Genomic DNA, 57671 nt, shown 5'->3' with positions numbered 1-57671 from the left:
ATGCAAATCGCAGTTGATAACGGTTGCAAGGCTTACGCTCACGCTATCACAGACGGGCGAGATGTAAGTCCTACTAGCGGGATTGAATTTATCAAACATTTAGATGAGAAATTCGGTGTAGCTACCATTTGTGGCAGATTTTATGCAATGGATAGGGATAAGCGTTGGGATAGAGTGCAAAAGGCTTATGAAGTCATAAAAACCAGTGCAAACAAAAGCGAACTAAGCCCAAGCGAATATATGCAAAATTCCTACGCTAACGGCATTACGGACGAATTTATCGAACCTGTTAGTTTCGGCGAATTTAAGGGAATTAGCAAAGATGACGGCATAATTTTTATAAATTTTAGAAACGATAGAGCAAGAGAGATTTGCTCGGCTTTGTCGCTACCAAATTTTAGCGAATTTGAACGCAGCGAAAATGTAGCAAACTTAATAACGCTTACAAACTATGATGATAATTTTAAATTTCCGGTAATGTTCGCAAATGACGATATAAACGATACTTTAAGTGAAATCGTAGCACGAAACGGGTTAAGCCAACTCCATACAGCCGAAACCGAAAAATACGCCCATGTAACTTTCTTTTTCAACGGCGGAAAAGAAGAGCCAAATTTAAACGAAAGTAGAATTTTAATACCAAGCCCAAAGGTTAAAACTTATGACGAAAAGCCCGAAATGTCGGCTTACGAAGTTTGCGATGCAGTAGTTAAAGGCATAAAAGGCGGCGAAGATTTTATCGTTGTAAATTTCGCAAACGGCGATATGGTCGGACACACAGGCAACTACGAAGCCGCCGTAAAAGCTGTCGAGGCAGTCGATGAGTGCTTGGGTAAAATTTTTGCGGCTGCCAAAGAAGAAGGATATGCCTATATGCAAATTTCAGATCACGGCAACTGCGAAGAAATGCGTGATGAAAACGGCGAAATGCTGACAAATCACACGACTTATGATGTTTTTTGCTTTGTTTATGCAAACGGAGTTGAAAAAATCGCAAACGGCGGTCTTAGCAATGTCGCTCCAACAATCTTAAAAATCATGGGGCTTGAAATCCCAAAGGTTATGGATAAGGCTCTGTTTTAAAAAATTTATTTGCCCTAAATTCGCCAAATTTAGGGCAAATTTAAAATCTCAATCCGGCGGAGAGTAGTTTTTTTCGCGTTTTTTTAACGCTTCTTTGCGTTTTTGCTCCATTTTTACGGCTTCATTTAGGGCTTCTTCGCTGTCATATTGTGTGCCGTCTAAAAACTTTGAGTAGTCTTCAAACTGCTTTGTTTTTATCCCCCAAAGAAGCGCCCCAAGCGCAATAAAACCTAAAATCGTCGAAATGCCTATCATAATGGCTAAAATTCCGCTATCCATTATTTTCCTTTTTCAGTAATTGACATATAAATTCTCCAAATATCATCGGCTTTGTTTTCGCTATTTTCATCTTTTTGGCAAATTCCAAATGTTCCGTTATAGCAATTTATAAGTTTAATGCAGTCCATTTTCTCGCCATTTTGACAAGATTGCTTGGTTAGTTTTTCAAATTTTTCTAGGTGAATTTCAACCATATTTTTATTTTTTGGCAAAACTTCAAAACACTCATGTGTCCCGTTACAGCGATTTTGCCAAAGTGCCATTTGATAACAAGCAAGTCCGTTTTTATCATCACATTTTTTTCTTAATTCATCAAAACCTTTTTTGAAAATTTCTTTATTTTGAATTTGCTTTGTTAAAATATCGCCTTTATAAAAAGCCAAATTTATACATGCTATTGCGTTGTTGCCGCTTTCACAGGCTATTTTGCTAAGCTCTTTTGCTTTTTTGAAATCAAGCTTTAAATTTATACTTTTTGCATATTTTTCATCAGAATAAAATTTTGCCAAAGTATTACATTTATTAAAATTACCGTTTTCACACTCGATTTTTACGCTCTCAAATATTTTTTTCATACGAGTTGAGTTTAAATCAATCATTTCGGCATAATCTTGCCTAGCAAGCCCAAACACCACAAAAATCATCAAAAAAAGTGCGTTTTTCATCTCGTCGCCCTTTTAATTCTCATCGAATTTAGCACGACCAAAACCGAGCTTAAACTCATCGATAATGCCGCAAACAGCGGTATTATAAAGCCACAAACCGCTAACGGGATAGTTAAAGCGTTATAAACGAGCGAAAAAGCCAAATTTTGTTTTATCGTTTTGAAAGTTTTTTTGGCTATTAAAATCGTTTCGCTCAGGCTAGCCAAATCGTCCCGCATTAGCACGACATCGCTTTTTGCGATACTTATGTCAGCACCGCTTCCAAGAGCGATTCCCACAGCCGCACTCAAAAGCGCAGCTGCGTCATTTACGCCATCGCCTACCATAACGACGCTTTTGCCTTGCGAATTTAGCGAATTTATAAATTCAGACTTTTCATCTGGCAAAAGCGAAAATTTGTAATTTTTTATACCCAAATTTTGCGCTACACTTCGCACGGCATTTTCACTATCGCCGCTTAAAATATAAATTTCTAAACCTAAATTTTTTAGTTTAGCTACGACCGACGGCGCGTCTTTTCGAATTTCATCGTTTAGGCTAAATTTGGCCTTTATCTCGCCACTGAGTGCGAAAAAATACTCAGTCGCACCCAAACTTTGGCATTTTATGCCATTTTCTTGCATAAATTTTGAATTTCCGCCCAAAATTTGCAAATTTTTAAATTTGGCTTTAATTCCCTTTGCCGCGATATTTTCAACGCTTTCGATAAGCACTTCATTTTTTAGTTCATCTTTAAAATTTTCGCTTACAAATTTAGCAACTGCCGTGCTTACAGGGTGATTTGAGCTTTTTAAAAGCGCAAAAAGCAAATTTTTATCAAATTCTTCTAAAATTTCAAATTCGCCAACTTGCAAATTTCCGCTTGTTAGCGTTCCTGTTTTGTCAAACACCACGCAGTCGCATTTGGCGATAGTTTCGATGATTTTGGCTTCTTTAAAAATTATCCCCTTTTTTAAGCCGGAACTTAGCCCTACAAGCGTGCCAACAGGCGTTGCTAAACCCAAAGCACAGGGACATGCTATTATAATGACTGAGACTGCGATAATGATAGCAGTTTGCAAATTTGCATTAAACAGCCAAAATAAAAATGTAAAAAAAGCAATGCTTAAAATCGTAATTGAAAATTTTGCCGAAATTTGATTTACCAAAAGCTCTATTTTTGGCTTTTTTAGACTAGCATTTTCTAGCAAATTTATGATTTTGTTTAGCACGGACGAGCTAAAATTTGCACTCGCTTTATATCTAATCGAGCCGTCAATGCAAACCGCACCGCTTGTGATAAAATCGCCTTTTTCTTTGCTTACAGGGATACTTTCGCCGTTTAAACTAGCATAATCAAAACTCCCGCTTCCGCTGATAATATCGCCGTCGATTAACACTTTTTGCCCCGAATTTATGAGAATTTCATCTCCAAGCGCGACTTCGTTTGGATTTTTGCTTACAAATTTGTCCCCTACTTTTACCATGACAGCGCCCGTAACCATATTTGAGAGCGAATCAAGGTTATCGACGGCTTGTTTTTTACTTAAAATTTCAAGATATTTGCCGATAAAAACGAAAGTGATTATCATCGCAACTGAATCAAAATAAACTTCTCCGCTTCTTGCAAACATCGCATATAGCGAATAAATATAGACAATCGTTACGCCTGTTGAAATTAGCAAATCCATATTCGCCGAGCGATTTTTTATCGCAAAATACGCACCCTTATAAAACGCACTTCCTGTGTAAAATAGCACGGGCGTAGCTAAAACAAACTCCGCAAAGTGTAAAATATCCTTAACTTTTGCATCAATCCCGCTAAAATAGCCACTATAAAGCGCAACCGCAATCCACATTATATTCATAACGCAAAAAATACCAACCAAAAGTTTAGCGTAAAATTCACGGCGTTGCGAATTTATGCGAGTTTCGGCAGTTTTTGGGTCGTAAGGATACGGATTGTAGCCGATTGCTTGAATTTTATTAAAAATTTCAGCTAAACTCGTCTGCGTTTCGTCCCAAACGATTTTGGCTTTGTTTGTTGTTGCGTTTATGGACGCTTCTACGATTCCTGCGGTATTAAAAAGCACTTTTTCATTTAGCCACACACACGCCGTGCAGTGAATTCCATCAATGATGATAAAAATTTCGTTAAATCCATCAGCCGTTTTTCGCACAAAATTATCATAAATTCCTTGCGTTTCGTTTGCGCTAAATTCGCGAATTTTTGCAGCATTTAGCGTGTTTTTGCCAAGACGATTATAAAAATCGTCAAGCCCATTTTCTTTTAAGAGATAAAAAACTTGTTTGCAGCCGTTACAGCAAAATTTATTTCCGATTTCATCGATCATAAGGGCATTTTCATCAAAACTCTGACGACAATGCGAACATTTTTCGTGTGCCATTTTTCTCTTTTTTATTACATTTTAATTTCAAATTTAAACGAAATTATGGCAAAAATTTCCTACAAATTTGCTTATTTTGGCTGTTTTAAATTTGCAAATTTTAATCACAAATTTGCTATCATCACAAAATGAACGCTTTTATTTTAACTTTGATTTTTATTTTTTTCGAGTTTTGCGACATCGCTTTAAATCCGCAAACCGACTTCAAAAGCCTTGTAAATTCATATATCGCAAGGTATCAAAAAAGTCCGTTTCTGTTTTTTGCGACGCAGTTTAATTTTTTATTTTTAACTTTTTGCATTTTTTATTTTGGAATTTATGCACTTTTTGTGCTTTATGCGTTTTATATTTTAGACCTGCTAACTAAGCTAATTTTTATCAAAAATTCATTTTCAAATGACGAAAATAGCGAAATAAATCAAATGCTTGATATGAATTTTAAATTTACAAAAATGCAAAGAATTTTTATCGCACTTGCCTGTTCGGCTGTATTTTTCGTGCTGGTAATTTAATAAATTTATTGACAAAAAAGCTAAATTTTACTAAAATCAAAACTTCAAAACTCATTTGAAACTTACAATCCCACATTTTCTAAATTTATGAAGAGGAAAAATGGAAAACACAAATACAAATAATGTTGCTCCTAGCAAAAAACAACACGCTAGAACGCATATACCGGTCGATGGCTATCAAATCGAAGAACTAAGATCGCTTGATCTTGATAATTTAGTTAAAATCGCCGAAGAGCTCGGCATTGAAAATCCGCGTGAATTTCGTCGCCAAGATTTGGTTTTTGAAATTTTAAAAATGCAGACGAAACAAGGCGGTTTTGTCCTATTTACAGGAATTCTCGAAGTTACAAACGAAGGATACGGTTTTTTAAGAGGGATTGATTCAAATCTCACAGATAGTGTAAATGACGCCTATGTAAGTCTGTCGCAAATTCGCAAATTCGCACTTCGCGTGGGCGATATAGTAACAGGTCAGGTGCGTGAGCCAAAAGAGCAGGAAAAATACTACGCGCTTTTAAAAATCGAAGCGATAAATTATAAATCAATCAACGAAGCCAAAGAACGACCGCTTTTTGACAACCTTACCCCGCTTTTCCCGACTGAAAAACTAAAACTCGAATACGATCCGATGAAGCTAACGGGGAGAGTTTTGGATTTATTTACGCCTATCGGAAAAGGTCAAAGAGCGCTTATCACAGCTCCGCCACGAACCGGAAAAACTGAGCTTATGAAAGAGCTTGCTAACGGCATTTCAAAAAACCACCCAGAAGTCGAGCTTATGGTGCTACTCGTCGATGAGCGCCCAGAAGAAGTAACCGACATGCAACGAAGCGTTAAAGGCGAAGTTTTTAGTTCGACCTTTGATTTACCCGCGTTTAACCATGTTCGCGTAGCAGAACTCGTCATCGAAAAGGCAAAACGCGCCGTCGAAATGGGCAAAGATGTCGTTATTTTGCTTGATAGTATTACTCGTTTAGCACGAGCTTATAACACCGTTGCCCCAAGTAGCGGAAAAGTGCTAAGTGGTGGCGTTGATGCAAACGCACTTCACAAACCAAAACGCTTTTTTGGTGCTGCACGAAATATCGAATTTGGCGGAAGTTTAACTATTATCGCAACTGCCTTGATAGAAACCGGCTCTCGCATGGACGATGTTATTTTTGAAGAATTTAAAGGCACGGGAAATAGCGAAATGATTTTGGATAGAAATATCTCAGATCGCCGAATTTACCCTGCGATAAATATCATAAAATCAGGCACAAGAAAAGAAGAGTTGCTTCAAAATCCTGTTGATTTGCAAAAAATTTGGGCGATTCGCTCGGCGATTTCGACTATGGACGACATCGAGGCGCTTAAATTTTTATACGCAAAAATGCTAAAAACTAAAAACAACGAAGAACTTTTATCGATTATGAACGAGTAGATTAATTTTGCTTTTGCTTTCACGCAAAAGCAAAATTTTAATTTTTATTTTACATACCCTATCGGAAAGATTTTTTTGTCTTTATACCAATCTAGATTATGAAACACTTTGCAAATTTCTTTTTTCTTATTTATATCTTCTGTTATAAAAAAATATTCGTTTCCTTTTTGTTTCACAGTCATCTCGGCACACTTCTCTTCTCCTACGAGAAATTTGATAGGTTTACCTACTTTGATTTTTTCCTTTAATGCACTATCTTCAAAATTGTTATGATTTGATGTCATAGATTCTAAAGTTCCAAATTCTAAACGAAGTCCAGCCATATAATAAGATCTAATTTCATTTAAAGTATGTCTAAACCTATCTGCGTTCCAAACAGCCGTCGCTTCGAGTTCTGTTTTTTCCCGAACACTATCTTCGTTAGTATCTTTGCTAGTAGCTTCGACATCATCGCCACAACCGATTAAGAAAAACATAGCAAAAAACGCTAAAAGTAATTTTTTCATAAAAACTCCTTAGTAAGTAATGAATTATAGCCCCCACCCTATTAAAATTTGCTAAATTTAAGCTTAATACGATAAATTTGTGCGTAAATAATCGGAATTTATAAAATTTAAGATGATTTTTGAATATAAATTTGCAATAAATTTAATAAAAAGAATTTTGAGTAATTTATAAAACTACTCTTTAAAAGCGCCTAAATTTAAGATTTTTTCTTGTCTTTTTGCTACAAGCTGTTCAGGCGAGAGAAGCTCTAATTCTTTAAGCTCATTTAAAACATAATCCCCAAGAGCTTTTGCGGCTCCTGCTTTATCTCTGTGTGCGCCGTTTTTCGGTTCAGCGATAACTGCGTCTATCAAATTTAGATTTTTAAGCTCTTCTGCCGTGATTTTAAGTGCCTTTGTGGCAGCTTCGCTTTTAGCCGGATCGTTCCACAAAATAGCAGCACAGCCTTCCGGTGAAATAACAGAAAAAACCGAATTTTGTAGCATTGCTAAACGATCGGCAACGCCGATAGCCAAAGCCCCGCCGCTTCCGCCTTCGCCGATAACAACGGCGATAGTAGGAGTTTTTAAATCGCTTAAATCGCATAAATTTCGTGCTATGGCTTCGCTTTGTCCTCTCTCTTCTGCTCCGATTCCCGGATACGCCCCCGGAGTGTCGATCAAAAACAAAATAGGCAAACCAAATTTCTCAGCCATTTTAGCCACTCTTAGTGCCTTGCGATACCCTTCTGGGTGAGGCATACCGAAATTTCGAATTAGTTTGTATTTAGTTCCCCTGCCCTTTTGTTCGGCGATTACTACAAATTTTTTATCGCCTATCATACCGATAAAACAGACAATCGACGGATCATCTCTAAAAGCGCGATCCCCGTGAATTTCGTAATAATCTTTCAGTAACGCCCTAACATAATCAAGCGCATAAGGGCGATCAGGGTGTCTTGCAAGCTGTAATCGTTGGTATTCGTTTAAATTTTTATAGACTTTTGTTATTTCTTTTTCGAGATTTGCCTTTAAAATTTTAACGGCATCTTCATCGCCTTTAATCTTGGCACTTGTAATGTCATCATCAATCTGTTTTATAGACTTCTCGAAATCCAAATAACTAGCCATTTTTAAACCCTTTTAAAAATTACAGAGCCGTTCGTGCCGCCAAACCCAAATGAGTTACTCATAACGACATCGACAGTGGCTTTTCTGGCGACATTTGGGATATAATCCAAATCGCACTCGCTATCTTTTGAAATTTGATTTATGGTTGGAGGTAAAATTCCTTCTTGCATAGCAAGTAGGCTAACAACCGCTTCTATCGCACCTGCTGCACCAAGACAATGCCCTGTTTGCCCTTTTGTTGAGCTTACAGGCGGAACAGAGCTACCAAAAAGCTCTTTTAGAGCCGCTGTTTCGTTTTTATCATTTGCCGAAGTCGAAGTTCCGTGCGCATTTACATAATCAATTTTTGGTTTTCCTGCCATTTCATAAGCTTTTTTCATCGCTCTGTATGGACCATCAAGTGTTGGAGAAGTCATATGATATGCGTCTCCGCTCTCGCCAAAACCGATTAACTCGCCGTAAATTTTAGCTCCCCTTGCGACGGCATCTTCGTAAGTTTCTAAAACAAGTGCCGCTGCGCCTTCACCCATAACAAAGCCGTCTCGCTCCCCGTCAAACGGGCGCGAAGCGTGCTGCGGATCGTCATTTCGTGTTGAAAGTGCTTTCATCGCCGCAAAACCGCCGATTCCCACAGGGCAAATGGCTGCTTCTGCGCCGACAACTAGCATTTTTTTAGCTTCACCAATCATAATTGATTTTGCGGCTTCGCAAATAGCGTGAGTTGAAGCTGCACATGCAGTAACACTAGCTAAATTTGGACCTTTTAGCTTATGATAAATCGATACAAATCCGCCTAGCATATTTACAAGTGCCGATGGTATAAAAAACGGACTTATGCGTCTTGGCCCACGCTCCAAACAGACATTTGAATTTATCTCAATGTTCGGAAGTCCGCCGATACCCGCAGCAGAACTTACGCCAAATTCGTCATTATCAAATTCGCCATCTTTAAAATTCGCATCAGCCATAGCGTCCTTAGCAGCTTTTAAGCCAAGCTGGATAAATCTATCCATTTTTTTGACTTCTTTGCCGTCTTCAACGACACTAGTCGGATCGAAATCTTTAATCTCGGCTGCGATTTGAGCTGAAAATTCGCTCGGATCAAAATGAGTTATCTTGCAAACTCCCGTTTTACCTTCGCAAATATTTTTAAAACTGCTTTGTGCGTCAGAGCCGACAGAAGTTATCATACCGACGCCGGTTACCACCACTCGCTTCAAAACTATTCCTTTAATTATTTGTTTAAATTTTCAACAAATGTAACAACATCTTGAATGCTTAGCAATTTTTCTGCTTCGCTATCAGGAATTTCGATACCGAATTTTTCTTCCAAAGCCATTACTAGCTCAACTACATCAAGAGAATCAGCACCCAAATCTTCGATGATTTTAGATTCTAATTTAACAGCGTCAGCTGAAACGCTAAGTTGATCAACAACTACATCTCTTACATCTTCAAATACTGCCATTTTAAAGCTCCTTTTAAAAAATTAACTTTCAATTCTATAATATTTATCCTTAAAATTTACAAAAACCTACATATAAAGTCCGCCATTGACTTTTAAAACTTCGCCCGTAATGTAACTAGCGTTATCGCTTAATAAAAACGCAACGGCATTTGCGATGTCTTCGGTACTACCAAATCTTTTTAACGGAATATTATCTTCATAACTTTTTCGTACCTCATCGCTCAAAGCATCCGTCATATCAGTAGCGATAAATCCCGGTGTTACGCAGTTAAATCGCACACTTCTACTAGCGCCTTCTTTGGCAAAACTTTTGCTCATCGCTATCATTCCGCCTTTGCTTGCACTATAATTTACCTGACCGGCATTTCCCATTTCGCCGACTATTGAAGCAATATTTACAACCGAACCAAAGCGTTTTTTGCTCATCACTTTCAAAGCTTCGCGTGAGCCGATGAAAGCAGAAGTTAAATTTGCTTCGATTACGCTAGTAAAATCTTCTAGTTTCATACGAAGTGCCAGTTTATCGTTTGTAATTCCAGCGTTATTTACAAGATAGCTTAATTCGCCATCGCTTTCTATGATTAAATTTATTGCATTTGCAAATTCTTCTTCATTTGTCGCGTCAAATTTGATAACCGCTGCTTTCCCGCCACTCTTTTCGATTTCATTTTTTAGGGCGTCTGCGATTTCGGGTTTTGAGCGATAATTTATCCAAACTTTAAGCCCTAAATTTGCTAAATTTTTTGCGATTCCTGCGCCTATTCCACGACTTGCACCTGTTATTAAAACATTTTTTCCACTAAATTTCATATTTTACCTTTGTTTGAAAATTTTTTCGTATTATAGCAACTTATCGTAAATTTCTCGTATAAAAACTTTTTTATCGATATAAAAATTTAAAACAAATTTTTTATCAAATTCAGTGCTTCTAAGGGATTTTTGCAAACAAAATCGCAATGTTTTTCAAGCTCGTTTTGACTTCCGTATCCACAAAGCAAACCGATACTTTTTATACCCGCACTTTTTGCTGCGATTGCATCTAGCTTGGTATCACCCACCATAAAAGCATTTTGGTTAGATTTTTGCATTTTGTTTAAAGCATTTAAAATAGGCTCTGGATGTGGTTTTAAATTTATCGTGTCTTCCTTGCCAATAATGGTTTTGAAAAACCTATAAATTCCCAAGTGTTCAAGCAAAATGTGAGAAAATTTTGAAGTTTTGGTTGTAACCACGCCAAGATCTGCAAATTCATTTGCAAATTTGACCGCTTCGTAAGCAGTGTCCAACAAGGTCGTTTGATTTAAATAAATTTGCAAATATTTTTCTTTGTAGGCTTTTACAAATTCATCGATAAACTCATTTTTAACGCCCAAATTCGTAAACATTATATCAAGCGGATAACCGATTTGTGAAGTTATGGCTTCGTATTTTGGTTTGACAAAATCAAATTTATCAAAAGCATGATAAAACCCTGCTAAAATCGCAGAAGTAGAATCTATCAAAGTTCCGTCTAGATCAAATAAAATCGTTGGTTTCATTTTGGGAATAAAAAAAAAAGGCGGAGCTAAAAAGCCCCGCCCAAGAATTTATCAAAACAAGAATTATCGTCTAAATCTTGCATCAACGCGTCTATTTTGAGCGCGACCTTCTTTTGTAGCGTTTGTTGCGATTGGTTGAGTTTCGCCGTAACCTACGCTAGAAATTTTAGCAGCATCAACGCCGAAATTTTGAAGCGCACCAGCAACAGCAGCAGCTCTTTTTTCTGATAGTTTTTGGTTGTAAGCAGCTGAACCTGTGCTATCAGTGTGTCCTTCTAGGATAACTGAATAATCAGGATTATCTCCCATGAAGTTAGCAACTGTTTTAATTTCTTCCATATATTCTGGGCTGATTTTTGCGCTATCTGTTGCAAAATTTACACCTAGATTTAATCTAATAACTTTTTCGCAGCCGTATTCATCTACAACTACACCAGCAGGTGTACCAGGACATCTATCTACATTATCGCATACACCATCATTATCTTCATCTGCGCAACCAGCAGGAGTGGCGTCTGCATATCTTTTACCGAAATCAGCAGCAAAGCCAAGTGTGTAGAACAAGATATGGTTGCCATCATTAAATCTGATAGCATCTCTTGCTTCAAGTTTTGTTGCAAAATTGTCTGTCCAGTAGTATTTTAGACCTAGACCATATTGGCCAAAACCGCTATCATAATCTTCATTTGAAACTTTTGCGTTATAATCCATATAACCAAGACCTAGTAAGCCATAAAGTTTCAAATTATCAGTGAAATTTACAATGTTTTTTACAACATTTGCAAAATAATAATCTGCATCTGGTTCAACGGTGCTTGTAGCTTCATCTAAACCAATGCCGTTTGAGCGGTCATAACCAAGTTCGATTTGATCAATAAAAGAATTTTCTAAATTCTTAGCAATTCTCAAACCAAAAAGGAAAGCTTGATCAAGGTCCATGTTGCCTTCATGCATACTTCCACCGATTGTAGGGCTAATTTCCCAACCATAATTTGCTTCATTTGCCATAAGAGCAGTTGAAGCACATAAGCTTAATGCAAGTAAAACTTTTTTCATTAAACATCCTTTCAAAAAAAACTTATTTCTCAATTTTATCACAAAAATTAAAATCTTTTTTAAACAAATAAACTTTAATATTTGCTTGAAAAAAATCATTGATAAAATTTCCCGCAAAAATGCGGGAAATAAAATATTATCTTTTTGAAAATTGCGGGCTTCTTCTTGCCTTTCTTTTTCCAAATTTCTTTCTTTCTACTACACGAGAATCGCGAGTTAGCAAACCTTTTGGTTTTAATAAAGCTCTAAAATCTTTATCCATAGCAGCCAATGCTCTTGAAATTCCGTGCCTTAACGCCTCTGCTTGTGCTGAGTAACCACCACCCAATGTTTGCGCTGTTACATCCATTGAAGTTTCTTGTTTTGTAACTAAAAGTGGTTGAACAACTTTTAGTTTGATAGCTTCGTGTCCGCCAAGCCAAGTATTTAAATCCATACCATTTACGACGATTTTACCGCTTCCTGGTTTTACCCAAACCTTAGCTACGGCTGATTTTCTTTTTCCTGTTGCATAAACTGTTGCCATAATTATTTTCCTTTTTTAGTTGTTTGAGCAGTGTGCGGATGTTCGCTTCCTTCATAAACGAAAAGCTTTTTAATCATCTCTTTGCCAAGTTTTGTTTTTGGTAACATACCACGAACAGCAAGTTTGTAAAGTTTTACAGGATTGTTTTTCAACATATCTTCAAATTTGACGCTTTTTAAACTTCCGAAATATCCTGAATAACTATGATATAGTTTATCTTCACCTTTGTTTGCACCTGTAAAAACTGCTTTTGAAGCATTTATGATGATGACGCAATCGCCACAATCAACATTTGGAGTATAGTTTGGTTTGTGTTTGCCACGCAATAAAACTGCAACTTCGGTTAGCATTCTACCAAATCGTTTGCCTGTCGCATCTATAACGATCCAGTCGCGTTTTACTTCGCTAGGCTTAGTAATTTTTGTCATGTTTTCCGCCTTTGTAAAATTTGAAAGTGTGATTTTACAAAAAATAAACTTATAAGAAACTGAATTTAAGTTAAATTTAAAGAATTTTATTAAAAAGAGTGTGAAAGTGGGAATTCTACTATCAAAAATAGAATTCCCATTATTTTAATTATAACAATATTGTACCTAAAATAACAGCCAATATTACATAGAATATACAAGGTGCTAAGTTATAAGTAAGACATCTAGCCTCACCTTTACCTAACAAGCCGACTGTCGCACAAACAGCAACGATATTGTTGATACAAACCATATTACCGATAGCACCACCGACATTTTGAAGCGCAACAATAACTTCGGTTTTTAGACCAACAAGCGTAGCGGTTTCGTATTGAAGACCTGAGAAGAGCATGTTTGATACTGTGTTTGAACCAGAGAAAAACGCTCCAAGAACACCAACTAGCGGTGCAACAGCAACATAAGCTTGACCTGAAATATCGGCAAAGAATTTAGCCATAAGCTTAATCATAGAGTAGTTCGTTCCATCGACTGTTGTGCCGACATTTAGCATAAGTTGAACCAAAGCTAGACCTGCTGCTAGTGGAATTGCCGCTGCCGCAACTTGTTTGAAAGTTTTGCTCCAAGCCTCTTTTACATCTTCGCCACTCATTCTGTGTAAGAATATAGTAAGGATAGCAACCAAGATAAATGGAATAATACCTGGTAAATAGCCGTAGTTGAAGCTATATGCAGTGCCCGGAACGCCAAACATTAGGCTATCTGCGGTAAATAAATTTATCTTCCAGCTTTGTAGAATTGGTTTTAATCCGATTGCAGGAATACGAGTAACAACTAGTATAAATGAAATAAGGATATATGGTAACCATGCCATAAATAATGACATATCTTTTTTGCTAGTCTCTTCTACTTTGGCTTGTGTTGAGCCAATCCAATACTCTTGCCACTCAGCGCGAGGAGCAAAATCCCAATTATCTTTTGGTGTCATAAATCCGGCTTTTGCAGCTACAATAAGAATACCAAGAGATATAAGACCAGCAAGAAGCGATGGTAACTCAATACCCAAAAATTTCGCAGCTATCAAATAAGGAACTATGAAGCTTAAAGAAGCAAGCAATGCAAATGGCAATGCAGGGAAAGCATCTTTAAAGCTTTTGTTTTTACCAAATAGTTTTACCATTATCATAACAACGATAAAAGGAATAAAAATAGCACCTATTGAGTGGATAATAGCAGTGTTTGTGCTAACGGTAGTGATATATGAATCTATATTTCCACCGCTTCCTTCTACAAGACTTTGAACGGTAGTTTTAACACCAAATGTAGGGGTTCCAACCGCACCATAACTAACAGGAGAGCTGTTTAAAACCAGACATGCAAGAGCTGCACCAAGAGCTGGGAAACCAAGACCGACAAGAAGCGGAGCTGCCAAAGCAGCAGGTGTTCCAAAACCGGCAGCACCCTCAATAAAAGCACCAAATGCCCAACCAATAATCAACACTTGAACACGGCGGTCAGTTGAAATTTTGGTAAAGCCGTTGTTGATTGATTGCATAGCACCTGAGTATTTCATAGTGTTTAATATTAAAATGGCACCAAAGATGATAACCAAAATATCAAACGCCTTTAAAAAACCTAAAAGCACATAGGCTAAAACGCTAGTCCCATCAGCATTTACACTAAATGCAGACAGAGCAATGCCGATAGCTAAAAACATAGCGACACTAAGTGAAAGCCTAGAACTTAGTTTAAAACCTATCATCATAATTAAAATGACGATAATAGGTAAAAACGCCAACAAAGTATGCATCGTAGAACTCCTTTATAGAATTAGATTTCGAATCATCTATTAACAATTTTTATACGGGAATTATATCAAAAATTAATGAATAATAAACTAAAAAATAATTTAAATTTTTTTTTAAAAAAACAGCTTTAAGCAAAATATAATAAAAGCAAATTTGCAAATTATACACAGATAAAAAACAAATAAAAATAAGTAGTTATGCTTGTAAGTTGGGATTTACAAAGCAAATTTAAATTTTTTAAACTAGCTTTAACTAAACTTAATTTGATTTGGTTTGATTTGATAAAGTTATAAATTAGTTTAATATTAAAGCAAAATTTATTTTTTATTTAATGTTCAAATTTTCAAATTTATGTTAAAATTAACTTGTTGAATTTATTTTCACAAAATCATTTTGGAAAGGAGTAAAGGTGAGTAAGGTTTATTTTTTTGCAACCTGTCTTGGTAACGCAATCTACACGCAAACTGCCTTAAATGCTATCAAACTTTTAAGAAGAGAAGGCGTAGAAGTGATTTTCAAAAAAGACCAAACCTGTTGCGGACAACCAAGCTATAACACAGGTTATTTTGAAGATACCAAAAAAATAGCATTATATAACATGGATCTTTTTAAAGACAACTATCCTGTCATAGTTCCGTCAGGCTCATGTGCCGGAATGATGAAACACGATTATGTAGAGCTATTTATGGGTACAGAGTTTGAAGGTAAAGCCAAAGAATTTGGTTCTAGGGTCTATGATTTATGCGAATATTTAGACAAAGTTTTAAAAGCTAAATATGAAGACAAAGGCGAAAAAGTAAAAATTACTTGGCATTCAAATTGCCACGCCTTGCGAGTTCAAAAGTCAATTCAATCTGCAAAAAATTTATTAGCACAACTTAAAAATGTTGAATTAATAGATTTAGAAAGAGAAGAAGAATGCTGTGGATTTGGCGGAACTTTTGCGGTAAAAGAACCTGAAATTTCAAACGCAATGGTAAGTCAAAAAATAAAGTATATCGAAGAAAGCGGAGCTGAATTTTTAGTATCTGGTGACGGGGGTTGCTTGTTAAATATATCCGGAACTATGGGAAAAATGGGCTCAAAAGTAAAAGCAATACATTTGTATGACTTTTTAATAAAAAGAATTGAAGGGGAAAAGCTATGATGAATCATGAAAAATTAGTAAATCAAAAGCTTGCCGACAAGCAACTAAGAGAAAATTTAGATAAAGCTATGCACACTCTTCAAGGCAACAGAAACAGACTTAGCACTACAAAATTTAAAAATTTTGATGAGTTAAGAAGTAGGGCAAAAACTGTTAAAAATAACGCTCTTGCAACACTTGATGAAAGACTACTCGAATTTGAAGCAAATGCTACAAAAAATGGTATGAAAGTGCATTGGGCAGTAGATGGCGGTGAGGCAAATGAGATAATTTATCAAATTATAAAATCTCACAACGGAGACAAAGTTTTAAAGCAAAAAACAATGGCTAGTGAAGAAATTCACCTAAATCACTATCTAGAAGATAGAGGCGTCAAGGCTATGGAAACCGACCTTGGAGAGTTGATTATTCAATTAATCCAAGATCCGCCTGTGCATATCGTTGTTCCTGCGATTCATAAAAATCGTAATGAAGTCGGTAGAATTTTTCAAGAGCGATTAGGTGCGCCGTTAGAGAGCGAACCAGAAAAACTAAATGCAATCGCTAGAAATCACCTAAGAAACGCATTTAGAACGATGAAAATCGGTATTTCAGGTGCGAATTTTGGAATTAGCAAAGCAGGAGCTATTTGGTTGCTAGAAAACGAAGGTAACGGCAGAATGTGTACCACGGCTCCTGATGTGCATATCGTAATCTGTGGTATAGAAAAAGTTTTAGAGACATTTGAAGATGTAGTAAGTGCTCACTCTCCTGTTACTCCATCAGCCGTAGGTGCGCCTATTACTTGCTACAACAACATTATCACTGGTCCTAGAAAAGAGGGCGAACTAGACGGTCCAAAAGAAGTCCATGTTGTCTTATTAGATAACGGCAGAAGCGACATGCTAACCAATGAAGAATACTATGAAGCTTTAAGATGTGTTAGGTGCGGTGCCTGTATGAACTACTGCCCTGTTTATGATAAAATCGGTGGTCATACATATCATGCAGTCTATCCAGGACCAATCGGTGAAGTAATTAGCCCACAAATTTTCGGTATGGAAAAAAACGCAGATATTCTTAATTTCTGCTCACTTTGCGGTAGATGTAGCGAAGTTTGTCCTGTAAGAATTCCGTTGGCAGAAACAATCAGAAAGCTAAGAAGCAATAAAGTCGGTGAAGGTAAGAAAAAAGCAAAAGGTTCAGACTTGCTAGAACATAGCAAAATTGAAAGAATGGGATTTGCGGGATTTAGAATGGTTACAACAAACGGATTTATGTGGAGAAGCGGTATAAAAATGGGCTCAATGTTCTCAAATTTCGTTGTGAAACATGCAGATTCTATTCCTGTTGTAAAACTATGGACAAGACACAGAACGCCGCCTGTTTTAAAAGGAAATCTACACGCAGATGTCCAAAAAATCGAAGGAGTAATCTATGAGTAGCAAAGAGAAAATTTTAGCTAAAATTAGGTCAAATAGAGTAGCTAAAAGAACAGAGATTGAACCGCTAGATATAACTCATTTTGTCGCAAATGACGGCGATAAATATGAGAATTTTAAAACAAATTTGACAAATAATAAGGCTGTCGTTCATGAGACAGATGCAAAAGGACTTCAAGCAAAAGTTGAAGAAATCATCAAAACCGTCGGCGCAAAAACTGTCATGTTTGGTTCAGATTTACCGATAAAAACCGATAAATTAAAAGCAGACAAATTGCCGTTTGACAAACCGGTAAATGAGATAAGAGAAGAGGTTTTTGATGCCGATACTTCAATTATCCAAGCAAGACTTGGTGTTTCAAATTTCGGCGTATGTTGCGTGGTTAGCTCAAAAGAGCAACCAAGGCTTCTTAGTTTGCTTCCGACTAACTGCATTATTTTGCTTAAAAAAGATGCTCTTGTAGAAAGCCTTGATAAAGCCCTAGCAGAAGTTACAAAAGATGAGCTACCTACAAATATTATCTTTATCATGGGACCATCTCGCACGGCTGACATTGAGCTTATTACAGTTCTTGGTGTTCATGGCCCACAAAATGTCCATGTAGTGCTATACTAACGAATTTCCCCTTTTTAGGGGAAATTCAACTACTTAAATTTCATAAAATTCAGTTTTGTTATGGTTTAAAATAACTATAAATCCACGAAATTGCAAATTTGGATAAATTTGGTTTAATGAGCTTTTATAAAATTCGACCTGCCCACGGTTTTTTTCAAAAAATTCATCATTTTTGCTACTTTTATAATCAACTATAATGCCTTCATTTTCTTTAACTAAAAGCAAATCTATCTGCCTAAATTCGCCGTCTTGCGTTTTAAAAGGAACTTCTTTATAAATTTTTGCACCACTTAAAAGTTCGCTAAATTTATGCGAATTTATCAAATTTAAAATTCTTTTTTCGATATTCTCAAAGCTCTCAATACCCAAAAACTGCCCGAATTTATTTTTACTTGCCATAAGCGCGATTTTAAGCGAATTTTCATCAAATTTTTCGCACATTTCAAGAGTGTAGTGAAGCGTGGTTCCAAAAATTTGCGATTTGTAGTTTGTGATACTCTCTCCGTTTTCATCTATATCGCTTTCATTATCGCTAACTAGCTGTTTTGGGATACTTTCATCAAAAACTATCTTTTGTGGCGCAGATTTTGTGATAGCTTTTGGCGCACTTGGTATAACAAAACCATACTCAAAATCGCCCAAATCCAAGTAATCATCATGCAAAACTTTATTATTGCCACTGCCCGTTTCATAAGGGACAAAATAGCTAGGACTTTTGCCGTTTGGCTTAGCTTTTTTGATGATGATTAGCGATTTTTTAGCCCTTGTAAAGGCGACATAAATATCGTTTATTTTCTCATCCTTTTCTATTTTTTCAAGTTTTTCTTTAAGATTGCTATACCGGCTATCCACATTTTCACGCCCCGAAACTTTGTATTTTATCTGCCATTTTTTCGCATTTGTGTCATAATTTATCAAAAAATTATCTGCATTGTGTTTTTTGCCGCCAACTAAATCACAGACGATTAAATGATCAAATTCCAGCCCTTTTGATTTATGAATACTCATTAAATTTACGCCACTACTACTTTGTGAAAAGGCGTTGGTATCGTCGTTTGCGTAAATATACTCAATGAAATTTTTATATTTGCTTAGCACTTCAAAAAAGAGCAAAATATTTTCATTATTCAGCTCGATTTTTAAAATTTTTGCTATTTTTTTGGCTAAAATTTGCGGATTTTGTCTAAAATCCAAGTTCTCACGCTCAGGAGTAAAACCCAAAAGAGAATTTAAATTTCGCTCGTAAATTTTAGCTCCACTTAGGCAAAATTTAGCGTATTCTACGATACTAGCGATCTCTTTTACAGAACGCAATTTTTTTGTGCTATTTATCGTTACTCCGATACCCTTGCTCTCCAACATCTCTTTTAGGCTTTCGCAATCTTCATTTTTCCAGCAAAGCACCGTTATGTCACCATCATCGACCCCATTTTGGCGTAAAAAAGCGATCTGGTTTAAAACTTCATCAAAAATTTCATCGCTACTAAGCGATTTTACATAGCCGTAATCGTCATTTTCGATCTCAAAAAGGCTGAAATTTGGATTGTTTTTTATATATTCTTGCGATTTTACAAGGTCGCTTCCGTTAAGAGCATTGTTGCATTTTTGCTCTACAAATTTGCCGTCAAATTTATCTTTAAAAACAAAATTTACAAATTTAACCAAAAGCTTTAAACTACGATAATTTGTATCCAAATTTGTTGTTCGAATTTGTAAAAATTCATCTCTAAGTGCATCAAATAGTTCTTTTTTTGCACCACGAAAGCCATAAATGCTCTGCTTTTTATCTCCCACATAAAAAAAGCTTCCAATGCCGTTTTGCCCTGCTCCTGCAACTATTTCGCTAATTAGCGGGTGCATGATTTTATACTGCGAAACGCTAGTGTCTTGAAATTCATCGATTAGCAAATGCGTGATTTTGCTATCTAGCCTAAAATATAGCAAATTTGTATCGATTTTGCCACCACAAAGCAAATCATAAACAAGCGATGAAACATCGCTGTATGTGAGCCTAGCACTCATTTTGTTAAATTTTGTTTTTGCATTTTTATAGGTTTTGATGAATTTGGCTAGTTCGCTAAGATTGTAAATTTCAAGCTCGTCTAAATATTTTTTAATCTCATCTTTTAAAGCGATGAATTTCTCGTCAAGTTCAGGCGTGTAGGCTTTTTTAAAAAAACTATGCTCTGCTAATGTCTCGCGATTTAGCACCGAAATTTTCATAATCTCTGAAATTTTCCTATCTTTGTCAAAAATACCAATAGCTTTTTGCGAAAATTCACCTTTTTTTAAAAACTCCAAAATCTCATCAAGGAGCAAATTTATGCTATTTAAATTTGGAAATTTTGGGTTTGTGAAATTTGGAATTTCGACCTGATTTTCTTGTAAATAGTCCAAATTTGCCAAAATTTTATCTTTTTTAGCGTCCAAATTCGCAATCAAATTTATCAAATTTACAAAATCCTGCGGATTTTTTATAATCTCATCGATAAATATTTTTTGCTGGTGTTTTAAAATGGTATCATCAATGCCAAAATGCGGATCTACGCCACAATTTAGGGCAAAAAGTTTTATGATTTTATTGAAAAATGAATCAAAGGTCGAGATATTTAAATTAGCTTTTAAAAACTCATCTTTTCGTTTATCTCTGAGCGAAATTATCTCATTTTCGTTTAAATTTAAATCTTTTTTGATGAGTTCAAGCTCGTTTTTTTGATTTTCAAGATTTAAAAAATTACGAATTATCCGCTCTTTCATCTCATTTGCCGCTTTTTTAGTAAAGGTTAGCGCCATAATCTGGCTAATCTCAGCCCCGCTTAAAATAAGCTCGATAAATCGCACGGCTAGATTAAATGTTTTTCCTGTTCCGGCACTGGCTTCTAACGCCCAAAATAGCTTACTTTGCGGCAACATTTACCCTACCTTTACAAATGATTTCATAAGGACAATAATCGCATTTTGGCTTTGTTTGTTTGTAGCTTAGGCGTTCAAAATTTACTTCATTTTTAAATTCATCTTTTAGTTCATTTATGAGAATTTTTAAATTTTCTACTCCAAAATCTTTGCTGGCTTCGCAAACTTCGCCACTTCCAAAAAAGATAAATTTGCTTTTGCAAGGCCTATCCAACAAGGCTTCATAAAATGCAAGCTGATAAGAATTATCTTTTTTGCTACCACTTTTATAATCAATCACAAAAATCTCGCCCACCCCGTTTTCATCGATTCTATCGATTTTGCCTTTGATTTTAATGCCGTTAAATTCGCGCTCGTTAAGCTCAAATTCGCATTTTTTGCACGAAAAATCCCGTTCGTGTTCAAATAAAAAATTATCGGCGGTTTTTTTGATATTTAACAAATTTAAAGCTATATCAAATTCATTTAAATGTCTGTTTTTTGCCTTTTTTTCATATATAATTTTAAATTTATCAAAGTCAAATTTGGCATTTTCTTTGTAAAATTCTTCAAAACTTTCATGCAAAACATTTCCTTTTGCAAAGTTGTCAGTTTCGTTAAATAGGAGATTTTCATCGATTTTTTCTATGTATTTGTAGTAATATTTTCGCTTGCACTCTAAATAGCAATTTAGCCTTGAAAATGATAATTCTTCTTTAAAAAAATCTTCTTTTTTGATAATTGGCTCATCGTTTTTCATTACTATTTTTTGGGCATTTCCGAAAGTTTGCAGATAGTCATCTTCACTAAACTCATTATCTTCTTTATATGAAAAATTATTTAAAAAACGAGATTTTAGTTTTTCTTCTGATTTTTCGTAGCTTATGGCAACAAATTTTGCCGAATTTATCAAGCTTTCGTAGTAAAATCTCTGCAAATTTTCTCTATCGGCATGGCTAATTAGTCCTGCTTCTTTTCGCACAGCAGAGCTTAAAAACATCTCGCCGCTACTACGATTTGGCACTAAATCATCGTTAAAATCGATAATAATAACGCCGTCAAATTTCATACCCCTACTTTCTAAAACGCCTAAAACACTCACAGCGCCACCGCCGATATGTGGGATTTTGACATCACTAAGCAGTATTAAAAAAAGCTCGATTGTCTCTTTTAAACAAAGAGTGTTTTTTTGTAAAAAAATTTCTATCATGAAAAGTGGTTTTGCTATAAACTCGTTCAAATTTTCATTTTTCAAACTCAAAATTTCATTTATAATATCGCTAAATTCGCTAAATTCGACCACCTGTTCGAAATTTATTTTTATCCTTTCATACAAGCTTTCTTTCAAGCCGATTTGTAAAAAAAATAGCGAATATTCATTGGAAATTTCATTTTTTACTGCGTTAAAATCTACAAAAGCATTTTCTTTAATGCTCTCATTTATCTTTGATAAAACGCGGTAAAATAGCGTCCTAGCAATCTTTTTGCCCATTGCAAAATTTAGCATATTGTATTTATCATGCAATCTTAAAATATCGGCAAATTCTTCATCAGGCAAGATTACAGCGATATTTTCTGGCTTTATGCCTTTTTTTATAAATGTTGAAATTTTTTCAAAAACAAAGGCACACTGCAAACTTCTAAGCGAAAAATGTTTTACCAAAATTTCGACACATTTTGGTAAATTTTCACTTTTTTCGATGAATTTTTGACTTAAATTTAGCGTGTATTCTTTGTTAAGTTTAAATTCTTGCGGCAAAATTCCACTTAAATTTGCAATTTTTTCAACGACTTTTTTATTAAAATTTGTATTTTTGAAAATAAGTTTTAAATTTGTCAAATTTGCGCATTTTGCGATGATTTCAAACTCAAACTCGCTCAAAAATCCGTCAATGTAAATTTGGATACTTTCAAATTCTTTGATAAAGCTTTCATTTATCTCATACAAATCACAAACGCTAATGTCATCATAAACGCCGTTTTGCTTTAAAATTTCAAGATAGCATTTCAAAAGCTCATCTAAAATTTGCAAATGCTCATTGTAGCTGTCGTAAGTATCGGCTAAAACTATATCTTTGATACCTTTCTTGGCAGTTTTTAGCTCTTTGAAAAATTTAAATAAATACTCGCTATTTTTCATAAATTCAAAAAATTCGCTTGGAAAATTCAAGGCTTGTGTGATCTTTTTTGTCTTTTCACACGCTTGTTGCATATATAAAATTTGCGAAATTTCACCGCATTTGCTAAGATTTTTTACGATTATCGCTTTTTGCAAAAACTCGCCAAGACTAAGCGTTTTTGGCAGTATAAAATCGCTACTATCTTTTTTAAATTCTCTGATTTTTCTGTTTGTAGAAAAGACGATTAGGTTATTTTTTAATGCTGATAAACTCAAACTTGTAAAACCCCGCATTCTCGCCGTCATCAAGTCTAACTATGACTTGCCAACGACCTTTTTGTGGGACTTCAAACTCATCGACGCTTATAAATCCGTTTTCAAATTTAGCAGGTAAATCTTGATTAAATTCATTAGTCTCAGGTCGCGTAAGGCGAATTTGTGCGTCCATTTTATCAGCATTTGGCTTAAAAGCTATTTTAAATTTAATTTTATTACCATTAATAAGTTCATAATTAGGCGCTAAAACAGCGATATTTTCTTGATTTATGCCATCTTCTCTTAAAGATTTTAAAAAAGATTTTTCAAAATTTAGCACATTTATATCTGTGTTATCTTTTGGCTTTATGATTTCGCTCTCTCCTTCGTTTGCTACGAATTCGGCAATATAAACTTGATACTTTTCATCAAATTTTGCTTGTGAAATTTGAATTTCATTATATCCGTGATCGACTTCTTGATATTTTCCCATAAAGCCATCTTCATGCACAGGATTATCAAGCGCAATAACCACTGTGTGAATAATAGCTGCGATGATTGCGACAAAAGAGAGCATTATCGCATAAGGCCATGGATTAAATTTTTTATTTTCGCTCATTGTTTTTTCTTTTTCCTGCTATAAAAATACATAAAAATCGCAAACGCAAGGGTTCCGTAAAAAATATATCTAAGCGTGTTTATGAAAATTCTATTTGTATCACCGATAGAAGTTTCAAGCTCTATGCCTTGCGATTTTGCAACCTGATCGGCAATATCGGCATATCCGTTTAAAATAGCAGCATTTATAATGCCTGTCATATTTGCATCTCTTTTGTGATTTACCAAAATCGGAATAATCGAGCCACGATTTGGCATCGGGCTTAGAATTTGCTCTTTATCAAAAAGATTTTGCGTGTCTTGCGAATTATAAATTTGAATTTTATGTTCGTCATTTGTAAAAATCAAAAATATATACGGATTTTTTAAATTTGCCGTAAATTCACTACCTTTTTCGTTTAAACTTTTGTTCTGTAAATTTTTAAGCACAGCAACGGATAAATTTACGCCTGTTTTTTGATAAAGTTCGCTTCCTATACTTTCAAGCTGCGAAATAAGCTCAGGTTGCAAAATATCATCATTTTGCACAACAAAATTTGCCTGCAAATTTACACAAAAAAAGAAAAGGACGCACAAAGCGCCCTTTATAATCAAATTTAGTCTCATACTAACCTATATACAATATATTTGAAGTAAGAACAGCTCCTGCTGTTGCAACAGCAAGTGCAATTATTAGAAGAAGTATGACTTTTTCAAGTAATCCTGCTGACATATCCTACTCCTTTACCATTGTATTTTTTTGAACTTCAATGCTACTTCTCATTTCAACACTTGCAGGGTTATTTAGCTTGTATGGTTTTTGCATAACTGATTGTTGTGCGCCGATACCAAGCACTGTCAAAGTAGCCAAGATTGAAAGCAAAAGAACGGTAGCAATAAGCATTCCTGTAACGCCATTTAACGCAAAAACACTTCTACTTGTATTTTCCATAGTTTGCTCCTTATTCTGCCAAAGACGAAATAAATTCGCCGACTGCTTGTTTTTGAACTTCGCTAAGTCTTCCGTCCGTAAATGAAGGCATAACACCGATTGAACCAGCTTTACCTCTATTTAGAACTTCTTTTACGAATTCACTTGAACCATATTTTGTAAGATCCGGTGCTGAGCCGTCCATACCTTTGCCGTCTTCGCCGTGGCAAGATGCACAAACACCAAAAGCTTCTCTTCCTTGTGATACTAAATTTTCATTTTTAGTAGATTTGATAGCAGAAACTTCTTTTGCGACATAGGCAGCGATTGCTTTTGCAGTATTATTATCGATACCTAAATCAGCAGCTTTGCTCATCATACCCAAAGGATATTCCATACCTTCTGAGCCGTTGATGATAGTATCTTCAAGACCTGCTTCGCTGCCCCATTTTGTTAAATTTTGTGCTACGCCGTTTATGCCGTCGCCGCTAACGCCGTGACATTGAGCACATTGAACCAAGAAAACACTCTCGCCCATATTTTTTAAAGTTGCTTTATCGGCGCCTGCAAAGTTTTGTTCAAATTTTGCATTATGAGCCTTAACTTCTTCATTATACTCGCCGATTTGTGAGTATGAATTTAGCGGGTAACCTAAAAAGAAATACCACAAAGCCCATACCATAACCGCGATAAAAGATATTGCCCAGCCTGTCGGCAAATTATTTTTAAGTTCGCCGATACCGTCCCACTCTTCGCCCGTGCTTTCAACACTGGCTTTGCTATCTTTCATTTTTTTATAATAACCACCTATAACAAAGGCGCTTATGAGCAAGATAGCCAAAGCTCCTAAAAGCGCTAGCGAATTTACGCTATCACTTAAATTAAACCATTTCATAATTTATTGCTCCTTTTTCTCGTTTTCATCGGCTCTTTTGGGTTCGATAATCTCGTCGCTTAGCTCATCATCGATTACTAAATTTCCATACTTTTCATAGTTTCTACGACCTGTTTTTTCAGATCTTTTTAAATGAAACCAATAAGCATAAAGCACAAAACTTAAAATCATAACCGCAAATGCGTATCCGTAAGCTTGCAAACTTCTTATAGTATCCATATCCAAATTCACCGAAAATCCTTTATTTTAGGCTATTCATATATGCGATCAAAGCAACGATTTGTCTAATCTCGCCTCTTGCGAACGCATCTTTGACATCTTGATCTTTCATTTGACTAACTATAACTGCTGCCTCTTTTTTGATTTGATCTTGTAGCATATCAAAATTTTCTTGTGCAGATTTAGATTCGTCTAGTATGACTTGTGGCATACCTGCTTGATCATAAGGAACATTGAACGCTTTTTTAACCGTTAGGGCTTCTGCAAACGCAGTTTCTAGGTCTGCATTTTTAACAAACATGTGCTTGTAAGCAGGCATAATCGAACCCGGAACTACTTCTGTTGGATTTTTCATGTGTTTTTCATGCCAATCGGCAGTTCTAGCATTTCCTACACGAGCAAGATCCGGACCTGTTCTTTTTGAACCCCAAAGGAAAGGTCTATCATAAGCAAATTCGCCTGTTTTTGAATAAGCACCGTATCTGTCTGTTTCAGCTTTGAACGGTCTGATAAGCTGTGAATGACAAGCATTACAGCTATCTTGAATATAAACATGACGACCTGCTAGTTCTAGAACGCTATAAGGTTTTTTACCTTCAATCGGTCTAGCACTTTCAGCAAAATTTGGTAAAACTGTTACCACGCCTGCATAAGCAATAACAACAAAAACGGCAACTGCAAAGAAGAATGGATTTTTTTCTAACCAACTAAACATTTTATCCTCCTTTATTATGCTGCCATCGGTGAAGCACTGCGAGGTTCTTCTGCGATACTTCTACCTGAACTAACTGATTTAAGAACATTATATACAAACATAACTAAACCTATGAAATATAACGCACCGCCGACTGCTCTAATCCAGTAATAAGGAACCAAAACAGTTACTGTATCGATAAATTGATATGCAAGGCTACCAAATTCATCTGTCGCTCTCCACATCATACCTTGTGTGATACCTGCAATCCACATTGAGCTGAAAAATAGAACGATACCTGTTGTTTGAATCCAAAATTGAGCTTCCATTAAAGATTTTGAATAAAGCTCTCTTTTGAAAATTCTAGGAACCATGTGATACATAGCTGCAATTGTCATAAATCCAACCCAACCAAGCGTTCCGTCATGAACATGTCCTGGGATCCAATCTGTAAAATGTGCTAACGCATTTACTGATTTGATTGAAAGGATTGGACCTTCTAGTGTTGAGAATAGATAGAAAGTTGAAGCTAAAACCATAAATTTGATTAGTGGATTTTCTCTAAGTTGATTCCATTCACCTTTCATTGTTAAAAGGATATTAATACCAGAACCCCATGATGGCAAAATCAAGACAACAGAGAAAACAGAACCCATAGTTTGAACCCAATCAGGAACAGTTGAGTAAATCAAGTGGTGTCCGCCAGCCCATAGATAAATAAACATTAAGCCCCAAAATGAGAACAATGATAATTTATATGAATAAACAGATTGTCCGCTCTCTTTTGGTAGGAAATAATAAATTTGAGCAATAATCGCAACAGTAAATACGAACGCAACAGCGTTGTGTCCAAACCACCATTGAACCATAGCATCATTGCTTCCTGCATACATAGAAACAGAGTGAATCCAGCTTCCCATACCTGTTAATAATCTTGTAGGAATTTCCATGTTGTTGAACAAATAAAGCATTGCAACGCCAAGGAAAGTAGCGATATAATACCAAATAGAGATATATAGAGTTTTTTCTCTTCTTATTCCGATTAAACCGAAAATCGAAATACCCCATAAAACCCAAACAACTACAACTAGTATGTCTATTGGCCATTCAAGTTCTGAATATTCTTTTGAAGTTGTAATACCTGCAAAAAGAGTAACAACAGCTAAAAGAATAATTAAAATATAAAGAACAAAGTGAAGCTTTCCGATAAACATCAAAAAACCAGACTCAGCCATTGAAACTTTCAAAACTCTTTGACCTACATAATACCATGTAGCCCAAATTCCTGAAAGCATAAAGCCATAAACAACGCCGTTTGTATGTAGCGGTCTAAGGCGACTAAAAGTTCCATACTCACCCAAAAGGTAGTTTAGATCAGGACATGCGAGTTGAAATGCAATTAGCGTTCCAATAAGCATACCGATAATACCAAATGCAAGAGTAGAAAACAAGAACAACTTAGCGACCGAATAGTCGTAACTTAATGCTTTTCCTGGTTGCATTAAAAATCCTCCTAGAAATTTAGTATTATTAAGATAACACTTTAATGTAATTATAATCTTTAATTGCTACAAGTAAGCTTAAAGTATTAAATTTATATTTATTTAAAATTTAATCTTTAAGCTTCGATAAATTCATAGTTTTGTATCGATCTTATATCCAAGACCTGGTATGTTTTTGATAAAATCAGCCCCTACTTTATCTCTAACTCGTTTAATAAAAGTTCGAATCGCCGCATCGCTTACACTCTCGCCTATCCAGACATTTTTTTTGATGTCAGAGTGCAAAACAAGCGTTCCAAGACGATTTATCAAAAGCGAAATAAATGCTAGCTCTTTTTTAGTTAGTGGGATTTCAACTCCGTTTTTAATAAGAACTTTTTTTGTAGAACTAAATGTGTAATTTTTGCCGATTTCTATCAAATTTGAAGAATCTATTTTAGCTTTCGCCAAAGTCTCAATCGCATAGATTAGCTCGTCCATGTCAATCGGTTTTAAAAGATATTTATTTATGCCGATTTCAATGGCTTGCATAAGTTTGTCTTTGTCATTAAACGCACTTAGCACGACAATCGGCGTCTCAGGCGAAATAGCTCTAATATCTTTTGACATCTCCAAACCATCGCGAATCGGCATTAAAATATCGGTTATGACGATATTTGGATTAAATTTTTTAAATTTTTTCAGACCCTCTTCGCCGTTTTGCGCCGTTATGACCTTTTTGAAAACTTTTTCCATAACGCCGGCTAACAAATCACGAATTTTCGCTTCATCTTCAACTAAAAGGACACTTAATTCCTTCAACGCTACACTCATACGCTCTCCTCTTCTTTTGCCAACGGCAGTATTATTTTAAAATTTACCCAATTTTTCAAATTTTCTGCGATTATCTCGCCTTTCATGTGCTCAACTATCATTTTTGACATATACAGCCCAAGTCCGGTACCGGAAGATTTATGCTTAGTCGTAAAATAAGGCTCAAAAATTCTTTCCATAATCTCGTCTTTTATGGCTCCTGCGTTGTCTTTTATATCGATAATCGCAAATTTATCGTTTGATTTGATTGAAATTTGAATTTTTTTACTTTTTATTTCACTATTTTTAAATGCGTCTTTTGCATTTATTAAAATATTCATAAAAACTTGTGTAAGTTCGCTTTGATGACCATATACAAAAACATTTTTTTGACTTTTCACATCGATTTTTATATCATTTCTATCAAGCGTTCCTTTTAACATAATCATAGCATCATCAACACAACTACTAACCAAAAAATTTTCAACCGGCTTGTTTGCGTTGAAGAAATTTCTAAAATCATCAATCGTATTGGACATGTTTTTGATGACCTGTTTTGCATGTTCGTAAGTATCTAAAAACCCATCTTTATCTTCCAAATTTTGCTTCATTTTAAAAAGATCAATACTAAGTTCGCTTAACGGCTGACGCCACTGATGAGCGATATTTGCCATCATTTCGCCCATAGAAGCAAGGCGAGACTGCCTAAACATAATACGACTACTTTGCTCATTTTTAGCAATCTCTTCTTCTACTCTTTTTTCCAAATTTGCATTTAATATGGTAAGTTCTTTGGTTTGTTCTTTTACTTTATTTTCTAGTGATTGATTTAACTCGTTTAACTCTACTCTAAGCTGTGTAAGGTGTTCGTTAAGCAAAATAACATTTGTTACATCGTGGCGAATAGCAACAAATTCTTCTATCTCGCCGTTATCATCTAAAATCGGAATAATCGTTGCATTTAGATAAAATGCTCTGCCGTCTTTTGATAAATTTTTAACTATACCTTTATAAACTTTTTTGGCTAAAATGGTCTCCCAAAGCTTTTTAAAAACTGATTTTTTGACATCGGGATGGCGGACAATGTTATGCGGAGAACCGATAAGTTCTTGTCTAGAATAACCGCTAATTTTGCAAAATTCATCATTTACAAAGGTTATAATACCGTTAATGTCGGTTTTTGAAACAATATTACTTGCGTCAATCGCATCTTGGTATTGCTTTAATTTTGCCTGAGTTTTTTTCATATTGTCGCCATAAACCCCGTAAATGCCTTATATATTCCATAAGCAATTATAAAAATTGCCGACAGCGTTAGCATAGCGTTTTTGAACTTTAAACCTAATAAATTTATCACAAAAGAAAAACTTAACAGCGTAGGAAGTGTGCAAATTCCAAAAACTGCCATTATGAGTGCGCCTTGTGCTATATCTGCCGACATAATCGCCATAGCAAGGGCTGTATAAACCACCCCGCACGGCAAAAGTCCGTTTAAAAAACCAAGCAGACAAAAGCTAAAATAACTACTGCTTTGCATAGCAAATTTGGCAGGTTTGGCTAAAAATTTAGACCAAATTTTATCGTTTTCTATAAATTTTAAAAGTTTGCCACGCATTAAAAGTGCGACTCCAAAAACAATAAACAAAATTCCGATAAAAAAGTGCAAATAGCCCATACTTTTTTGGCTAAATTTAAAAATCGAGCCAAAAAATCCGCCTAAAATTCCTAAACTAACATAAGCCAAAACTCTGCTTAAATGGTAACTTAAAGCGTAAATAAAGGCTTGGAATTTGGTTTTTTTTGTTAGTTTTGTGTTGTATGCGATGACAAAACCGCCGCACATTCCAAGGCAGTGTCCAAAGCTCATCAACACTGCCATAGGAATAATGCTAATTAAATTTGACATTATAAAATTTCTAAAAATTCTTTAAAAATATATTTGCTTTCGTTTGGTCCTGAACTGGCTTCGGGGTGGTGTTGGACTGAAAAAACAGGATAGTTTTTATATCTCACACCTTCAATCGTGCCGTCAAATAGATTTCTATGCGTTATCTCGGCGACTTCTGCGATACTTTCAGGGACATTGTAGTTATGGTTTTGTGCCGTGATTTCGATTGATTTGCTAAATTGATTTTGCACGGGGTGGTTTGCGCCGTGTTGTCCGAATTTTAGCTTGTAAGTTTCATAGCCCATTGCATTGCTTAAAAGCTGATGTCCTAGGCAAATTCCAAAAATAGGAATTTTTGCTTCTATCATTTTTTTGATTTCGGCGATTTCGGCTTTTAGCATTTTTGGCTCCCCGGGGCCATTAGAAAGAAAAATTCCGTGAATTTCGCCTTTTTTAAATTTATCAATTAGCGTATCTGCTTTGGTATCGTGCGGGAAAATTTGAGTTTGTATGCCAAGCGTTCCAAGCTCATTTAAGATATTTCGCTTTACGCCATAGTCCATAACGGCGACTTTTTTGCCACAAGATTCGATTTTTTTATACTCATTTTTAGCATAATCCCAAGAGCCGTTTTCGTGAGCGTAGCCCTTTTTGGTGCTAACAATGCTGACATAATTTACCTCTTCGATTCTAGCTGAATTTGCCAAAGCATTTTTTAGCATCTCTTTATCGCTGATTTCGGTTGAAACAAAAACACGCAAATTGCCTTGATCGCGAAGCATTTTGGTTAAATATCTAGTATCAATGTCATAAACTCCAAATTTGCCGTTTTTGATAAAATACTCTTCTAAATTTGCTTCGTTTCTAAAATTTGACGGGTTGTTATTAAAATTTCTGATAAAAATTCCACTTGCGTGAATTTTTGAGCTTTCGTTATCAAAACTATTTGTGCCGACAATGCCGATTTCGGGCATAGTAAAAACTATAAACTGCCCGGCATAACTTGGATCAGAGATTATTTCTTGATAGCCGGTAATTGAAGTGTTAAACACAAGTTCGCCAAATGCACTTCCGCCCTTACCAAAAGCCTTTGCTTCCAAATACACGCCGTTTTCAATATAAATATAAGCTTTCATTAAAACATACCTTTTTTGCGTAATTCTTCTTCATAGAGTTTTTCAAAAACCATATCGTATTCTTCGGTTCCGGGGATTAATTTTCGTTTATAACCTTCGATTTTTTCGATAACTATATCTTCGATTTTTTCGAAATTTTTAAGATAGTCTTCAATCGAAATATAAATCACATTTTTTACTTTGTTTTCCGAAACAGAGTAATCAATCAAGCTTTTTTTCCAAATAGTTTCTAAAATTTCATGCGATAAATTTGAGTATCTATCTTCGTAATTAAGACTGAAATTTGCTTCTTCGGCAAGTTTTTTCTTTATAAGCCAAAACATATTTTTCTTATCAACTTGCATACTATCCATTTCATCGATTCGCGCGTCGATGATTTCATTTGCCCTTTCTTCTATGGCTCTTTCCTTCATCAAATCACTTCGCAAAATTTCATCTGCTGTTTTTGAGACAGGCTCTAAACCGCTAGTAAGCGTAACAAACCCTGAATTCACTAAATCAATCGCAATCTTATGTGCGATATACGGGACATGTGATAATCTTATACGCATATTTCCGCCTTTCTGTTATTATAAAATAATCGTGTCGGTTCGCTCTGGGCTAGTTGAAATAAACCCAACTTTAACGCCTGTTAATTCTTCTATTTTTTTAATGTAAATTTGCGCATTTTTTGGCAAATCTTCAAATTTAGAGACGCCTTTTACGCTCTCCCAGCCGTCCATTTCTTCATAAATCGGCTCGACTTCGTCTAAATTTACAGGAAAATAATCAATTATCTTTTCGCCAAGTTTATAAGCTTTGCAAATTTTGATTTTTTCAAATCCGTCTAAAACATCAAGTTTCATCAGCGCAAATTTATCGATTCCGCTAAGCCTTGAAGCATATTTAACACCCACAGCGTCAAACCAACCGCATCTTCTTCGTCTGCCTGTTGTCGTGCCAAATTCTTTTCCTACTTCGCACATAATATCGCCTTGTGTGCCTTTATCTTCGGTAGGAAATGCGCCGTTTCCAACGCGTGTAGTGTAGGCTTTTACTATACCGATGACTTCGCCTATATCTTTTGGAGAAAGCCCCAAGCCACTACAAGCACCCGCTGCAACGGTGTTTGAGCTAGTTACATAAGGGTAAGTTCCATGATCAATATCAAGCAAACTTCCTTGTGCGCCCTCGACTAAAACCTTTTTGTTTTCACTCAAAGCTTTCCAAATCATATTTGTAGTATCTGCAATGTATGGCGCAAGAGTGTTTTTAAATCTTTTTAGCTCTTCGTAAATTTCAAGTTTTGACGGCAAATTTATGCCAAGCATATCAAAAATATATTTATTTGCCGCAAAATCCCTTGATAAGGCTTCGCTAAGTTTTTCAGGCTCTAAAAGTTCGCCCACTCTATGACCTGTTCGGTTGATTTTATCAGCATAGGCTGGACCTATGCCTTTGCCTGTCGTGCCAATAGCTTTATCGCCTTTTAATTTTTCTTTTGCTTGATCTATGAGCGAGTGAAAACTTAAATTTAAATGTGCTTTTTCGCTTATAAAAAATCTGCCTTGCAAATTCTCAAACTGCGCCATTTCGGTGATTAAAACATCAGGATTGACCACAACGCCGTTTCCTATGATATTGATTGTATTTTTATTTAAAATCCCACTTGGTACCAAATGAAGTGCATATTTTGTGCCATTTACCCAAATCGTGTGTCCTGCGTTGTGTCCGCCGCCACTTCTGCAAACAAAATCATAATCAGCACAAATCATATCGACGATTTTGCCTTTGCCTTCATCGCCCCATTGAACGCCTAAAATCAAATCAGCCTTACTCATTTTTTAATCCTTATATATAATTTTTTCTATCATTGCATCAACCATAACGGCAAAACCGCTCGAATTTGTGCCGTCAATCTTGTAGTTTCCGCCGCTACAAAGTATCGAATTTGCGTCTAAAAATCTAAAAAATAGCTCATCATAATATCTCATTTTTGAATAATACAAAAGCGAAATTCGAACATTTTCATACGAAATTCCCAAATTTTCAATATCATTTATAGCATCTTTTAATTCGCTAGGAACGCTGTTTTTAAGAGCTTTTAAATCCTGCAAAGTGGTAGCTTTGGTAATGTCATTTAGCCATTTTATATCTTTTTGAAGCAAAACTTCAATCGCACCTTTTTCAAAAACATCGATCGAAATGCCTAAAATTTGACAAATCAGCTTTGGAATTTCGATATTACTAAGCTGCAAAACAGGCTTTAAACCAAATTCGCTAAAAATTTCTAATGCTATTTTTATCGCAAGAGCCAAATTTCGCTCATCTATCATCTCAGCGCCGATTTGATAAAATTCCTTGCTTGGATATTTAAAAATCGGCTGCATATAAAACCAGCGTTTTAAATTTTCATTTTTTAGCCGTCTTCGCACGATACGCACGACATCTACGGTGCTATCGGCTCTTAAAGCAATTTCGTTATTTTGCGGGTCAGAAAATTTCAAAAGTCCGCTTTTAACGCCTAAATTTTGATGATACGAAAAACATGGCGTAAGAATTTCGTTAAAATCATTTTTAAGCAAAATCTCACTTGCAATATTTTCAATCTTTCGTTTTAAAGCGGCATTTTTTCCAAAATAAAGTCTTGATCCGTTTGGAATTTCGTGCTCAAAATCAGCACTAAGACTATCTATCATAAATCCTCCGTGTTTTTTATGAGTGCCGTAAGTTTTGGCGTAAATTCACGCACAAAATTTTGCAAATTTTCATAATCAAGCGTAAGAATATCCAAAATTTGCTTATGTATTTCTGTATTTAAATTAAAATTATCACTCTTAGCAGTTTGAATTTGCTCTAAAATTTCGCTAAATTTTGCTTTTGATGAGTTAAAATTTTCTTTATTGATTTTTTTTGTTTGAACCAAATTTATAAATTCTTCTGCCGTTTTTTTGTAATCTAAGAAAATCAAAAAATCGCTAAATTCGGTTTTTGAAATAGGCTTAGGCTGATTTGTTTTTTTGAATTTATTGGCAAACCCTGTAATTTCATCTTTTTTAAGTGCTTTTGAAATCACATTTCCTTGTAAATAATCAAAACCTAAATTTTTAAGCAATCTTAGCGAAAAATCATCTTCAATGCCTTGTGCGCCGACTTTTAAATCCAATTTTTCGGCATAAAGCAAAATGGCTTTTAGCATTTTGATATTATCATAACTTTTTTTGGCATTTAGACAAATGTCTCTTTGAACTTTTATCATATAAAACGGCAAATTTTTTGCCAACACAATATTTTGAGAATTCACGCTATTTATGGCAAATTTCACACTAAATTCGGCATATTTTTCAAAAATATTTTTAAATTTATCTACACTTTCTTCGTCAAAATCAGTAATTTCAAAAATAAATTTGCTAGGATTTACATTTGGATTTTGAGCCATTGTTTTTGCAAAATGCTCGTAAAATTCGCTATTTTGAAGCTGAGTAGAACTTATATTTATGCTACAAATGCAATCAAATTCGCTTTGAAATTCTGCTAGTTTGCTAAGCGAAAAGATACTTAAAACTCTCTCCAAATCGCTTTCGTTTAAATCTAACAAAAAATCTCCCGGCAATAAAATGCCCATATTTGGATGATTCCAACGAAGTAAAAGCTCATAACCGAAAATTTCGTTATTTTTGGCATCTATCATCGGTTGATAAAGCATAAAAAATTCGTTATTTCTTATCGATGCGACAAGCCTATCTACTTGCGAATTTGCACTCATATCTTCATATATGCTAAATCCGCCTTTATGAAGCGTTTTTGCATTATACATTGCTTTATCGGCTCTGCTTAGCAAATCTTTAAATTCGACTTCTTCATCGCCGTTATAAAATACCACGCCGATACTAGCACTTGCTCCGATTTTTTCATTTATTATATTGAATTTAGTATTTGAAGCTTCGAGCAATCTATTTAAAATCGGCGTAAGCGAACTTTTATCATCAATATTTGGGATAATAGCACAAAATTCGTCTCCGCCAAGCCTAGCTAAAAAGTCATTTTCTCTAAGTGCCTTTTTCATCACGGCTGAAATTTCACGCAGATAAATATCGCCAACATCGTGTCCGTAAGTATCGTTGATCGCCTTAAATCCGTCATAGTCGATAAATAAAACAGCCATAAATTTCCCGCTATCTTTTGCCTTTTGCATAAATTCGGGCGCAATTTGCATAAAATAAATTCGATTTGGCAAATTTGTTAAAGCGTCATAGTGTGCTATTAGTTGCAATTTTTCTTCTCTTTCTTTGATGCCATAAATTTCCATAAACATTATCATATAGTTTGTGATTTCGCCCTTATCGTCCCTAATGGCATTTATAGTAACAATAGCAGGGATAATCTCGCCTTTTTTGCTTAGACCCTCGATTTCATCTCTATAAACATCATCTTTTGTAAGCGAATTTCTTAAAGCCTGCACATACTCTTCTTTATTTTTTGCAAATAAAAATGACGGATAGCGACCCAAAACTTCTTCTTCATTATAGCCTGTAATATCGCTAAATGCTTTATTTGTTCGCATTACAAGACCGTCTTTGCCACATAGCATAATGCCTTCGTGAGAATTTGAAAAAACACTTGCATTTAGTTTTAGTTGAATTTCTGCCTCTTTTCGCTCGGTAATATTTTCAAAAATACCTGAAATTTTTGTTATCAAGCCATCTTTTTGATTAGTCGCTCTGCCCTGCACACTAAGCCAGATTATTTGATTCGATCTACCTTTTATGCGATATTCTGCAATAAATTTTTCACATTGTCCGTTTATATAATCATTTAGTGCATTATTAAAAATTTGCACATCATCATCTAAAATCATATTTTTAAAATCGCCAAAAGAAATGCTATATTGATGGTATTTATCTTCATAATTTAAAATTTTCAAAAAATTGCCGTCGAATTCAATCGTTTTGGATTTTAAATCCATTTCCCAAGTTACAAAAGTCCGTGTGTCAATGATATTTTTATAAAATTCGCTATCGTATCTTGATTTTTCTTCGGATTTTGTTAGTGTATCGATATTGTTGAAATAAAAAATAATCAGCTCTTTCCCTTTTGTGTGCAAAATTTTTGCAAAAACGCTATAAGTATAGTATTCGTTATCCAAGTGCCTTATGCGATAGGTCTGCTCGAAACTATCTCTTCTTGTCGTATCAAAAAGTGAGATATTATTTTTTATTTCATTTCGCACACGAAGAACATCTTTTAAATGAATAATACTAAAAAAATCAATCTCGCCGTTTATAAATTTAAAATAATCATAACCCCAAATAGCTTTTGCATTACTCGTTAAATTTAGCACTTTTGAAGCATTAAAATCATAAACCATCATAATTTGAGGCGAATTTTGCATAAATTCATACTGCTTGTTTGTTTGTTCTTGCAAATTTATGTATTTTGACATATCAAACATAATATATATGACAAAAACCGCTCCGTTTGAGTAAATATAGCTTCTTTGCACATACATACTTTTTTGACCATTAATCGTATTTTGCATACCTATCATATAATTTTCATTTGCATAATTTGCCTTAAATTCATTAATCTGCCTTTCAAGTAATGAATTTGCGCTGATTTCAAATACATTTTTTTCGCCTATGCCTTCGCCATAAATTTCTTTTGCAACATCACTATGATCAACAATCATACCGCTTATACCATCTACAATCAAAACACAAAGAGAACTTTGTTTAAAAATATCATAAAAATTTTTACTCAAATCACCAAGCTCGCTATCCTTGGCGCTGAATTTATCAGAAAATTTCAAAATATCATCGCTAAAATCTTTAAAAATTCCCTTTTGTATGATTTTAGTCGAGACTTCCGCGTTTTTATTTGATGACATTAAAATCTTTTTGACTTCATTTATAGGAGCGATGACTTTTGAATTTAAAAAGAAAATATTTGCTAACAAAAATAATCCCACAAGCCCAAATAAAGCCAAAATAACCAAAAACATAATAACTTCGCCGTTTAGCTCAGAAAACAAAGTTCTTTTAACAAGGACGAAATTTTGAGTATTTGCAATATTTTTGATATATAAAAAATCAAAACCGCCTAATTTCTCTTTTATAAGCACAAGTCTATCTGTTTTTTTAAAACTAAACGAATCGCCGTAAATATCGTAGATGTCGCCATTTACACCCGAAATAAAATGCCCGTTTGAATTTAGAATTCTAATTTGCGAATTTGGAAAAGCCAAATTTGAAACAAGGCTTTTTGTATCGACAAAACCGACCAAATACGCACCATTTTGAGCCTGTTTAATAATAAAATAACGATAAATTCCAGCATAAAATATAAAATCTGAAATATAAAAACCGCTTTTTTTAACGCTATCTTTAAATTTGTCAATATCAAATTCGCTTGGGAAAGCAATTTTGTTGTAATCACTAGCTAAAATCAAATCATTTTTCAGATAAAAAATAGCGTTAAATTCGCCTTTTTTATCCATTTTCGAATTCATTACTTCAAGCGGCTTTGAAGTCAAGGCAATGCTATTTTGTATATCATCAAGTTCGCTTAGCAAATCATCATTATGGTGTTTCATAAGATTTACGGCAATCTCACTTTGAGATTTTAAATCTTGTTCGATTCTACTTTTTTTGCTATAAATTCCCGAAGCCAAAACCGCAAAAACTACAAATACAACAAATAATCCGAGTAAATAAAATCTTTTTATAAAAGAAATTTTCTGTCTTCTCGCGTTAAACATGGCAAATTCCAAAAAATTTATTTTATCCAAAGATTGCTAAATTTAAAATGATTTTAAAGACTTGTGAATTTTGCTTTTTTTGAATTTAAAAAATAAACCGCAAACAAAACGCAAAAGCTAATTATAAGCATAATTCCTGCATAAATGTGTGCTAAGCGAAAATCTAACAACTCAACAGCTTCATAAATAGCGATACTTGCGACTTTTGTTTTATCACTAACACTTCCGCCTATCATCAAAACTACGCCAAATTCGCCCATTGTGTGAGCAAAACTTATCACAAGTGCCGTTAAAAGCGATGGTTTAATAGACGGTAAAGCAACCCTAAAAAGCGTTTGCAAACGACCTTTTCCGAGCGAATAACTAGCTTCGATCAAATTTTTATTTAGGCTTCGAAAGCCAGAAACCAAAGGCTGAAACATAAACGGAAGCGAATAAATGCAACTAGCAATTACCAAACCACTAAAATTAAAAACTAAGCGAATTCCAAAGTTTTCATCAAAAAATTTGCCAAAAAACGAGTAAGGCGATAAAAAAACCAAAAGATAAAAACCAAGCACCGACGGCGGCAAAACAAGCGGCAGCGAAATCACAGCTTCAAGTGCGTTTTTCCCCTTAAAATCGCGATATGCCATAAAATAAGCTAACGGCAAAACCAAGATAAATAAAATCAAAGTGGTGATAAAAGATAGTTTTAACGAAACCCAAAACGGCGTGTAATCGAGTTTTAAAAGCATCTCTATCATTTTTCTACCTTTTTTAAATTTAGCAAATACGCCTTTGTGCTTAGACTTACTTCATCTCCAACTTGCAAATTCTTAGCTTCAAATTCACTCAAAACCACTTCGCAAAGCTGATTTCCCACAGCCACAACTGCCACAAAAACGCTGTCTTTTTGCGAAATTTCAACGATTTTTCCTAAAAACGAAAACTTTTGCGAACCAAGCGTTTTTAAAAAAACTTCGCTTGGCGTTCCGCTTTTTATAACTCGTCCGTTTTCAATCTCAAAAACTATATCGCAAAGCTTGTAAATCTCGCTAATATCGTGGCTGACGATGATTATCGTGGGTTTATAAATTTGATGAATTTTTAGCAAATAATCTTGAATTTTGCTTCGCATTGTGTTATCAAGCGCACTTAACGGCTCATCTAAAAGCAGAATTTTTGGATCTTGCATCAATGCTCTTGCTAGTGCGACACGCTGTTTTTGACCACCTGAAAGCTCGGAAATTTGCGAATTTGCGCGATCTAAAATCTCTAATAAATTTAAAAGTTCGTTTGCTTTTTTGGAATCATTTTTTGCAAAAAGCAAATTTTTTATGACACTCATATTTTCAAAAAGCGCATAATCTTGAAATAAAAATCCGATTTGTCTTTTTTGCGGTGGCATAAAAAATTTATCGTCAAATAGCGTTATTTCGCCGTTTATTATCTCTCCGCTATCAGCCTTTTGAAAACCTGCGATTAGGCGTAAAAGTGTCGTTTTTCCGCTTCCGCTTTTGCCGTAAAAACAGGCAAAACTGCCTTTTGGAATTTGCAAATTTGCTTCGATTTTAAATTTATCGCCGAATTTTTTAATGCAATTTATACTAATCATAAAATCTCATCGATAAATAGCGAAGTTGCCTTTATATAGGCGTAAATTTGCAAATTTTGACTTAAATTTAACCTTTTTGCAGATGCAGTTGTGATTATGCTTTCAAAAATATCGTCTGAATTTAATGCTTTTAAATTTACTACGCTTAAAATCTCGCCGATAGTGATATTTTGGATAATACAACCAATTTCATTGCTTAAAGAACAATTTTGAAGTTTTTCCAAACTTAAAATCACTTCCGAGCTTTTAAATCCGAGCTTTACGCGCGAATTTATCGATAAATTTGCAGGAATTTCTAAACTAACCATAGTTAGTTTTCCAAATTTAGCACCGAATTTAAGGGCATTTATACCCTTAAATTCGTTAATTTCTTCTAATTTTGCTTCAATCATTAAAAATCATATCCATATTTGGCAAAAATTTCCTTACCCTTTTCGCCTAAGATAAAATCATAAAAAGCCTTTGCTTCGGCGTTGTTTTCGGCTTTTTTAAGGATTACGATGCCTTGTGCGATAGGGTCGTAAAGCAAGCTATCAACAAGCACAAAATTTACACCTTCTTTATACTCTGCCATTTTTGGCGAATACATAGAACTAGCCGCCACAAAACCCACATCTGCTGCGCTCATAGCTTGTGAAAGTGCATCGCCGATTGATTTTGCTTCTACGATTTTGGCTTTGATTGTATCATAAATTCCTGCTTTTTCAAAGGCTGCCACACTTGCAGCGCCATAAGGAGCGGTTTTTGGATTTGCGATTGAGATTGATTTTACCTTTTCATCTTTTAAAATTTCCAAACCTTGCGTTAAATTTAGATCCCTAACGCTAAACATAGCAACTTTGCCTTTTGCGTAGGTTACGGCTTCATTTATGGCAAATCCGTCTTTGAAAAGATTGTTCGCAAAGTCCATATCTGCTGCCATAAAAATGTCAAACGGAGCTCCGTTTTTAATCTGTGTGCTTAAAGCACCGCTTGCGCCCAAGCTTACATTTAGCGTGATTTCAGGGTGAGCTTTTGCAAATTCAGCCTTAATCTCATCAAATGCGTAAGTGGTATTTGCAGCAGCTGCGATACTTACTTCGCCCCCATTTGCAAAAACAGCAACTAAAAGTCCTAAAAATAGTGATTTTGCAGAAAATTTCATTTCCTTTCTCCTTTAAAAAATTTTAAAAGTGATTTTATATTATGTATGCTTTTATATAACTTAATTTTATTAAAATTATTATATAAAAGGATTTTAATTAATATTATATAATTTTATATATAATAAGGGAAATTTGAAATATACTTTTATAAATCAAAAATTAACATTTATTTTCTAAAAAAATGCTACAATGTCGCTTTGATATTGACAAAAAAGCTTTAAATTTATAGAATTTGAAGTTTTTTTAAATTTAAAAATAAGGATAAAAGTTGAAATTTGCATTTGCCTTTTTACTTTGTTTTAGCGTTTTGGTCGCTAACCCAAACGAAGCCGAATTTGACGAATTTGAAAGCGAATTTGGCACCACGCAGGTTTTTGATCCGCTCTCAGGTTATAATCGCGTTATGACAAATGTAAATGACGCATTTTACGGCTATTTAGTAAGACCTTTGGCGATAGGATATGATTTTGTCATGCCAGATCCCATTCAAGGCGCATTTAGCGATTTTTTTGACAATCTTATGTATCCGATGAGATTAGTAAATAACCTTTTACAGGGCAAATTCGCAAATTCATGGGACGAGACAAAACGATTTTTGATAAATACAACCATAGGTTTTGCTGGACTTAGTGATGCTGCTACAAAGCATTTTAATATCCCAAAACACAATGAAGACTTCGGTCAAACACTTGGTTTTTGGGGCGTTCCTGCTGGTCCTCATATAGTTTGGCCCATACTTGGTCCAAGTAACCTAAGAGACACATTTGGTCTAGTTGGGGATTATTTTACAAATCCTGTTAATTATATCCACGACGATGGCACGGCTCTTGGGCTAAATGTATTTAATAAATTTAACGAATTTTCACTAGATCCTGATCAATACGAAAATATCAAAAAAGGCGTTGTTGATCTTTATCCGTTTTTGCGAGATTCTTACGAGCAAAGACGAAATTACCTAATAAAGGAGTAAAAAATGAAAATTTTAAAAATAATCTTAGCAGTTATCTGCTTAAATGCTTTTGCTTTTGCAATCGATAAAAGCGAGATTAAGCCGGTTATGAGCGACAAGGTTGCAAACGCTGTTTCAATTTTAAAAGATAGTGCAATCTCAAAAGAAAACAAACCAAAGCAAATTTTTGCCCTTTTTGACTCGCTTTTTGATTACAAAACTATGGCAAAACTTTCGCTTTCGAAACACTACAAAAGCCTAACGCCGGAGCAAGTGGCTAAATTTAACGAAGCTTACGAAGCGCACCTAAAACAAACTTTTATCGACAAACTTGCCCTTTATACAAACCAAGAGATGAAAGTTATAAACGCAACAGAACCAAATGAAAAAAGGGTTTATCTAAAAACCGAAATCATCGGCGAAGATAAAAACTATCCGATTGATTTTAAATTTTTTCCAAGCGAAAACGACTGGCGTATTTACGATGTCGATATTTTGGGCATTAGCTTAGTGCAAACTTACCGCTCGCAGTTTGGCGATGTCGTTGAAAATGTAAGCTTTGACGAACTTTTAAAAAGACTAAGTCAAACAAATTTGCCAGATAGCAAATGAACCAAATTTTTAAAATTTTAGTCCATTTTCCCAAAGCCGTATTAGCGATTTTTACGGCTTTGACACTCTTTTTTGCATATTATTCAACCAAACTTGAAATAGACGCTTCAAGCCAAACTTTGCTTTTAGAGCATGACAAAGATTTAGAAATTTGGCGTGAAGTTTCAAAACGCTACGAAAGCCCGAATTTTTTGGTTATCGCTTACACTCCAAACGACGATTTGCTAAGCCAAAATTCGTTAAATAAAATCCGTGCAATCTCAAATGAAATTCGCAAATTTGACTTTGTCGATAGCGTCTTAGATATTACGAGCGTTCCGCTTTTGCAAAATAAAGAAAATCAGCAAATTTCAGATCTCATATCGCATATTCCGACCCTTGATGATAATGATACCGACATTAAAATGGCAAGGCGTGAGTTTGAAACTAGTCCGTTGTATGCTTCAAATTTGGTTAGCAGTGATCTTAAAACCACAGCCATAATGATAAATTTAAAGCCAAATTTAAAATATGATGAATTTTTACAAAAAAAAGAAATACTATCCAAAAAAGAGCTGAATTCAACAATCACAAATGACGAAAAAATCGAGCTTATAGAGCTAAATAAGGAATTTAAAATTTACCGCGATGCCAATCGCATAAAAGAACACGACGACCTAGCGCAAATTCGTGCCGTCGTCGCAAAATACAAAAACGACGGCTTAAAAGAGAGCCTATTTTTGGGCGGTATGAACCTAATCGCTGATGATATGATGAATTTTGTGCGAAACGACATTGGCACTTACGGCGTTTTGAGCTGTTTGCTTTTGCTTTTTTGTTTTTGGCTCTTTTTCCGTCAGCTCAAATTCGTCCTAATCGCCCTTGTGATATGCGTTTATAGCGCACTTTTAGCCAGCGGCTTGTTTGGATTTTTGGGATTTGAAGTAACGGTTATTAGCTCAAATTATATCGCACTTCAACTCATCATCACGGTTTCAGTTTGCATACATTTAATCGTATCTTATAGAGAATATTTAAGCAAATTTCCGAATTTCACGCAAAATCAGCTCGTTTATGCAGTTTTAAAAGATCGCGCAAAACCATGCTTTTTCGCCATTTTTACGACCATTGTCGGATTTTTCTCGCTGATTTTATGCGACATTAAGCCTGTCATTTCGCTTGGCATTATGATGAGCGTGGGTATAGCTATCTCGCTAATTACGGCATTTGTCCTGTTTTCTTCTATCATTTTGCTGACTAAAAAAACGCCGATTGAGCGTAAATTTGAAGAGCATTTTAAATTTACCGAATTTTGCGCGAATTTAGCCATAAATCACAGAAAGGCTATCTACGCCGTTTGCGTTACTAGCGTTTGTGTTGGATTATTTGGCATTTCAAAGCTAAAAGTCGAAAACAGCTTCATCGGATATTTTAAAGAAAGCACCGAAATTTACGGCGGTATGGCGGTAATCGATAAAGAGCTTGGCGGCACGGTTCCGCTCGATGTCGTTATTAAATTTGGCAATAATTCAGCACAAAATTCGCAAATTTCGCAAAGCGGAGATGATGAATTTGACGAATTTGAAGCCGAGTTTGCCGAAAATCAAAACAAAGCCGAGTATTGGTTTAGTAGCGATAAAATGCGAATCATCAACAAAACGCACGATTTTTTAAAAGAGCAAGAATTTATCGGAAATGTGGGTTCGCTTTCGACTTTGCTAAAAATCGGCAAAAATTTAAATGACGGCAAAGAGCTTGATGATTTTATGCTTGCCGTTATGTATAACGAACTGCCTGAAAACTACCGAAAAATGGTGCTTAGCCCATATATCAACATAGAAGCAAACGAAGCGCATTTTGCTATTCGCACGGTCGATAGCGACAAAAATTTACGCAGAAATGAGTTTTTAAAAAATCTTAATGCAAATTTGCAAAATTTACTCGCAAACGACGGAGTCAGCGTGCAGGTCAGTGGCGTAATGGTGCTTTATAATAATATGCTTCAAAGCCTTGTAAGTTCGCAGTTTGGCACACTTAGTTTCACGCTTTTGGTGCTATTTGCGATATTTATAGTGATTTTTAGAAGCCTTAAATTTGCGCTTATGGCGATAGTTGTAAATTTAATCCCGTTATCGCTTGGTTTTGGCATTATGGGGCTAGTTGGAATTCCGCTTGATATTATGAGTATTACGATTGCCGCTATTAGCATAGGAATGGGCGTTGATAACTCTATCCACTACATTCATCGCTACAAACAAGAAATCGCTTCAAATTCGGCGCAAAATGCCGTGCTAAATAGCCACAAAAGTATCGGTTATGCTATGTATTACACTTCATTTGCCGTTATTTTGGGATTTAGCGTTATGAGCATTAGCAACTTTTGGCCGACGATTTATTTTGGGCTTTTGATTGATTTGGTTATGGCGTTGTTGCTGCTTGGGGCGCTCATAATACTACCGTCGCTAATCTTAACCTTTGGTAAAAAGGGTTTGGCGAATTGAAATGAGCCTAGCTTTTGCGTGATTTTGTAAATTTCTCACTCGATAGGCATACCAGCCTTATCTCGTTCGAAATTTACTGCAAAACACGCAAAATCGTCGGCATAAATTTATCAAATTTTCATTGAATTATTTTGTATCCATTGTCATTGCGAGAAAACGAAGTTTTCGAAGCAATCGCCAATGTTTAAATTTACAAAACAACTCAATTCAAAAATTTGCGTTAGCAAATTTTTCATAAAATCAAATTTAAAAAAGCGAAAGCTTTTTTAAATTTGCCACTCCTAGCGTGCAGGGTTTGGGGGTTGTTAAGGGGGAAAGGGGCGCTTCGCAAAACAAGCGTAGCGATGACACGCACTTTGTGCGTGTCAGGTTTCTTGCGAGTGCGAAGCACGAAGCAGAGTAAGTCAGCCCCTTTCCCCCTTAAAAAGCAACTTTCAAAATAACTAAATTTAAAAAAATAATAACAATACCAAATTTGATTGAATTTTTAAATTTGCAAATTCACAAATTTTAGGCAACTTTCCCGTCATACCCGATATTTTTCTCAAATTCGCTAAGCCGCATGTAAATGGAGCGAAGTTCGGTTATCGTCGTCCAGTTATTTGTAAAAACGCTAAAACTTTGGCGGACTTGGTTAAATGCGTTGCTAACTTGGATTAGCACCCCAAAAGTGATAAGCTTCATAAAAAGCCCCGGACCCATGATGAGATACGGCACGATGACAAGCACTTGCGAGTAAGTATGAAGCCAAGTATCAAAATACAAATAGTGCAAAAATAGCTTGTGATAGTTGTGTTTTAGCTTGTCAAAAAGTGTCTGAATTTTCTCTTCGCCACCGTAGTTTTGCTTATCTTCTTCGGCGAAAACAAGCTCTTTTCTAAATGCCGCTTCAACCTTTTGGTTGTTGTATTCAAGGCGCGGCAAATACCAGCCAACTAGCCACGAAATGGCTAATCCACCCACGCTGACCACCAAAGCAACCCAAACAAGCGAACCCGGAATATCTTTGATATAAGGTATATTTACGCCTGAGCTTAGCCCCCATAAAATAGGGATAAACGCAAAAAGCGTCATAAACGCATAGATGATTTTCACGCCGATTTCTTCAAGCGTCCTTGTGAAACGATAAATATCTTCTTGAATCCGTTGCGAACTACCTTCGATGTCATGTTCGACCTTTCGCCAGTGCGTGATATAGGCAAATGTCATCGCTTCTCGCCACTTAAAAACCCAAACTCTGGTTAAATACCGCTCAATCACAATCGCCACGATAAACGGCAAGGCAATCTGCAAAAAGACAAACATTTGCTCGTAAAAATCGTCGATTGTGTGCTTGTCGATCTCGCCGCCCATATCGTAAAATGTGCGATACCACTCGTTGAGTTTGACATTTAGCGTAGTTTGATAATAATTTAGCAAAATAATGCAAATAAGCCCTGCATAAGCTAAAAACCGCCACTTTTTGCTTTTGAAAAATGAAGCAAACATTTTTTACCTTTGTAAATTTATAAAAGCGAGATTTTAGCAAATTTGATATTAAAGTGCAATTTAAAGCAAAATCGAGCAAATTTGAGAATTTGATTTGAATTTAATATTTAAAAAATGCAAAAAAATAAACTTGAAATTTATTATTTTTTATACTTTAATTATCTATTATGGTGGGCAAGGATACCAGCTCTACGATACTAAAAAATTGAATATATTTTTGGTAAATTATCTATGTTTATACCTTGTTGTAAAAAATATTTTTTTATTTCGTAATATTGTTCATTGTTTGCAATGTGAATTAGAAAATTTTTCCCAGTTAATCCAGTTCCTACATATCCAATAGGTCCTTTTTCTGATTTAGGGTAATCTACTATGATATTAGGAAAAATTGTAAAATATTTTAAATTTCCATTTAGTTTAAAATGCAGATAAATTTTTACAATTATGTTGCCAAATATATAACAAAAAATACCCAATGCACCTAAAAATAAACCTTTTAAACCAAAGCTCATAAAAATACTAATGCAAATTAAAATACATATAAATAATAATAACGCCCTTATTCCAGTATCACCGTTGCCATTATTATCTGAAAATGGTTTGCAAATAAGACTATTTAAATTTTTATTTTCCGATATTCTAACCAATTTTTGACCCTGATAAAATTCAATAACATTGTTTTTAAAAATCACTATATTTTTATTATTTTTTGCAAATTTATATGTTATTGTTAATTCAAAAAATAAAATTAAAACTAAAAATATAAAACGCATAATTGTTTCTAAAAAACTATCATTATCGAAAAAGCTCCATATTGTGATTATAATAGTAAATGCAAAAAGAAGTGGAAAAGCAAGTAAATTTGTAGTAAAAAAATTTTCATAGTCTTTTAATACTAACGGCTCTTTGTCATAATTCCTTAAATTTCTACTCTCATTAAAAATATCGTTTTTCAAATTTGTATTTTCCAAAATTCAATCCTTTTAATAAAATTTCCTTGCAAATTCAAATTCAGGTCGTATCGCTGGAAGCGATACGAAATAATGAAAATTTAATTTTTCGGATTTAAAATCGCTGTGAAAAAATTGCCCGTATCAACTAGGCTCAAAATCGCCTTTATATCGTCATTTGTGATAGAATTTATGCTTTTTTCATATTTGCTCTCATTGTAAATCGGAAAGCCCCAAAGCCCGTATCCGCTTAAATTCGCTATCCAAAACGGCGCATTTTGGGCATTTCGCTTGATAGAGAGAATTTTTGCCTTTTTTGCGTTTTCTAAAACACTCTCTTTTACGCCGTCTTTTTTAATGCTATCTAAAATCTCTCTAAGTTCGCTAACAACGAGCTTTGCGTCATCTTTTTTGCATGAGAAATTTATGTTTAAATGTGCGTTTTGATACGGCTCGTTATCAAACTCGCCACTCACGCTAGCTGAGTAAATTTGCCCTTTTTCTTCTCTGATTTTTTCCAAAATTTCAGCCCTGATGACATCTTTTAGGATATTAAATTTTCGCACATTTTCCACGCTAAATTCGGTGATTTCATCATTTTGGATAATCACGCTAACTTCGCTTTTATCGCTATCGCCGTAGTTTTTTTCTATCCCAAAAACGCCTTTTTTAGCCCTTAATCCGTCATCTTTGGCTATGCTTTGCGTTTTTTCGCCTTTTAAATTTGCCACATAAATTCCTAGCAAATCCTTTGTTTTAGCGATGTCTAAATCTCCCGAAATCACAAATAAAAACTCTCCTGCGTTTTTAAAACTCTCATCTGCTATTTTTTGCAAGTCGCTTAAATTCGCCCCGTCAATATCGCTAATTTCAAGCGGCATCGCCCTTTCGTTTCCGTCATAAAAATTTTCTAAAATCTCTTTTGAGAAGCGGTAACTGCTCGTTTCGTTGCGTTTAGCGATGTCGGTTTTGGCTCTTTGTTTGTAAAGTTCAAATTCGCTTTCGTGCAGTTTTGGGTTGTTAAATTTCACAAAAAATTCTTGCAATAAATTCTCAAAATTATCGCTTGAAGAATTCCCGCTAAAAGTGGTTTGTGTATCGTTTATACTGGCTTTTAGCGAATAAGTAAATCCGCTTGTGAGCTTTGCGCTTTCGTATTTGCCAAAATCCCCGATAGTGCCTGAATTTAGCACGGCTAGGGCGATTCCTGCTTGTTGTTTGCTAGGAAAATTTGTCTTTCCGCCCTTTTTGACGGCTAAAAAATTTATCTGATTTTTTATCGTTTTAATGTCCTTTAAAATCGCCCTTGCGCCGTTTTCAAACTCCAAAATATAAATTTCGTTTTCTTTGTCAAATTCGTCCTTGCTAGGTGCGATTTTTGCAGGAATTTCGCTTAGCAAAACACTTTGCATAGCCAAATCTTTGCTAAAATCATAAGGCGTTGCTTTTTCATAAATTTCATCAATCTCGCTTTGCGTGATTTTTAATGGCTCAGGCGTGATGAATTCCACGAATTTATCGCCGTTTGTGATAGTTTTAAAATGCTCGTTAATCTCTTTAAGGGTGATAGAATTTAGCAAATTTTCGTTAAGTTCGAATTTATCCTTTTTGCTAAGTTTAATCGTGTCTTCATAGATAAAATTCAAAATACCATAAACGCCCTGTGTCTGCGTATCCGAACGCTGGAATTCGCTTAAATTTTGCTTTAAAAATTCTTTTTTTACACTTTCAAAATCATCTTTGCTAAAACCAAATTCTCTTACACCTTTAATCGCCGAAAATAGGCTACCCAGCGTTGCGTTTGTGTCATTATCGATGATATTTGCTGAAAATGAGTTTAGCACCCTTTGCTTAAACAAATCGCCTGAGCTAAAATTGCCTTTTATAGGGCTTTTAAGCGTGATATTTAACTTATCGTAGCTAACCGATAAAAGTGTGGAAATATAGCGTTTTAGATAAGCCTTGCGAAGTGCAGATAGCGAATTTAACGGCTCGTAAGTATCAGCAAACATAATATTTATCAAATTTGCCCCGCTTTCCTTTTCAACCAAATTTGCAAAACCGCCCTTAAACGGAAGAAGCGTTTTATCGGCTCGTATCGGTTCGTCCGCGTTTTTTAAATCGCTAAAATACTCTTTTATCAAATTTTCTATCTTTGCTTCATCTATGTCGCCCACGACAACCACGCTCATAAATTTTGGCTGATACATGCGCTTGTAAAATCCCAAAAGTGTAGCACGATCTGCATTTGCGATGATTTCGTTTTTGCCTATCGGGAAGCGTTTTGCATAGATACTGCCCGGATAAATATACTCGGCTCTTTTTTCATAAAGCCTAGTGCCGACATCTCGCTTGGCTTCTTCGAGAATCACACCGCTTTCTTTTTTTATCTCTTCTTCGTCAAATTTTAAGCCCCCAGCCCAATCTTTAAGCACCAAAAAAACGCTTTTTAAATTCTCATCATTTACGCTGATTTGGACATTGTAAGTGGTGCTTTCAAAGCTAGTCATCGCATTTAAATCAGCTCCAAATTTAACGCCCAAGCTTTCTAGTTTTCGGATTAATTCGTTTTTGCTAAAATGTTCGCTTCCGTTAAATGCCATGTGTTCGACAAAGTGCGCTAAACCTTGCTCGTTTTCGTTTTCGTCGATACTACCTGCTTTTATACAAAGATAAAAATATGCTGAATTTTTTGGATTATCATTAGCTAAAATGTAGTATTTTAGTCCATTTTCAAGGCTTCCTGTTTTGATGTCGCTATCTAAATTTAGTGCTTCATTTTCGCTAGTTTTTCGTAAATTTTCATCGCTTTTAAGTTGCGAATTTGATTGTTGCGAATTCGCATTTTGCATTATCTCTTGCTTTTGCAAATCTGGCGTTTGCCCGTTTTTTGTGGAATTTTCACTATCTTTACAACCACCAAAAAACAGACAAATCGCTAAAATAAAAATAATTTTTTTCATACCAACCACTTTATTTTAAAATTTAAATCCATTTTTCTCTTTCGCCACTATCGTCGGTTTCGTTGCCGATTTCTTCATGGCGTTTGTAATAAAATTTTACAAATTCTCGCACTTTTTCATCTTTTGGAAAATAATATCCGTTTTCCATAATGGTAAATTCGCTCAAAAACTTCTTAGCATCGACTTTATAAGCATAAATTTTCGCTAGTTTTTCATAATTGCTAATACATTTTTTCTTAAAATTTTCATAACTTTCTTTGCTAAAATTTAAAAGCAATTTTCCTTCTAAAAAGTTTAAAACACCGCTATCAAAAAGAACACTTAGATGGATTAAACTCTCGCAATAATACGCCTTGACATCATCGACCCTTTGCCAAGCAATCAAACTCACGCTTCGGCGAATAAGCTCGTCTAAAACTGCCATTTTTAGGCTATCTTCTTCGTGCAAAAAGAAATTCATTAGCCCACCCGTGGTAGCTTTATATTCTTCTATATATTTAAAAACTCCGCTTTTATTCATCAAATTTTCGGTATCTTCATCGATGAAAAATATATGTCCAAATTCATGCCCGATAGTCGAAATTTCATAAACTCTACGCCAAATTTCAGGGTGTTTAAACAAAATCGCCCTACCAAAATTTAGATAAGTTTTATCAAAAATTTCGCTAGTTAGCTTCATAAACGGTCTTGCTTTTGCATTTTCATAAACAAAATCCACAAACGCAAAGATTTTTTTACCGCAGTTTGAGCTTACAAATTCGTCATTTGGCACGACTTGGGCTGAAAAAAGTCCGTTTAAATCAGCCCCATAGTAAATCATCGGAGTTGAGATATAAAGTTGCGTTTTATCTATGTTTGAATTCACCAAAGAGTGCATTATTTGGTTGTTTGCTTCAATTTTTTTGTAAATTTTATCAAATGTCTCTTTGGTTTGGGCTTTAAATTTATTTCCGTCAAATTTAGACGCCCTTGCAAGGCGAATGTCCCACTCCAACGCCACTGCGTGCGTGTAAATATCTTCGTAATATTCAAGCGGATGTCCTATTTGAATCGGAGTTTTTATATCCATCCACGCTATTTCTGCATCTCGCCATGCACCGATAACCTTGTCATTATCGGCTTGCAAAAATGCTTCTTTTAATTTTACCAAGTAAGTTATATAGGCTCTATGTTCTGCGCAATTTTCTAACTCGCTAAGCTTAGCTAAAACTATTTCAAATGCGTGTTCTATACGCAAAACTTGGCTTTTAAATGCAACCGCATACGGCACAAATCTATATCTTCCTTCATTTTCTACAACTGCACCATAAGAACGGTCGCAAATCTCATCTCTTGGCGTTTTTTGATAAAGTCTATTTTCAGAAATAAATTTTTTTGCGTCACTAAAATTTGAAAACTTAGCAGCAATTCTTTTATTTGTCGTATCGATTATCCTTTTTTGCCAGTCTTTTTGAAATTCATTGATGATTAGCCCGATTTTATGAACCCCGACGATAAGTTGAAAATAAAATTCTTCTAAAATTTTTGCTTTACCGATTTTATTTATAAGTTCTCTGTGTAAATCTTCGTGGATCATGCGCGTAAAATCATACATCTCTTCGCGCAACTTTTCGCACTTTGTTTTACTAAATCTAAGTTTTTTAAATTCGCTCATTAAAGGATCTACTTTTAAATCAACAATGCGTCTTAAAATAGCGACTTTTTGCGATTTTCTCCCGCTAAATCCGCAAATTTTCAATCCTTTTTTAACAAAATCGTTATCCAAGTCCTTATAAAGCGCATTGAGCACAGCCTTGCTCTCTTCGACTAACAAATTTAACTTTTCGTAATCGTTCATTGCAAATCCTTTTGCGTAATTTTAGCAAATTTTTAGTTAAGAGTTTTTTAGTAATTTTCATTTAATATTATTTTGATACAATGTCGCAAAAATTTATAAATATAAAGGAAAAACATGCAAGATATAGGTGAAGCAGTTATTAAAATCATCGCTATGCCCTCAGATACAAATCCGGCAGGAAATATTTTTGGTGGTTGGATTTTATCTCAAATAGACTTGGCAGGAAGCGTTGCAGCAAAAGAATTTGCACCTGAACGAGTGGTTACGATTTCTATGAAGGAAGTCGTTTTTAAACAGCCTGTTTTTATAGGCGATTTGGTTGTTTGCCATGCAAAAATTATCAAAGTAGGAACAACTTCGATAACAGTTATCGTAAATGTAACAGCTGAGAGATATTGCAAAGAAAGCCACGCTAGAATTTGTCAGCATGTAACAAGCGCCGAAGTTACCTATGTAGCGGTTGATTCGCTAGGAAATAAAATCGTAATTGACCCTGATTTAAAACGATCTAGGGGATTTTAAAAATCTCATCGCAAATTTGGATAAATTTTCAAATTTGCGACTTTTTTCTAACGCAAAATAATCAAAATGAGTAAAAAAGAAATCTTTAAAAACACAATTCCTGTAATGCTTGGGTATATTCCGCTTGGATTTGCATTTGGCATTTACGGCGCTAGTAGCGGGGTTCCTGCGTGGGTTTTAGTCATTGCTTGTTTTATGCTTTATGCAGGAAGTGGTCAGTTTGTCTTGGTAGCTTTTATAGTCGCAAAAGCCACGCTTATCGAAGTTTTCTTAATCTCATTTTTACTAAATTTTAGACATTTTTTCTACACGATGACCTTGCTAGATGATATAAAAAAACTTAAAAATCGCATTTATTTTATCTATGCTTTAACGGACGAGACCTTTGCTCTGCTAGTTTCTCGCAAAAAAACCCAAAACGAAAACACGAATTTGGTTTTTAATCTAACCGCACTTTTAGATCAAAGCTACTGGGTAATCGGCGTAACGCTCGGAGCGATTTTTGGAAATATTTTGCCTGTTAAATTTGACGGCGTTGAATTTAGCCTTGTGGCACTTTTTGCGATACTAACTTACGAACTTTTCAAAGCAAATCCAAACCACAAAGTGCTATCTATTGGATTTGCAATTGCATTTATCGGACTTTTTGCATTTCCAAGCCAATACTTTTTATTTGGTTCGCTTATCTTGGCAACTGCGATTTTAGCGGTATTTAGGCGGTATTTATGAGCGAATATTTTCCTTATTTGATTGTCGCAGGAGTTGCTACTATGCTAACGCGATTTTTGCCGTATTGGATCTTTAAACGCAAAAGTGAAAACCGCACATTAGCGCATTTGCAAAGACATAGCGGTTTGATTATAATGGCGATTTTGACGATTTATGGATTAAAATCAATTGGATTTAATCTAAATTTAAATGGCGCCATTATGGCGTTTTGTTTGGCTTTAACTTTTATTTTACACAAAATTTGGCATAACTTTCTACTCAGTATCACGATACCGACGATTTTGTATATGATTTTACTTCGAATTTTGTGAGATTTTAATGCGAATTTGAAAATCTCTTTACTCGGTTTCTTTTCTAAATTCTTCGTAAAATTCGCTTTCTAATCTGTGATTTGTTTTAACAAGCTTGGCCGATTCGTGAATTATTTTTGGAAAACAAGCAGTGCAAATATGCACGGTTTCGCCGCCTTTGTGCGCTTTGATAAAAACTGCTTCTTTGTCCTTGCTACTTTCGATACTACAAACATTGCAAATATAAACATTTCCGCGTTTCATTTTAAATCCTTTCATTTAAAATTTGAAAATTTTAACAAATTTACTATTTAATTTCATTAAATTTCTTTTTTACGCCAAATTTTTGCTCATTTTGATATAAAATATGGCTTAAAAAAATCACAAAGAAAAGTTGTAAGAAAAGCCCCACTAAGGGAATTAAACAAAGCAGATAAAACAAAAAACAGCTTAGCGTAAATTTATATCCGCCGCCTTTTTTGTAAATTTTTTCAAATCGCTCTTTATTTAGCGAGTTTGACGCCACATCGATGAGTAAAAATTTGTAAAAAAGGTAAAAAAACGGCACATTTATGATGAATAAATTTAAAATCGGTACAAAGTAAAAAACCAAGCAAATAAGGAAAATAGCGATAAATTTTAAAAGCGAAGTAGCCATTAATTTTACTACTTTCAAAAAACTTACTTCATTTTGCCTTTCGAGATTATAATGGCGTAAATTTATCTCTTTTGTTACCACAGGCGTTAAAAATCCTGCGATAATAACGGCGATGATAACCGAAAAAATCAGCACCAAAAAGGTTCCTGCTATATAAAAAAACGCTCCGATTATCCATTTTGTAATGCTATAATTTAAAATTTTTGAGATTATCGGATAGTTTTGAAGTAGCGTAAAATCGCCGTTTGCAATGGCGATTTGTAAATTCTCAAAGCCCTCTTTTCCACCAAAAAATGCTAAAATTCCTAGCACCAAAACAGCGCCCAAAAGCGGTAAAAGCGAAAGTAAAATAAATTTTTTGGTTAAAAAATCTTTTATGGAAATATCAAAAATTTTACCCATTAAATTTCCTAAAATTTATTAAATTTCTCTTAAAAATTTACACTCAAAATTTGCTAAATTTTGCAAATTTATTTTGCTTCGTTATATTTTTTTTGAAGCTCATTATAAATTTCATCAACGCCACAAATTCCGCTGTTTAAAATCTCGCCAAGAGCGACATTATCTTCCACGCCGTTCCACGATTTTTTGTAAGTTCCTTCCTTGTAGCCGTTGTCTTGGCGGAATTTATTTAGCACATTTTTTCCGATATAAACTTCGAACAAAATGTCTAAATTTACGCCGCATTTAAGCGCAACTCTAAAATAATTTGTCAAAAGCTCATAAATATCGATACTAAATCCGCTTGTTTGGTGGATTAGAATTTCAATATCATTTATAATTTCATAGATATTGTAATCATTTATATTGTATGCGTGAGAGATAAAATCCCCGTATCCGCTTATCATCGTTATGTCGCTGACGATTTCATCGATACTGCTATTTTTATGGCTTTTTTCCAAAACCAAACTCATCACAAAGTGCCAAATATCGACTATTTCGATAACGACATTGTGTGTGTCGATTGGTGCAGCAATATTTTTCCAGTGCTTCCACGCAAAGCTGTCGATCAACTCGGCGCACTCCATATAAATGCACCTTTTCCAGCTGATAAGTTTGCCGTTTTTTGTGTATCCGTCTTCCCAGCCAAGCCCGTTAGTTTCGTCATTTAGGCGTTGTTGCATTAAAAACATTTCTTTTATTTTCGCTAAATTTTGCATTTTTTATTCCTTTTTTTAAAAACTAAGATTATAATAAAATTTTTTAAATATTTAAAATCAAAGAGCTAAAAATGAGTGAAAAATTTGATAAATTTTTAAAACAAAAACATCTTTTAAGCCTTGCCGTAATGCACGAAAATGCCCCGTATGCGTGTAATTGCTTTTATGCTTATGACGAGAATTTAAAAATTTTTGTCGTTGCGTGCGATGAAGATACTACGCATATAAAGGCGATTTTAGCAAATTCTAGCGTAAGCGGAACGATTGCTCTTGATACAAAAATCATCGGCAAAATAAAAGGCGTGCAATTTTTAGGAAATATGAGAAAAGCAAATTTAAACGAAAGCGAGATTTATTTTAGCAAATTTCCGTTTGCAAAGGCGATAAATCCGATACTTTGGACGATAGAAATATCTTGGATAAAATTTACCGATAATACTCTTGGTTTTGGCAAAAAAATCGTTTGGAAAAGAAGTTGAATTCAGCCTAGCTTTTTTGTGAGCTTGTAAATTTTTGGTTCGATAGCCAGACGGCTTATCTTGCCAAAAATTTACTGCGCAACACAAAAAATCGTCGGCATTTGTAGTTTAAATTACATTTAGTATTGTTTTGAAAATTTATAACCATAAAAACAAAATTCGGATTTTAGCCAAAGCTAAAATCCGAATTTGAGTTAAAAATGAAAAGGCTTATTTTTTAGAAAAATGAATTATACAAATCATCTAGCAAGAAGTATTTTTTATTGACCGTGCCTTTATAAAACGGCTCAAAAGTGTTGTTGTAAGCTTCTTTAAAAAAGCCTTCTTTGCTAAGTTTTATAAGTTCTTGGTTAATGAAATTTAAAAGAGTTTCATTTCCTTTTTGCACTGCAATCGCCAAAAATACGGTATTTCCAAGATTTCCCAATGGAACTTCAACACTATCATCTAAAATCGGGTAAGCATAAACGAAAAGGTTGTTATTGACATAGCCGTCAATCTCTCCGCTTTTTAATTTTTGATAACAATCAACAGAATCGTTGCAATAAACCATATTTAGAGCCTTTTTCATAGCAAAGGCTTCACCTGTGGTCTTTTTAAGCGCGCCTAGTTTTTTTTCGTTGAACTCTTGAAGTGAAGTGATCTTTGATGATTTTTTAGTTAGAATTCCCAAATTTACCGAAAAATACGGCATCGAAAAATCAGCCAAAGGTTTTCTATCTTCTGTAACACTAACCGCAGCTACGATCATGTCGGCTTCGTTTTTTTGAAGCATAGGAAAACGCACCTCGTTTGTAACGGGAATTAATTCTATTTCGCCACCGTTTCCTTCAAAAATTCTATCAGCCAAAACTTTTGCAAGTTCGACTTCAAATCCTTCGAAACTGCCGTCTTCTAGCTGTTTGCCAAACGGCGGTTCAGCTTCATAAACGCCGATCCTGATATGTTTGTTTTCGCGAATTTCATCTAATGAATCCGCAAATGAGCCTGTCAATACTGACGCCAATAACGCCACACACAATGAAATTTTTTTCATTTTTTGCTCCTAAAATTTGGCTTTTAATATAGTTAAAAACCATTTTTATATAAACATAAGTCTTGTTATCATTATATCGGAAACAAAAAAAAAAAAACAGAAAATCAAAAAATAAAGGTTAAATTTGTATAAAAAGTGTGTAAATTTGTA

At 34.8% G+C, this 57671-nt stretch carries 55 protein-coding genes (1 of these 55 running past the window's edge); 13 read left to right on the top strand and 42 right to left on the bottom strand.

The features are described from left to right. Positions 1–1083, top strand: partial view of a 2,3-bisphosphoglycerate-independent phosphoglycerate mutase gene (gene gpmI / locus PF028_RS07515; RefSeq protein ID WP_270860585.1) — the 3' portion only. 381 nt of this gene lie to the left of the window's left edge; 1083 of the gene's 1464 nt are visible here — the last part of the coding sequence; its start codon lies off the left edge, out of view; its stop codon occupies positions 1081–1083. Between the two features lie 48 nt (positions 1084–1131). On the opposite strand, the gene ccoS is transcribed toward gpmI, so the two are convergent. From ccoS to PF028_RS07500, 3 genes are read right to left on the bottom strand one after another with little or no spacing between them, the layout of a single operon-like run. After that, positions 1132–1362 (bottom strand): cbb3-type cytochrome oxidase assembly protein CcoS, encoded by a 231-nt coding sequence (gene ccoS / locus PF028_RS07510; RefSeq protein ID WP_270860584.1) that lies wholly within the window; start codon positions 1360–1362, stop codon positions 1132–1134. Further along, the gene (locus PF028_RS07505; protein WP_270860583.1) at positions 1362–2027 is read right to left on the bottom strand and encodes a hypothetical protein; all 666 of its coding nucleotides are present in this window, start codon (positions 2025–2027) and stop codon (positions 1362–1364) included. The genes ccoS and PF028_RS07505 overlap by 1 nt, the downstream gene beginning before the upstream one ends. Further along, the gene (locus PF028_RS07500; protein ID WP_270860582.1) at positions 2024–4414 is read right to left on the bottom strand and encodes a heavy metal translocating P-type ATPase; all 2391 of its coding nucleotides are present in this window, start codon (positions 4412–4414) and stop codon (positions 2024–2026) included. Before PF028_RS07500 ends, PF028_RS07505 begins: the two co-directional genes overlap by 4 nt. A 128-nt stretch (positions 4415–4542) precedes the next feature. Between PF028_RS07500 and PF028_RS07495 the strand changes: the two genes are divergently transcribed. Continuing rightward, positions 4543–4926: a hypothetical protein gene (locus PF028_RS07495; RefSeq protein WP_270860581.1), complete on the top strand. Its 384-nt coding sequence runs from the start codon at positions 4543–4545 to the stop codon at positions 4924–4926. A gap of 100 nt (positions 4927–5026) precedes the next feature. After that, a complete protein-coding gene (rho, locus tag PF028_RS07490; protein ID WP_270860580.1) occupies positions 5027–6349 on the top strand; it encodes a transcription termination factor Rho in 1323 nt (440 codons plus the stop codon). Between the two features lie 44 nt (positions 6350–6393). On the opposite strand, the gene PF028_RS07485 is transcribed toward rho, so the two are convergent. The 10 genes from PF028_RS07485 to PF028_RS07440 form a co-directional block, all read right to left on the bottom strand. Beyond that, a complete protein-coding gene (locus PF028_RS07485; protein ID WP_270860579.1) occupies positions 6394–6855 on the bottom strand; it encodes a hypothetical protein in 462 nt (153 codons plus the stop codon). A 174-nt stretch (positions 6856–7029) separates the two neighbouring features. Next, positions 7030–7965 (bottom strand): acetyl-CoA carboxylase carboxyl transferase subunit alpha, encoded by a 936-nt coding sequence (accA, locus tag PF028_RS07480; RefSeq protein WP_270860578.1) that lies wholly within the window; start codon positions 7963–7965, stop codon positions 7030–7032. A gap of 2 nt (positions 7966–7967) precedes the next feature. Continuing rightward, positions 7968–9185, bottom strand: coding sequence for a beta-ketoacyl-ACP synthase II (locus tag PF028_RS07475; protein WP_270860577.1), 1218 nt, complete (start codon positions 9183–9185; stop codon positions 7968–7970). 14 nt (positions 9186–9199) lie between these two features. Continuing rightward, positions 9200–9433 (bottom strand): acyl carrier protein, encoded by a 234-nt coding sequence (gene acpP, locus PF028_RS07470; RefSeq protein WP_270860576.1) that lies wholly within the window; start codon positions 9431–9433, stop codon positions 9200–9202. A 66-nt stretch (positions 9434–9499) separates the two neighbouring features. Beyond that, on the bottom strand, positions 9500–10243 hold the full coding sequence (gene fabG / locus PF028_RS07465; protein WP_270860575.1) for a 3-oxoacyl-ACP reductase FabG: 744 nt from the start codon (positions 10241–10243) through the stop codon (positions 9500–9502). A gap of 86 nt (positions 10244–10329) precedes the next feature. Then, positions 10330–10971: an HAD family hydrolase gene (locus PF028_RS07460; protein ID WP_270860574.1), complete on the bottom strand. Its 642-nt coding sequence runs from the start codon at positions 10969–10971 to the stop codon at positions 10330–10332. A gap of 63 nt (positions 10972–11034) precedes the next feature. Then, positions 11035–12027, bottom strand: coding sequence for an OmpA family protein (locus tag PF028_RS07455; protein ID WP_270860573.1), 993 nt, complete (start codon positions 12025–12027; stop codon positions 11035–11037). Positions 12028–12163: 136 nt separating this feature from the next. Next, complete coding sequence (gene rpsI, locus PF028_RS07450; RefSeq protein WP_270860572.1) at positions 12164–12553, bottom strand: 30S ribosomal protein S9; 390 nt, start codon at positions 12551–12553, stop codon at positions 12164–12166. A 2-nt stretch (positions 12554–12555) separates the two neighbouring features. Then, complete coding sequence (gene rplM / locus PF028_RS07445) at positions 12556–12981, bottom strand: 50S ribosomal protein L13 (protein WP_270860571.1); 426 nt, start codon at positions 12979–12981, stop codon at positions 12556–12558. A 148-nt stretch (positions 12982–13129) separates the two neighbouring features. Next, on the bottom strand, positions 13130–14788 hold the full coding sequence (locus tag PF028_RS07440) for an L-lactate permease (RefSeq protein ID WP_270860570.1): 1659 nt from the start codon (positions 14786–14788) through the stop codon (positions 13130–13132). 407 nt (positions 14789–15195) lie between these two features. On the opposite strand from PF028_RS07440, the gene PF028_RS07435 reads away from it, so the two are divergent. From PF028_RS07435 to PF028_RS07425, 3 genes are read left to right on the top strand one after another with little or no spacing between them, the layout of a single operon-like run. Continuing rightward, the gene (locus PF028_RS07435) at positions 15196–15933 is read left to right on the top strand and encodes a (Fe-S)-binding protein (protein WP_270860569.1); all 738 of its coding nucleotides are present in this window, start codon (positions 15196–15198) and stop codon (positions 15931–15933) included. Then, on the top strand, positions 15930–17357 hold the full coding sequence (locus tag PF028_RS07430) for a LutB/LldF family L-lactate oxidation iron-sulfur protein (protein ID WP_270860568.1): 1428 nt from the start codon (positions 15930–15932) through the stop codon (positions 17355–17357). The genes PF028_RS07435 and PF028_RS07430 overlap by 4 nt, the downstream gene beginning before the upstream one ends. Further along, a complete protein-coding gene (locus PF028_RS07425) occupies positions 17350–17970 on the top strand; it encodes a LutC/YkgG family protein (protein WP_270860567.1) in 621 nt (206 codons plus the stop codon). The genes PF028_RS07430 and PF028_RS07425 overlap by 8 nt, the downstream gene beginning before the upstream one ends. A 33-nt stretch (positions 17971–18003) precedes the next feature. Here PF028_RS07425 and PF028_RS07420 read toward each other — a convergent pair whose 3' ends face one another. From PF028_RS07420 to modA, 21 genes are all read right to left on the bottom strand, one after another. Beyond that, positions 18004–20883, bottom strand: coding sequence for a RecB-like helicase (locus tag PF028_RS07420; RefSeq protein WP_270860566.1), 2880 nt, complete (start codon positions 20881–20883; stop codon positions 18004–18006). Continuing rightward, a complete protein-coding gene (locus PF028_RS07415; RefSeq protein WP_270870128.1) occupies positions 20867–23257 on the bottom strand; it encodes a PD-(D/E)XK nuclease family protein in 2391 nt (796 codons plus the stop codon). The genes PF028_RS07420 and PF028_RS07415 overlap by 17 nt, the downstream gene beginning before the upstream one ends. Further along, positions 23232–23855: a hypothetical protein gene (locus PF028_RS07410; RefSeq protein WP_270860564.1), complete on the bottom strand. Its 624-nt coding sequence runs from the start codon at positions 23853–23855 to the stop codon at positions 23232–23234. The genes PF028_RS07415 and PF028_RS07410 overlap by 26 nt, the downstream gene beginning before the upstream one ends. Continuing rightward, positions 23852–24460: a TPM domain-containing protein gene (locus PF028_RS07405; protein WP_270860563.1), complete on the bottom strand. Its 609-nt coding sequence runs from the start codon at positions 24458–24460 to the stop codon at positions 23852–23854. Before PF028_RS07405 ends, PF028_RS07410 begins: the two co-directional genes overlap by 4 nt. A gap of 109 nt (positions 24461–24569) precedes the next feature. Further along, positions 24570–24785 (bottom strand): DUF4006 family protein, encoded by a 216-nt coding sequence (locus PF028_RS07400; protein WP_270860562.1) that lies wholly within the window; start codon positions 24783–24785, stop codon positions 24570–24572. A gap of 10 nt (positions 24786–24795) precedes the next feature. Then, positions 24796–25659 (bottom strand): cbb3-type cytochrome c oxidase N-terminal domain-containing protein, encoded by an 864-nt coding sequence (locus PF028_RS07395; RefSeq protein ID WP_270860561.1) that lies wholly within the window; start codon positions 25657–25659, stop codon positions 24796–24798. Between the two features lie 3 nt (positions 25660–25662). After that, positions 25663–25890 (bottom strand): cytochrome c oxidase, cbb3-type, CcoQ subunit, encoded by a 228-nt coding sequence (locus PF028_RS07390; protein ID WP_373566989.1) that lies wholly within the window; start codon positions 25888–25890, stop codon positions 25663–25665. A gap of 10 nt (positions 25891–25900) precedes the next feature. Next, positions 25901–26593: a cytochrome-c oxidase, cbb3-type subunit II gene (gene ccoO, locus PF028_RS07385; protein WP_270860560.1), complete on the bottom strand. Its 693-nt coding sequence runs from the start codon at positions 26591–26593 to the stop codon at positions 25901–25903. A 14-nt stretch (positions 26594–26607) separates the two neighbouring features. Then, a complete protein-coding gene (gene ccoN, locus PF028_RS07380) occupies positions 26608–28074 on the bottom strand; it encodes a cytochrome-c oxidase, cbb3-type subunit I (protein ID WP_270860559.1) in 1467 nt (488 codons plus the stop codon). A 132-nt stretch (positions 28075–28206) separates the two neighbouring features. Next, positions 28207–28887, bottom strand: a complete 681-nt coding sequence (locus tag PF028_RS07375) for a response regulator transcription factor (protein ID WP_270860558.1) — start codon at positions 28885–28887, stop codon at positions 28207–28209. Continuing rightward, positions 28884–30113 carry a PAS domain-containing sensor histidine kinase gene (locus PF028_RS07370; RefSeq protein WP_270860557.1) on the bottom strand — a complete coding sequence of 410 codons (1230 nt, stop codon included), beginning with the start codon at positions 30111–30113 and terminating at the stop codon, positions 28884–28886. The genes PF028_RS07375 and PF028_RS07370 overlap by 4 nt, the downstream gene beginning before the upstream one ends. Further along, entirely contained in the window at positions 30110–30772 is a 663-nt protein-coding gene (locus tag PF028_RS07365; RefSeq protein ID WP_270860556.1) for a sulfite exporter TauE/SafE family protein, read from the bottom strand. The genes PF028_RS07370 and PF028_RS07365 overlap by 4 nt, the downstream gene beginning before the upstream one ends. Then, a complete protein-coding gene (gene carA, locus PF028_RS07360; RefSeq protein WP_270860555.1) occupies positions 30772–31890 on the bottom strand; it encodes a glutamine-hydrolyzing carbamoyl-phosphate synthase small subunit in 1119 nt (372 codons plus the stop codon). Before carA ends, PF028_RS07365 begins: the two co-directional genes overlap by 1 nt. Further along, positions 31890–32441, bottom strand: a complete 552-nt coding sequence (locus PF028_RS07355; RefSeq protein ID WP_270860554.1) for a DUF507 family protein — start codon at positions 32439–32441, stop codon at positions 31890–31892. The genes carA and PF028_RS07355 overlap by 1 nt, the downstream gene beginning before the upstream one ends. Before the next feature lie 18 nt (positions 32442–32459). Beyond that, positions 32460–33710, bottom strand: a complete 1251-nt coding sequence (locus PF028_RS07350) for an adenylosuccinate synthase (RefSeq protein ID WP_270860553.1) — start codon at positions 33708–33710, stop codon at positions 32460–32462. A 3-nt stretch (positions 33711–33713) separates the two neighbouring features. Continuing rightward, positions 33714–34568, bottom strand: a complete 855-nt coding sequence (locus PF028_RS07345) for an ATP phosphoribosyltransferase regulatory subunit (protein ID WP_270860552.1) — start codon at positions 34566–34568, stop codon at positions 33714–33716. Then, a complete protein-coding gene (locus tag PF028_RS07340; protein ID WP_270860551.1) occupies positions 34565–38626 on the bottom strand; it encodes a diguanylate cyclase domain-containing protein in 4062 nt (1353 codons plus the stop codon). Before PF028_RS07340 ends, PF028_RS07345 begins: the two co-directional genes overlap by 4 nt. A gap of 53 nt (positions 38627–38679) precedes the next feature. Then, positions 38680–39372, bottom strand: a complete 693-nt coding sequence (gene modB / locus PF028_RS07335) for a molybdate ABC transporter permease subunit (protein ID WP_270860550.1) — start codon at positions 39370–39372, stop codon at positions 38680–38682. Beyond that, complete coding sequence (locus PF028_RS07330) at positions 39369–40223, bottom strand: ATP-binding cassette domain-containing protein (protein WP_270860549.1); 855 nt, start codon at positions 40221–40223, stop codon at positions 39369–39371. Before PF028_RS07330 ends, modB begins: the two co-directional genes overlap by 4 nt. Next, positions 40220–40615: a TOBE domain-containing protein gene (locus PF028_RS07325; RefSeq protein WP_270860548.1), complete on the bottom strand. Its 396-nt coding sequence runs from the start codon at positions 40613–40615 to the stop codon at positions 40220–40222. Before PF028_RS07325 ends, PF028_RS07330 begins: the two co-directional genes overlap by 4 nt. Further along, the gene (modA, locus tag PF028_RS07320) at positions 40615–41367 is read right to left on the bottom strand and encodes a molybdate ABC transporter substrate-binding protein (RefSeq protein ID WP_270860547.1); all 753 of its coding nucleotides are present in this window, start codon (positions 41365–41367) and stop codon (positions 40615–40617) included. The genes PF028_RS07325 and modA overlap by 1 nt, the downstream gene beginning before the upstream one ends. A gap of 269 nt (positions 41368–41636) precedes the next feature. Here modA and PF028_RS07315 point away from each other — a divergent pair, with 269 nt between their 5' ends. Genes PF028_RS07315 through PF028_RS07305 form a run of 3 tightly spaced genes read left to right on the top strand, consistent with a single transcriptional unit; the run spans position 41637 to position 45409 of the window. Next, positions 41637–42338: an MlaA family lipoprotein gene (locus PF028_RS07315; RefSeq protein WP_270860546.1), complete on the top strand. Its 702-nt coding sequence runs from the start codon at positions 41637–41639 to the stop codon at positions 42336–42338. 3 nt (positions 42339–42341) lie between these two features. Then, entirely contained in the window at positions 42342–42929 is a 588-nt protein-coding gene (locus tag PF028_RS07310) for a Tgt2/MlaC family protein (protein WP_270860545.1), read from the top strand. Further along, the gene (locus PF028_RS07305; RefSeq protein WP_270860544.1) at positions 42926–45409 is read left to right on the top strand and encodes an efflux RND transporter permease subunit; all 2484 of its coding nucleotides are present in this window, start codon (positions 42926–42928) and stop codon (positions 45407–45409) included. The genes PF028_RS07310 and PF028_RS07305 overlap by 4 nt, the downstream gene beginning before the upstream one ends. 510 nt (positions 45410–45919) lie before the next feature. On the opposite strand, the gene PF028_RS07300 is transcribed toward PF028_RS07305, so the two are convergent. The 4 genes from PF028_RS07300 to ciaB all read right to left on the bottom strand — a co-directional run bounded on the left by PF028_RS07300 (position 45920) and on the right by ciaB (position 52647). Then, on the bottom strand, positions 45920–46897 hold the full coding sequence (locus tag PF028_RS07300) for a putative transporter (protein WP_270860543.1): 978 nt from the start codon (positions 46895–46897) through the stop codon (positions 45920–45922). Positions 46898–47094: 197 nt separating this feature from the next. Continuing rightward, positions 47095–47868 carry a hypothetical protein gene (locus tag PF028_RS07295; RefSeq protein ID WP_270860542.1) on the bottom strand — a complete coding sequence of 258 codons (774 nt, stop codon included), beginning with the start codon at positions 47866–47868 and terminating at the stop codon, positions 47095–47097. Positions 47869–47948: 80 nt separating this feature from the next. Further along, entirely contained in the window at positions 47949–50810 is a 2862-nt protein-coding gene (locus PF028_RS07290; protein ID WP_270860541.1) for a M16 family metallopeptidase, read from the bottom strand. Between the two features lie 22 nt (positions 50811–50832). Next, positions 50833–52647, bottom strand: a complete 1815-nt coding sequence (gene ciaB, locus PF028_RS07285) for an invasion protein CiaB (RefSeq protein WP_270860540.1) — start codon at positions 52645–52647, stop codon at positions 50833–50835. A 114-nt stretch (positions 52648–52761) separates the two neighbouring features. Between ciaB and PF028_RS07280 the strand changes: the two genes are divergently transcribed. The 3 genes from PF028_RS07280 to PF028_RS07270 all read left to right on the top strand — a co-directional run bounded on the left by PF028_RS07280 (position 52762) and on the right by PF028_RS07270 (position 54209). Continuing rightward, on the top strand, positions 52762–53169 hold the full coding sequence (locus PF028_RS07280) for an acyl-CoA thioesterase (protein WP_270860539.1): 408 nt from the start codon (positions 52762–52764) through the stop codon (positions 53167–53169). 66 nt (positions 53170–53235) lie between these two features. Continuing rightward, positions 53236–53898: an AzlC family ABC transporter permease gene (locus tag PF028_RS07275; protein WP_270860538.1), complete on the top strand. Its 663-nt coding sequence runs from the start codon at positions 53236–53238 to the stop codon at positions 53896–53898. Beyond that, positions 53895–54209 carry a branched-chain amino acid transporter permease gene (locus PF028_RS07270; protein ID WP_270860537.1) on the top strand — a complete coding sequence of 105 codons (315 nt, stop codon included), beginning with the start codon at positions 53895–53897 and terminating at the stop codon, positions 54207–54209. Before PF028_RS07275 ends, PF028_RS07270 begins: the two co-directional genes overlap by 4 nt. A 27-nt stretch (positions 54210–54236) precedes the next feature. Here PF028_RS07270 and PF028_RS07265 read toward each other — a convergent pair whose 3' ends face one another. The 3 genes from PF028_RS07265 to dut form a co-directional block, all read right to left on the bottom strand. Continuing rightward, positions 54237–54452, bottom strand: a complete 216-nt coding sequence (locus tag PF028_RS07265) for a hypothetical protein (RefSeq protein WP_270860536.1) — start codon at positions 54450–54452, stop codon at positions 54237–54239. A 43-nt stretch (positions 54453–54495) separates the two neighbouring features. After that, the gene (locus tag PF028_RS07260) at positions 54496–55248 is read right to left on the bottom strand and encodes an EI24 domain-containing protein (RefSeq protein WP_270860535.1); all 753 of its coding nucleotides are present in this window, start codon (positions 55246–55248) and stop codon (positions 54496–54498) included. 68 nt (positions 55249–55316) lie between these two features. Next, positions 55317–56006: a dUTPase gene (dut, locus tag PF028_RS07255; protein ID WP_270860534.1), complete on the bottom strand. Its 690-nt coding sequence runs from the start codon at positions 56004–56006 to the stop codon at positions 55317–55319. A 71-nt stretch (positions 56007–56077) separates the two neighbouring features. On the opposite strand from dut, the gene PF028_RS07250 reads away from it, so the two are divergent. Next, on the top strand, positions 56078–56485 hold the full coding sequence (locus tag PF028_RS07250) for a hypothetical protein (protein WP_270860533.1): 408 nt from the start codon (positions 56078–56080) through the stop codon (positions 56483–56485). A 217-nt stretch (positions 56486–56702) separates the two neighbouring features. Here the strand turns inward: PF028_RS07250 and PF028_RS07245 are convergent, their stop codons facing one another. Continuing rightward, positions 56703–57521 (bottom strand): transporter substrate-binding domain-containing protein, encoded by an 819-nt coding sequence (locus PF028_RS07245; RefSeq protein WP_270860532.1) that lies wholly within the window; start codon positions 57519–57521, stop codon positions 56703–56705. Between the last annotated feature and the right edge of the window lie 150 nt (positions 57522–57671).

The organism is Campylobacter sp. CN_NE2, from assembly GCF_027797465.1.
Classification (GTDB): Bacteria; Campylobacterota; Campylobacteria; order Campylobacterales; family Campylobacteraceae; genus Campylobacter_B.
Note: the sequence above shows the minus strand (reverse complement) of the source record. Positions and strands in the feature narration are given on the sequence as shown.

Excerpts from the sequence above, each read along its gene's own strand:
- ccoS (WP_270860584.1), bottom strand. The coding sequence starts at position 1,362 with ATGGATAGCGGAATTTTAGCCATTATGATAGGCATTTCGACGATTTTA.
- PF028_RS07505 (WP_270860583.1), bottom strand. The coding sequence starts at position 2,027 with ATGAAAAACGCACTTTTTTTGATGATTTTTGTGGTGTTTGGGCTTGCT.
- PF028_RS07500 (WP_270860582.1), bottom strand. The coding sequence starts at position 4,414 with ATGGCACACGAAAAATGTTCGCATTGTCGTCAGAGTTTTGATGAAAAT.
- PF028_RS07495 (WP_270860581.1), top strand. The coding sequence starts at position 4,543 with ATGAACGCTTTTATTTTAACTTTGATTTTTATTTTTTTCGAGTTTTGC.
- rho (WP_270860580.1), top strand. The coding sequence starts at position 5,027 with ATGGAAAACACAAATACAAATAATGTTGCTCCTAGCAAAAAACAACAC.
- PF028_RS07485 (WP_270860579.1), bottom strand. The coding sequence starts at position 6,855 with ATGAAAAAATTACTTTTAGCGTTTTTTGCTATGTTTTTCTTAATCGGT.
- accA (WP_270860578.1), bottom strand. The coding sequence starts at position 7,965 with ATGGCTAGTTATTTGGATTTCGAGAAGTCTATAAAACAGATTGATGAT.
- acpP (WP_270860576.1), bottom strand. The coding sequence starts at position 9,433 with ATGGCAGTATTTGAAGATGTAAGAGATGTAGTTGTTGATCAACTTAGC.
- fabG (WP_270860575.1), bottom strand. The coding sequence starts at position 10,243 with ATGAAATTTAGTGGAAAAAATGTTTTAATAACAGGTGCAAGTCGTGGA.
- PF028_RS07460 (WP_270860574.1), bottom strand. The coding sequence starts at position 10,971 with ATGAAACCAACGATTTTATTTGATCTAGACGGAACTTTGATAGATTCT.
- PF028_RS07455 (WP_270860573.1), bottom strand. The coding sequence starts at position 12,027 with ATGAAAAAAGTTTTACTTGCATTAAGCTTATGTGCTTCAACTGCTCTT.
- rpsI (WP_270860572.1), bottom strand. The coding sequence starts at position 12,553 with ATGGCAACAGTTTATGCAACAGGAAAAAGAAAATCAGCCGTAGCTAAG.
- rplM (WP_270860571.1), bottom strand. The coding sequence starts at position 12,981 with ATGACAAAAATTACTAAGCCTAGCGAAGTAAAACGCGACTGGATCGTT.
- PF028_RS07440 (WP_270860570.1), bottom strand. The coding sequence starts at position 14,788 with ATGCATACTTTGTTGGCGTTTTTACCTATTATCGTCATTTTAATTATG.
- PF028_RS07430 (WP_270860568.1), top strand. The coding sequence starts at position 15,930 with ATGATGAATCATGAAAAATTAGTAAATCAAAAGCTTGCCGACAAGCAA.
- PF028_RS07425 (WP_270860567.1), top strand. The coding sequence starts at position 17,350 with ATGAGTAGCAAAGAGAAAATTTTAGCTAAAATTAGGTCAAATAGAGTA.
- PF028_RS07420 (WP_270860566.1), bottom strand. The coding sequence starts at position 20,883 with ATGTTGCCGCAAAGTAAGCTATTTTGGGCGTTAGAAGCCAGTGCCGGA.
- PF028_RS07410 (WP_270860564.1), bottom strand. The coding sequence starts at position 23,855 with ATGAGCGAAAATAAAAAATTTAATCCATGGCCTTATGCGATAATGCTC.
- PF028_RS07405 (WP_270860563.1), bottom strand. The coding sequence starts at position 24,460 with ATGAGACTAAATTTGATTATAAAGGGCGCTTTGTGCGTCCTTTTCTTT.
- PF028_RS07400 (WP_270860562.1), bottom strand. The coding sequence starts at position 24,785 with ATGGAAAATACAAGTAGAAGTGTTTTTGCGTTAAATGGCGTTACAGGA.
- PF028_RS07395 (WP_270860561.1), bottom strand. The coding sequence starts at position 25,659 with ATGAAATGGTTTAATTTAAGTGATAGCGTAAATTCGCTAGCGCTTTTA.
- ccoO (WP_270860560.1), bottom strand. The coding sequence starts at position 26,593 with ATGTTTAGTTGGTTAGAAAAAAATCCATTCTTCTTTGCAGTTGCCGTT.
- ccoN (WP_270860559.1), bottom strand. The coding sequence starts at position 28,074 with ATGCAACCAGGAAAAGCATTAAGTTACGACTATTCGGTCGCTAAGTTG.
- PF028_RS07375 (WP_270860558.1), bottom strand. The coding sequence starts at position 28,887 with ATGAGTGTAGCGTTGAAGGAATTAAGTGTCCTTTTAGTTGAAGATGAA.
- PF028_RS07370 (WP_270860557.1), bottom strand. The coding sequence starts at position 30,113 with ATGAAAAAAACTCAGGCAAAATTAAAGCAATACCAAGATGCGATTGAC.
- PF028_RS07365 (WP_270860556.1), bottom strand. The coding sequence starts at position 30,772 with ATGTCAAATTTAATTAGCATTATTCCTATGGCAGTGTTGATGAGCTTT.
- carA (WP_270860555.1), bottom strand. The coding sequence starts at position 31,890 with ATGAAAGCTTATATTTATATTGAAAACGGCGTGTATTTGGAAGCAAAG.
- PF028_RS07355 (WP_270860554.1), bottom strand. The coding sequence starts at position 32,441 with ATGCGTATAAGATTATCACATGTCCCGTATATCGCACATAAGATTGCG.
- PF028_RS07350 (WP_270860553.1), bottom strand. The coding sequence starts at position 33,710 with ATGAGTAAGGCTGATTTGATTTTAGGCGTTCAATGGGGCGATGAAGGC.
- PF028_RS07345 (WP_270860552.1), bottom strand. The coding sequence starts at position 34,568 with ATGATAGATAGTCTTAGTGCTGATTTTGAGCACGAAATTCCAAACGGA.
- PF028_RS07340 (WP_270860551.1), bottom strand. The coding sequence starts at position 38,626 with ATGTTTAACGCGAGAAGACAGAAAATTTCTTTTATAAAAAGATTTTAT.
- modB (WP_270860550.1), bottom strand. The coding sequence starts at position 39,372 with ATGATAGAGATGCTTTTAAAACTCGATTACACGCCGTTTTGGGTTTCG.
- PF028_RS07330 (WP_270860549.1), bottom strand. The coding sequence starts at position 40,223 with ATGATTAGTATAAATTGCATTAAAAAATTCGGCGATAAATTTAAAATC.
- PF028_RS07325 (WP_270860548.1), bottom strand. The coding sequence starts at position 40,615 with ATGATTGAAGCAAAATTAGAAGAAATTAACGAATTTAAGGGTATAAAT.
- modA (WP_270860547.1), bottom strand. The coding sequence starts at position 41,367 with ATGAAATTTTCTGCAAAATCACTATTTTTAGGACTTTTAGTTGCTGTT.
- PF028_RS07310 (WP_270860545.1), top strand. The coding sequence starts at position 42,342 with ATGAAAATTTTAAAAATAATCTTAGCAGTTATCTGCTTAAATGCTTTT.
- PF028_RS07305 (WP_270860544.1), top strand. The coding sequence starts at position 42,926 with ATGAACCAAATTTTTAAAATTTTAGTCCATTTTCCCAAAGCCGTATTA.
- PF028_RS07300 (WP_270860543.1), bottom strand. The coding sequence starts at position 46,897 with ATGTTTGCTTCATTTTTCAAAAGCAAAAAGTGGCGGTTTTTAGCTTAT.
- PF028_RS07290 (WP_270860541.1), bottom strand. The coding sequence starts at position 50,810 with ATGAAAAAAATTATTTTTATTTTAGCGATTTGTCTGTTTTTTGGTGGT.
- ciaB (WP_270860540.1), bottom strand. The coding sequence starts at position 52,647 with ATGAACGATTACGAAAAGTTAAATTTGTTAGTCGAAGAGAGCAAGGCT.
- PF028_RS07280 (WP_270860539.1), top strand. The coding sequence starts at position 52,762 with ATGCAAGATATAGGTGAAGCAGTTATTAAAATCATCGCTATGCCCTCA.
- PF028_RS07275 (WP_270860538.1), top strand. The coding sequence starts at position 53,236 with ATGAGTAAAAAAGAAATCTTTAAAAACACAATTCCTGTAATGCTTGGG.
- PF028_RS07270 (WP_270860537.1), top strand. The coding sequence starts at position 53,895 with ATGAGCGAATATTTTCCTTATTTGATTGTCGCAGGAGTTGCTACTATG.
- PF028_RS07265 (WP_270860536.1), bottom strand. The coding sequence starts at position 54,452 with ATGAAACGCGGAAATGTTTATATTTGCAATGTTTGTAGTATCGAAAGT.
- PF028_RS07260 (WP_270860535.1), bottom strand. The coding sequence starts at position 55,248 with ATGGGTAAAATTTTTGATATTTCCATAAAAGATTTTTTAACCAAAAAA.
- dut (WP_270860534.1), bottom strand. The coding sequence starts at position 56,006 with ATGCAAAATTTAGCGAAAATAAAAGAAATGTTTTTAATGCAACAACGC.
- PF028_RS07250 (WP_270860533.1), top strand. The coding sequence starts at position 56,078 with ATGAGTGAAAAATTTGATAAATTTTTAAAACAAAAACATCTTTTAAGC.
- PF028_RS07245 (WP_270860532.1), bottom strand. The coding sequence starts at position 57,521 with ATGAAAAAAATTTCATTGTGTGTGGCGTTATTGGCGTCAGTATTGACA.